General features: G+C 68.8%; 49 protein-coding genes and 2 pseudogenes (2 of these 51 cut by a window edge). 29 read left to right on the top strand and 22 right to left on the bottom strand.

Annotated features, from left to right (window positions below):
• A protein-coding gene (locus ACH41F_RS36905; protein WP_398839467.1) for a FadR/GntR family transcriptional regulator crosses the window boundary here: on the top strand, positions 1-441 show its 3' portion. 282 nt of this gene lie to the left of the window's left edge; 441 of the gene's 723 nt are visible here — the last part of the coding sequence; the start codon falls outside the window, past its left edge; its stop codon occupies positions 439-441.
• A 185-nt stretch (positions 442-626) separates the two neighbouring features.
• Positions 627-1,214, top strand: coding sequence for an SAVMC3_10250 family protein (locus ACH41F_RS36910; RefSeq protein WP_398839524.1), 588 nt, complete (start codon positions 627-629; stop codon positions 1,212-1,214).
• Positions 1,215-1,791: 577 nt separating this feature from the next.
• On the opposite strand, the gene ACH41F_RS36915 is transcribed toward ACH41F_RS36910, so the two are convergent.
• Positions 1,792-2,328, bottom strand: coding sequence for a GNAT family N-acetyltransferase (locus ACH41F_RS36915; RefSeq protein ID WP_391231387.1), 537 nt, complete (start codon positions 2,326-2,328; stop codon positions 1,792-1,794).
• Positions 2,329-2,622: 294 nt separating this feature from the next.
• Here ACH41F_RS36915 and fxsT point away from each other — a divergent pair, with 294 nt between their 5' ends.
• Positions 2,623-4,935, top strand: coding sequence for an FxSxx-COOH system tetratricopeptide repeat protein (gene fxsT / locus ACH41F_RS36920; protein WP_398839525.1), 2,313 nt, complete (start codon positions 2,623-2,625; stop codon positions 4,933-4,935).
• A 146-nt stretch (positions 4,936-5,081) separates the two neighbouring features.
• Entirely contained in the window at positions 5,082-6,089 is a 1,008-nt protein-coding gene (locus ACH41F_RS36925; RefSeq protein ID WP_398839468.1) for a sigma-70 family RNA polymerase sigma factor, read from the top strand.
• Positions 6,090-6,287: 198 nt separating this feature from the next.
• Here ACH41F_RS36925 and ACH41F_RS36930 read toward each other — a convergent pair whose 3' ends face one another.
• Positions 6,288-7,733 (bottom strand): MIR domain-containing protein, encoded by a 1,446-nt coding sequence (locus ACH41F_RS36930; RefSeq protein ID WP_398839526.1) that lies wholly within the window; start codon positions 7,731-7,733, stop codon positions 6,288-6,290.
• A gap of 21 nt (positions 7,734-7,754) precedes the next feature.
• Positions 7,755-8,603: pseudogene (locus tag ACH41F_RS36935) on the bottom strand (C1 family peptidase); the annotation flags it as partial.
• A gap of 146 nt (positions 8,604-8,749) precedes the next feature.
• Between ACH41F_RS36935 and ACH41F_RS36940 the strand changes: the two are divergent.
• The 3 genes from ACH41F_RS36940 to htpG all read left to right on the top strand — a co-directional run bounded on the left by ACH41F_RS36940 (position 8,750) and on the right by htpG (position 12,440).
• On the top strand, positions 8,750-9,073 hold the full coding sequence (locus tag ACH41F_RS36940) for a protease inhibitor I42 family protein (protein WP_398839469.1): 324 nt from the start codon (positions 8,750-8,752) through the stop codon (positions 9,071-9,073).
• A gap of 610 nt (positions 9,074-9,683) precedes the next feature.
• Positions 9,684-10,436 carry a DUF4097 family beta strand repeat-containing protein gene (locus ACH41F_RS36945; RefSeq protein ID WP_398839470.1) on the top strand — a complete coding sequence of 251 codons (753 nt, stop codon included), beginning with the start codon at positions 9,684-9,686 and terminating at the stop codon, positions 10,434-10,436.
• 105 nt (positions 10,437-10,541) lie between these two features.
• On the top strand, positions 10,542-12,440 hold the full coding sequence (htpG, locus tag ACH41F_RS36950; protein WP_398839471.1) for a molecular chaperone HtpG: 1,899 nt from the start codon (positions 10,542-10,544) through the stop codon (positions 12,438-12,440).
• 519 nt (positions 12,441-12,959) lie between these two features.
• Here htpG and ACH41F_RS36955 read toward each other — a convergent pair.
• Positions 12,960-13,541 (bottom strand): NAD(P)H-dependent oxidoreductase, encoded by a 582-nt coding sequence (locus ACH41F_RS36955; protein WP_391231395.1) that lies wholly within the window; start codon positions 13,539-13,541, stop codon positions 12,960-12,962.
• 470 nt (positions 13,542-14,011) lie between these two features.
• Between ACH41F_RS36955 and ACH41F_RS36960 the strand changes: the two genes are divergently transcribed.
• Positions 14,012-14,767, top strand: coding sequence for a methyltransferase domain-containing protein (locus tag ACH41F_RS36960; RefSeq protein ID WP_391231561.1), 756 nt, complete (start codon positions 14,012-14,014; stop codon positions 14,765-14,767).
• Between the two features lie 133 nt (positions 14,768-14,900).
• Here ACH41F_RS36960 and ACH41F_RS36965 read toward each other — a convergent pair whose 3' ends face one another.
• Both ACH41F_RS36965 and ACH41F_RS36970 read right to left on the bottom strand, forming a co-directional pair.
• Complete coding sequence (locus ACH41F_RS36965) at positions 14,901-15,368, bottom strand: hypothetical protein (RefSeq protein ID WP_398839472.1); 468 nt, start codon at positions 15,366-15,368, stop codon at positions 14,901-14,903.
• A 584-nt stretch (positions 15,369-15,952) separates the two neighbouring features.
• Complete coding sequence (locus tag ACH41F_RS36970) at positions 15,953-16,966, bottom strand: LacI family DNA-binding transcriptional regulator (protein ID WP_398839473.1); 1,014 nt, start codon at positions 16,964-16,966, stop codon at positions 15,953-15,955.
• A gap of 210 nt (positions 16,967-17,176) precedes the next feature.
• On the opposite strand from ACH41F_RS36970, the gene ACH41F_RS36975 reads away from it, so the two are divergent.
• The 4 genes from ACH41F_RS36975 to ACH41F_RS36990 all read left to right on the top strand — a co-directional run bounded on the left by ACH41F_RS36975 (position 17,177) and on the right by ACH41F_RS36990 (position 21,813).
• Positions 17,177-18,142 (top strand): glycoside hydrolase family 6 protein, encoded by a 966-nt coding sequence (locus tag ACH41F_RS36975; protein ID WP_391231399.1) that lies wholly within the window; start codon positions 17,177-17,179, stop codon positions 18,140-18,142.
• Between the two features lie 610 nt (positions 18,143-18,752).
• Complete coding sequence (locus tag ACH41F_RS36980) at positions 18,753-20,099, top strand: FG-GAP and VCBS repeat-containing protein (RefSeq protein WP_398839474.1); 1,347 nt, start codon at positions 18,753-18,755, stop codon at positions 20,097-20,099.
• 452 nt (positions 20,100-20,551) lie between these two features.
• The gene (locus ACH41F_RS36985) at positions 20,552-21,100 is read left to right on the top strand and encodes a SigE family RNA polymerase sigma factor (protein WP_391231402.1); all 549 of its coding nucleotides are present in this window, start codon (positions 20,552-20,554) and stop codon (positions 21,098-21,100) included.
• Positions 21,097-21,813 carry a SecDF P1 head subdomain-containing protein gene (locus ACH41F_RS36990; RefSeq protein ID WP_398839475.1) on the top strand — a complete coding sequence of 239 codons (717 nt, stop codon included), beginning with the start codon at positions 21,097-21,099 and terminating at the stop codon, positions 21,811-21,813. The genes ACH41F_RS36985 and ACH41F_RS36990 overlap by 4 nt, the downstream gene beginning before the upstream one ends.
• A gap of 393 nt (positions 21,814-22,206) precedes the next feature.
• Here ACH41F_RS36990 and ACH41F_RS36995 read toward each other — a convergent pair whose 3' ends face one another.
• The 5 genes from ACH41F_RS36995 to ACH41F_RS37015 all read right to left on the bottom strand — a co-directional run bounded on the left by ACH41F_RS36995 (position 22,207) and on the right by ACH41F_RS37015 (position 28,883).
• Positions 22,207-23,409, bottom strand: a complete 1,203-nt coding sequence (locus ACH41F_RS36995; protein ID WP_398839476.1) for a cytochrome P450 — start codon at positions 23,407-23,409, stop codon at positions 22,207-22,209.
• Between the two features lie 259 nt (positions 23,410-23,668).
• Complete coding sequence (locus ACH41F_RS37000) at positions 23,669-24,331, bottom strand: HAD family hydrolase (protein ID WP_398839477.1); 663 nt, start codon at positions 24,329-24,331, stop codon at positions 23,669-23,671.
• 162 nt (positions 24,332-24,493) lie between these two features.
• Complete coding sequence (locus tag ACH41F_RS37005) at positions 24,494-25,519, bottom strand: ScbA/BarX family gamma-butyrolactone biosynthesis protein (RefSeq protein WP_391231407.1); 1,026 nt, start codon at positions 25,517-25,519, stop codon at positions 24,494-24,496.
• A gap of 141 nt (positions 25,520-25,660) precedes the next feature.
• Positions 25,661-27,229: an FAD-dependent monooxygenase gene (locus ACH41F_RS37010; RefSeq protein WP_398839478.1), complete on the bottom strand. Its 1,569-nt coding sequence runs from the start codon at positions 27,227-27,229 to the stop codon at positions 25,661-25,663.
• A gap of 25 nt (positions 27,230-27,254) precedes the next feature.
• Positions 27,255-28,883, bottom strand: coding sequence for an MFS transporter (locus ACH41F_RS37015; RefSeq protein WP_398839479.1), 1,629 nt, complete (start codon positions 28,881-28,883; stop codon positions 27,255-27,257).
• A 180-nt stretch (positions 28,884-29,063) separates the two neighbouring features.
• Here ACH41F_RS37015 and ACH41F_RS37020 point away from each other — a divergent pair, with 180 nt between their 5' ends.
• Positions 29,064-29,393 carry an ArsR/SmtB family transcription factor gene (locus ACH41F_RS37020; RefSeq protein WP_391231413.1) on the top strand — a complete coding sequence of 110 codons (330 nt, stop codon included), beginning with the start codon at positions 29,064-29,066 and terminating at the stop codon, positions 29,391-29,393.
• 428 nt (positions 29,394-29,821) lie between these two features.
• Here the strand turns inward: ACH41F_RS37020 and ACH41F_RS37025 are convergent, their stop codons facing one another.
• Positions 29,822-30,403 carry a YdeI family protein gene (locus ACH41F_RS37025; protein ID WP_398839480.1) on the bottom strand — a complete coding sequence of 194 codons (582 nt, stop codon included), beginning with the start codon at positions 30,401-30,403 and terminating at the stop codon, positions 29,822-29,824.
• Between the two features lie 181 nt (positions 30,404-30,584).
• Here ACH41F_RS37025 and ACH41F_RS37030 point away from each other — a divergent pair, with 181 nt between their 5' ends.
• Entirely contained in the window at positions 30,585-31,073 is a 489-nt protein-coding gene (locus ACH41F_RS37030; protein WP_398839481.1) for a hypothetical protein, read from the top strand.
• A 159-nt stretch (positions 31,074-31,232) separates the two neighbouring features.
• On the opposite strand, the gene ACH41F_RS37035 is transcribed toward ACH41F_RS37030, so the two are convergent.
• Positions 31,233-31,925, bottom strand: coding sequence for a DUF899 family protein (locus ACH41F_RS37035; RefSeq protein WP_391231417.1), 693 nt, complete (start codon positions 31,923-31,925; stop codon positions 31,233-31,235).
• Between the two features lie 318 nt (positions 31,926-32,243).
• Between ACH41F_RS37035 and ACH41F_RS37040 the strand changes: the two genes are divergently transcribed.
• Complete coding sequence (locus ACH41F_RS37040; protein ID WP_398839482.1) at positions 32,244-32,939, top strand: TetR/AcrR family transcriptional regulator; 696 nt, start codon at positions 32,244-32,246, stop codon at positions 32,937-32,939.
• Between the two features lie 377 nt (positions 32,940-33,316).
• On the opposite strand, the gene ACH41F_RS37045 is transcribed toward ACH41F_RS37040, so the two are convergent.
• Entirely contained in the window at positions 33,317-34,435 is a 1,119-nt protein-coding gene (locus ACH41F_RS37045; RefSeq protein ID WP_398839483.1) for a hypothetical protein, read from the bottom strand.
• A gap of 138 nt (positions 34,436-34,573) precedes the next feature.
• Here ACH41F_RS37045 and ACH41F_RS37050 point away from each other — a divergent pair, with 138 nt between their 5' ends.
• The gene (locus tag ACH41F_RS37050) at positions 34,574-35,512 is read left to right on the top strand and encodes a MerR family transcriptional regulator (protein ID WP_398839484.1); all 939 of its coding nucleotides are present in this window, start codon (positions 34,574-34,576) and stop codon (positions 35,510-35,512) included.
• A 74-nt stretch (positions 35,513-35,586) separates the two neighbouring features.
• Complete coding sequence (locus ACH41F_RS37055; RefSeq protein WP_391231424.1) at positions 35,587-36,153, top strand: GNAT family N-acetyltransferase; 567 nt, start codon at positions 35,587-35,589, stop codon at positions 36,151-36,153.
• Between the two features lie 35 nt (positions 36,154-36,188).
• Here the strand turns inward: ACH41F_RS37055 and ACH41F_RS37060 are convergent.
• Positions 36,189-36,502 (bottom strand): annotated as a pseudogene (locus ACH41F_RS37060) (transposase); the annotation flags it as partial.
• A gap of 626 nt (positions 36,503-37,128) precedes the next feature.
• Here ACH41F_RS37060 and ACH41F_RS37065 point away from each other — a divergent pair.
• Together ACH41F_RS37065 and ACH41F_RS37070 are read left to right on the top strand one after the other, a co-directional pair.
• The gene (locus ACH41F_RS37065) at positions 37,129-37,791 is read left to right on the top strand and encodes a hypothetical protein (RefSeq protein WP_398839485.1); all 663 of its coding nucleotides are present in this window, start codon (positions 37,129-37,131) and stop codon (positions 37,789-37,791) included.
• 95 nt (positions 37,792-37,886) lie between these two features.
• Positions 37,887-38,471, top strand: a complete 585-nt coding sequence (locus ACH41F_RS37070; protein ID WP_398839486.1) for a YrhB domain-containing protein — start codon at positions 37,887-37,889, stop codon at positions 38,469-38,471.
• Here ACH41F_RS37070 and ACH41F_RS37075 read toward each other — a convergent pair.
• Positions 38,453-38,605 (bottom strand): hypothetical protein, encoded by a 153-nt coding sequence (locus ACH41F_RS37075; RefSeq protein ID WP_391231429.1) that lies wholly within the window; start codon positions 38,603-38,605, stop codon positions 38,453-38,455. The genes ACH41F_RS37070 and ACH41F_RS37075 overlap by 19 nt on opposite strands.
• 457 nt (positions 38,606-39,062) lie before the next feature.
• On the opposite strand from ACH41F_RS37075, the gene ACH41F_RS37080 reads away from it, so the two are divergent.
• Together ACH41F_RS37080 and ACH41F_RS37085 are read left to right on the top strand one after the other, a co-directional pair.
• The gene (locus ACH41F_RS37080) at positions 39,063-41,129 is read left to right on the top strand and encodes a cellulase family glycosylhydrolase (protein ID WP_398839487.1); all 2,067 of its coding nucleotides are present in this window, start codon (positions 39,063-39,065) and stop codon (positions 41,127-41,129) included.
• A gap of 90 nt (positions 41,130-41,219) precedes the next feature.
• A complete protein-coding gene (locus ACH41F_RS37085; protein ID WP_398839488.1) occupies positions 41,220-42,608 on the top strand; it encodes a cellulase family glycosylhydrolase in 1,389 nt (462 codons plus the stop codon).
• 397 nt (positions 42,609-43,005) lie between these two features.
• On the opposite strand, the gene ACH41F_RS37090 is transcribed toward ACH41F_RS37085, so the two are convergent.
• Positions 43,006-44,031: a substrate-binding domain-containing protein gene (locus ACH41F_RS37090; RefSeq protein WP_391231434.1), complete on the bottom strand. Its 1,026-nt coding sequence runs from the start codon at positions 44,029-44,031 to the stop codon at positions 43,006-43,008.
• A 364-nt stretch (positions 44,032-44,395) separates the two neighbouring features.
• Here ACH41F_RS37090 and ACH41F_RS37095 point away from each other — a divergent pair, with 364 nt between their 5' ends.
• The 8 genes from ACH41F_RS37095 to ACH41F_RS37130 all read left to right on the top strand — a co-directional run bounded on the left by ACH41F_RS37095 (position 44,396) and on the right by ACH41F_RS37130 (position 52,614).
• On the top strand, positions 44,396-45,067 hold the full coding sequence (locus ACH41F_RS37095; protein ID WP_398839489.1) for a lytic polysaccharide monooxygenase: 672 nt from the start codon (positions 44,396-44,398) through the stop codon (positions 45,065-45,067).
• Between the two features lie 236 nt (positions 45,068-45,303).
• Entirely contained in the window at positions 45,304-46,848 is a 1,545-nt protein-coding gene (locus ACH41F_RS37100; protein ID WP_398839490.1) for a PQQ-dependent sugar dehydrogenase, read from the top strand.
• A 161-nt stretch (positions 46,849-47,009) separates the two neighbouring features.
• Positions 47,010-47,999 (top strand): fibronectin type III domain-containing protein, encoded by a 990-nt coding sequence (locus ACH41F_RS37105; protein ID WP_391231439.1) that lies wholly within the window; start codon positions 47,010-47,012, stop codon positions 47,997-47,999.
• Positions 48,000-48,027: 28 nt separating this feature from the next.
• On the top strand, positions 48,028-48,207 hold the full coding sequence (locus ACH41F_RS37110; RefSeq protein ID WP_398839491.1) for a hypothetical protein: 180 nt from the start codon (positions 48,028-48,030) through the stop codon (positions 48,205-48,207).
• Positions 48,208-48,369: 162 nt separating this feature from the next.
• On the top strand, positions 48,370-49,170 hold the full coding sequence (locus ACH41F_RS37115) for a hypothetical protein (protein WP_391231442.1): 801 nt from the start codon (positions 48,370-48,372) through the stop codon (positions 49,168-49,170).
• Between the two features lie 228 nt (positions 49,171-49,398).
• Positions 49,399-49,923: a DUF1877 domain-containing protein gene (locus ACH41F_RS37120; protein ID WP_391231443.1), complete on the top strand. Its 525-nt coding sequence runs from the start codon at positions 49,399-49,401 to the stop codon at positions 49,921-49,923.
• 662 nt (positions 49,924-50,585) lie between these two features.
• On the top strand, positions 50,586-50,999 hold the full coding sequence (locus ACH41F_RS37125; protein WP_398839492.1) for a hypothetical protein: 414 nt from the start codon (positions 50,586-50,588) through the stop codon (positions 50,997-50,999).
• A gap of 46 nt (positions 51,000-51,045) precedes the next feature.
• Positions 51,046-52,614, top strand: coding sequence for a carboxylesterase/lipase family protein (locus tag ACH41F_RS37130; protein ID WP_398839493.1), 1,569 nt, complete (start codon positions 51,046-51,048; stop codon positions 52,612-52,614).
• 223 nt (positions 52,615-52,837) lie between these two features.
• On the opposite strand, the gene ACH41F_RS37135 is transcribed toward ACH41F_RS37130, so the two are convergent.
• From ACH41F_RS37135 to ACH41F_RS37155, 5 genes are all read right to left on the bottom strand, one after another.
• Positions 52,838-53,287: a flavin reductase gene (locus tag ACH41F_RS37135; protein WP_391231447.1), complete on the bottom strand. Its 450-nt coding sequence runs from the start codon at positions 53,285-53,287 to the stop codon at positions 52,838-52,840.
• A gap of 448 nt (positions 53,288-53,735) precedes the next feature.
• Positions 53,736-55,340 carry an AMP-binding protein gene (locus tag ACH41F_RS37140; protein ID WP_398839494.1) on the bottom strand — a complete coding sequence of 535 codons (1,605 nt, stop codon included), beginning with the start codon at positions 55,338-55,340 and terminating at the stop codon, positions 53,736-53,738.
• Positions 55,337-56,236, bottom strand: a complete 900-nt coding sequence (locus ACH41F_RS37145) for a hypothetical protein (RefSeq protein WP_398839495.1) — start codon at positions 56,234-56,236, stop codon at positions 55,337-55,339. The genes ACH41F_RS37140 and ACH41F_RS37145 overlap by 4 nt, the downstream gene beginning before the upstream one ends.
• A complete protein-coding gene (locus tag ACH41F_RS37150) occupies positions 56,226-56,912 on the bottom strand; it encodes a 4'-phosphopantetheinyl transferase superfamily protein (RefSeq protein WP_391231451.1) in 687 nt (228 codons plus the stop codon). Before ACH41F_RS37150 ends, ACH41F_RS37145 begins: the two co-directional genes overlap by 11 nt.
• Positions 56,909-57,671: the 3' portion of an acyl-CoA dehydrogenase family protein gene (locus tag ACH41F_RS37155; protein WP_398839496.1), read on the bottom strand. It continues 350 nt past the right edge of the window; 763 of the gene's 1,113 nt are visible here — the last part of the coding sequence; its start codon lies beyond the right edge, outside the window; the stop codon is at positions 56,909-56,911. The genes ACH41F_RS37150 and ACH41F_RS37155 overlap by 4 nt, the downstream gene beginning before the upstream one ends.

Below are 57,671 nucleotides of genomic sequence, written 5' to 3' on the forward strand. Positions count from 1 at the left end.
CTCATCGAGGTACGACGGCTCCTGGAACCGGTCGCCACCGCACTGGCCGCCACCCGGATCTCCGACGAGCAACTGGCCGAGGTCGAGCAACACCTGAACGCCATGCGCGAAGCCCAGAACGACGTGGAACGGCTCAACGCTCACGACGCCGCGTTCCACCGCGCCGTCATCTCCGCCACCGGCAACGAAACGCTCCTCACGCTCCTGGAAAGCATCTCCGGGCGCACCCTGCGCGCCCGCATCTGGCGCGGCCTGGTCGACACCCAGGCCTCCAGCCGGACCCTCGCCGAACACGAGGCGATCTTCCAGGCCCTGTCCGTCCGCGACACCTCCCTCAGCCAGGCCGCCGCACTGCTGCACGTCAGCAACACCGAACTGTGGCTCAAGAACCACCTGCGCTCGGGAGTGGCCCTTCCGTGGGGCGTCACTACAGGGCGCTGACCGGCGGCCCTTCCCGGACGCGCTTCCGTCCGGCAGGAGCCGCCTTGCACAGCCACCGACGGCATCAGGAACCTCTGCGCCAGCTGCCGGGGGCATGCCGGATCAGGTCTGTGCCGAGAGCGCGGGGCTGAACGGATGATGGGCGTCTCTGGATTCAGTCTGGCGAGCCCGCGGCCTGCGCACACCTGGGACTCGACGCCTGGCTCGAGTTCCGGGGCCCGTTCCGCTACGGCGCCGCGGTCCGGGACGTCGGATATGACAACCGTGGTGTGTTTGTCTACGCCTCACTGGAAGAGGGCCGCTGCCCGCACCATGACAACGAGTTCTGTCCCAACATCGAGCTTCTGCTCTGCGGTTCGAAGCAGCACGTGAGGGATCATCGCGGGCATCCCCCCACCAGGATGGGCTCCGGATCGGACTGGCTGCATGACATGGCGGCCGACCTGGTCCAACGAGAGACAGCCGGGGACACGACACCCCCGGAGACATGGGCCTCCACCAGGTTGAGCGACCAAGAATTCGCGGCCAGGTCTGCCTTCGCCATGATTTCGCACTTCTACCCGACGCCTGGGTACCTGCGCGGGCACGCCCGCGTGCTGTGCAACTTCCCGCCGGAGCGGCTGCGGCACCGAATGATCGTGGCCACCCCCTTGTACGTGGAGTCTGGCGTCCAACCGGTTCCGCCCCTACCTCACGCCGGGGACGCTGAACCCCGCCGGCGCTGGTGGCGCCTGCCACGCCGACGCTCCGCCCGCGGACAGGGTTCTGCCTGAGACGCGCACCTGCTGACCGTGTGCACTGTGGCAGGTCCTCATGAGCACATCCGCCGCCGGTGTGTGAATCGGGTCCCCCAAGGTGCCAGGCCTGGCAAGATGGTGTCATGTTGATTCGAAAGGGCGATGCCGCGTAGGCGTCCCAAGGCCGTCCGGGCAGAGCGGTGGCGGCCGCAATGGCAATGTCCGGTCCTGAGGGTCCGCGGTGTTTCCGCACGAACTCGTGTAGCGATCCGCCGGGTCGAGGACCAGAAGATGTGGCCCAACGCGGTCGCGAACGCACTCTCTCGCTTCGAGTGGGCCTTCAAGCAACCAGGCCGATACCTGAACGCCTCCGCGGCCTGTTCGCCTGGGATCGAGGTGGAAGACGCTCGTGACGACCTGGAGCGGGCGATGCTGCACCTTCCTCCCGGAGCCAAACGGGACTTGGGGCGACTGATCACGCGTATCGATGAGGAATTCGAGCGCCGCACCTTGCCCGAGCCCCACTCCATCGAGTGGGCAGCGGACGGCTGGTGGTGGACCAGGACGCGTGAACGCTGACGGACGCTGGACGGGCCTGGTGAAAGGGGGTCCGTCACATGGGGAGGGAGAACAGACGCACTGGCTCGGGAGGCCAGCGTGCGTCGTCGTGCAGGGGCGTCACCATGGTCTGCAGCGGCATGGTCACCAGGCGGTTCTCGGGTTGCTCGACAAGCACCTCCTGGTCGAGGGGGTGCCATCCGAGGCGCTGGTACAGCGGCACGAGGGGAGGTCGGCAGAACAGGAGCGCGTGCTGAGGACCCATCGTGCGAGCGTGGTCAAGTGCCGCCGTAACCACGCGCCGGGCCAACCCCTGGCCCTGCATGTCGGGTGCGACGGCCACTCCACCGACGCCTACGACCTCTGTCTCGACATCACCGATCGCGACAGGTAGCCGTAGGAGGCCGGCGTGTGCCACAAGCCGGTCGCCGTGTCTGATGCCGAAGTGTTCCTTCTTGGGCAACCAGGTCAGACCGGCTGCGGCAACACCGAAGGGATCATCACTGTGACCGAGGATCTCGTTCTGGTCCGCCTTCGTGTAATGAGGAAGCCGCACTACAGCCGCTGCTACAGATGATCGCTTGTCAGACATCCCCACAGGATGATCTCTCTTTCGCCGACAGGCCAAGTGACTAATCAGCCGAGCACCGGGAGAGGGACTGGTGAGCGCCCTGTCCGCTGTCACGCGGCCCTGCGCGGCCGATACGCGCGCGTCCAGCCACCGTCCCACTCCGGACACCCACCCCGGGTCGATGTCCTCCAGCGCGCCAGGCGGGCCTCTGACTCCGAGCTCCGCGGGGAGGGAGCGTCGTGAAGACCGGTTCTCGTCGGGGACCCGGCCTCTACGCTGGGTTATTCGGCGTTGTGCGGGGGTTGCGGGGGCGTGATGGGTGTGGGTGCGGGGGTGCCTGACGGCTCGTCGGATCGGCGGTGGTTCATCAGTCATGCGGGGGCGGATCGGGCGTGGGCGGAGTGGGTGGGCTGGCAGCTGCTCGACGCTGGGTATGAGATCGAGCTGGACTACTGGGACTGGGGTGCGGGCGACAACTTCGTGCTGAAGATGAACGCGGCTCTGGAGCGGGGTCGGTTCTTGGCGTTGTTCTCTCCGGCGTATTTCCAGCCGGAGCGGTTCACCACTCCGGAGTGGACTGCCATGGTCGCCCGCAAGGAGAAGATCACCCCGGTCCGTATCGCGGAAGCCATCCCGCCGGCGATCCTGAGTTTCCTCCTGGCCCCGGACCTGTTCGGGCTGGACGAGCACACCGCGAGTGAGGCGTTGTTGCGGGCGGTGGAGGGCCCGTCCCGGCCTCAGCAGGCGCCGCCGCGGCCGCCGGGGATGCTGGCCCTGGTAAGCGGCAGCGGACCACGCTTGCCGGGGAGCCTGCCACGCGTGTGGAACCTGCCGGCCCCGAACGCGGCGTTCACCGGCCGCGACAGTCTCCTGGTTCACCTGCGGGAGAAGCTGGCATCCGGTCAGCGGGTGGCCGTCCATGCCCTCCATGGCCGTGGAGGAGTAGGCAAGACGCAGCTGGCGATCGAGTACGCGCACCGCTTCGCCGGCGAGTACGAGCTGGCGTGGTGGATCGCGGCGGAAGACCCCGCCCTCATCCCCGACCAGCTTGCCGCGCTCGCCCTCCACACAGGCGCCGTGCCAGCGGGAACGTCGTCCACCGACGCGGTGTCCGCGCTCCTCGCCGAACTGCGGACGCGCTCACGCTGGCTGCTGGTGTTCGACAACGCCGAAGACCCGGGTGCGCTCGCCCAGTTCCTGCCCGGCAGTACCACCGGGCATGTGCTGATCACCTCCCGCAACCCGCACTGGAACAGTTACGCCGTTCCTCTCGACGTGGACACGCTCTCCCGCACGGAGTCGGTGGCGTTGCTGCGCGCCCAGGGCGCGATCCTCACCGACGTGGACGCCGACCACATCGCCACGACTCTGGATGACCTTCCCCTCGCGCTGGCGCAGGCGGCCGCGCTGCTGACCCGGGGATTGTCGGCGGCGGATCTGAGGGAGGAGCTGGCGGCGAACCTGGTTCAGGTGATGGGACAGGCCCATCCGCCCGGTTATCCGACCGCGCTGGCTGCGCAGGTCCGTCTCACCCGGGCCCGCTTGGACCCGGACCATCCCGGGGCGGCTGTGGTGGTGGATGCGCTGGCATTGCTGGCCCCGGAGCCCTTCCCTCTCACCAACTGCGCCGGCCATCTGCCCGACCGGGCCTCCACCCTTCTGAAGGAGACGGTGGGTTCGCGGCTGGCAGCAGTAGGCGCGGTGGAGGTGGTCGCCCGGCATGGCCTGGCCCGTGTCCAGGACGGCACTGTCCAGTTGCACCGCCTCACCCAGGACATGCTCAGGGGGCAGATGACCTGCCAGGAGCATGACCGGGCGATGGCGGATGCCGAAGTACTACTGACCGCGGCCTACCCGGGAGACTCCAGTGAACCGCGGTGGTGGCCGGCCTGGCAGGTGCTGCTTCCGCACGCCCTGGCCATCGACCCCGCCCGGCTCACCACCAGCGGGGGTCGGTTCGTATTAAGGGAGGCGTGCTGGTATCTGATGGACCGCGGGCAGGCCCGCCCAGCCCGAGACCGGCTGCAACCGCTCTATGACATGTGCGTGCAGCAACTGGGTCCCGACCACGACGACACCCTGTGGGCCGCCCACTACCTGGCTCGCGCGGAATCCGACACCCAGGGCCATGAACGCGCCCGCGCTCTGGGCGAAGACGCCCTCGCCCGTCGCCGACGCCTTTACGGCGACGATCACCCTGACACTCTGGCCAGCGCCAACAACTTTGCCGCCTGGTTGTGGGTGCTGGGACGGGACGAGGAAGCCCTCGCCCTGAGTGAGAAGACGCTGAAGACACGGCGCCGAGTGTGGGGGTTGGAGCATCCAGAAACGCTGCACACGGCGACCGGACTGGCCATCAGGTTGGCGGCCGTGGGGCGGGTGGAGGATGCGGTGGCGTTGGGGGAGGAGACGTTGGGGGTGCAGCGTCGGGTGCTGGGGTCGGAGCATCCGGACACGCTGCTCACAGCGTCCAACCTGGCCGTCGACCTAGCGGATGTGGGTCGGGTGCGCGAGGCGCGTGTGCTGGGTGAGGAGACGCTGGAGGCGCGGCGGCGGGTTTTGGGTGAGGATCATCCTGAGACCCGCCGTACTGCGGTGTGGCTGGAGCAGCTGGTCAAAGGTGAGTGAGGGCCGAGGTCGGCTGCCCGGCGATCCACACGGTCAGGTTTGCGACAGAAGTTATTCTGCCCAGGCAGAAAGCGCCGACCTGCGGTCACGGCCGTGCCGGCGCCCAGGACGCATACTGCGCATGCTGTGCGCACCAGGGGGCGGGGATGAATGGTCTGGAAGCCGGCGTGGTCGAACTCGGCGACGAATCGGCGGCTCTACGGCTGGAGGCGCACCGGACCGAGTTGCTCGGCTACTGCTACCGGATGCTGGGTTCGGTCTTCGACGCGGAAGACGCCGTGCAGGAGACCATGGTCCGGGCATGGCGCGGCCTCGACCGGTTCGAGGAACGGTCGTCACTACGGTCGTGGATCTACCGCATCGCCACCAACGTCTGCCTGGACACACTCGCCGCCGGCAAGCGCCGAGCTCGCCCGATGGACCTCTCCGCCCCCACCAGCGGCGCTGTCTCACCGGGCCCTCCACCGGACACCAGCCTGTGGATCGAACCGTGCCCGGCCGCACTGACCCATACGTCGGACGACCCCGCAGAGGCAGCCGAAGCAGGGGAATCCGTACGCCTGGCATTCATCGGAGCACTTCAGCACCTGCCGTCCAGGCAGCGCGCGACTCTCCTCCTACGCGAGGTACTGGGCTTCTCGGCACGCGAAGTCGCAGACCTGCACGGCTGCACCGTCGCCGCGGCCAACAGCGCCCTCCAGCGCGCCCGCGCCACGCTGGCTGCCCGGCGCGAGATGGCTGGCGACGCGGCGGTACCGTCGCCCGACGCCGTTCAGCGGGCACTGGCGAAGCGGTATGCCGCGGCCTTCTCCAGCTTCGACATGGAGGAGCTGAACATGCTGCTGCACGTGGACGCCACCATGTCCCTGCCGCCCTACGCCCTGTGGATGCGAGGCGTCACCGACATCCAGGCATGGCTGACCGGACCCGCCGTCGGCTGCCGGGGATCCCGGTTGGTCCCCACTGTGGCAAATGGCTCGCCGGCCTTCGGCCAGTACCGGCCCAGCGTCACCGGAGCGGGATTCGAGCCCTGGGCCCTTCAGGTCGTCGACATCTCCGGGGACCGGATCCGCGACATCCATGTCTTCCGGGACACCGAGCGCCTGTTCCCGCTCTTCAACCTGCCTCAACACATCGGCGAGCAGGAGGTATGACGCGGCGCCCCCTCACCGACCGATGACTCCGTCCGCGCCCCTCGGCCATACCGGCAACGAAACCGAGGCAACGGGCAGACAAGATGCCTGGTGAAGACGCAGCTGAAGCGGATGCAGTACCAGCCCGGCCTCACCGAGGGCTTCACGGCTGAGACCCGACTCGACCTCCAACCGCCGTAACCCCAGCCGTCAAGATCTCTAGTCGCTATGGGCCATCCGCAGCGTCACCGTGCTGCCGCGCCGCAACCTGGTTCCGGCCCCGGGCTCCTGGCTCCACACTTCTACCCGCGCTCCCTGAGCGCCAGTGAAGCGGGGCACGAGGTCAGCGTCGCGGATCGCGTTGCCAGCCGCGTTGCGGGCAAGCCCCGTGACATCGGGGACGGTTGTCTCTTCCAGCGTCGTGTAGATGCGTATGGGCGTGCGCGCCGACAGCCCGCCGAACCACTCGACGCCCTCGCGCAGCATGCGCCACTGGAAGTGAGTGACGCCCGTGCCGGCGGGCGCGGTCACCCGGAACGGGAAGGTGATGTGCTCGCCGGGAGCGACAGAGCGGGGCAGCTCGACGCGGGTCAGACCCCAGGTCTGGTTGTCCTGCGGACTCTGCGAGCCCAGCCGGTGGGAGCTGGCCGTCGTCCAGGTCTCTGTGCCGACATTGCACATCGTCACGGACACGTTGTAGCCCTCGCCGCGCACCATGGTGGTAGGCACCTTCTGCGAGATGAACAGCGCGTCACATGCCCGGAAGTCGGAAGCGAACCAGAGGTCGTTGGTGTCGCGGTCGGCGAAGCCGGTGACCTCCTGCTGCCCCATGGTCCAGTCCGGATGCGAGTGGCCCTGGTGAGAGTGGAGGGCGTGCTCGGTCGGCACGTGGATCAGACGGATCTGTCGGCCCGCCTGCCAGGTCCCGCCGCCCTCGATCTCCACCCGCCAGGTGTCGTTGCCGTCACCCTGCCCGCCCTCACCGAAGCATGTGACCTCTTGCTGCCCGGTGACAGGGGAAGGGATACCACCGTGGCTATGCAGGTTCCTTCGGGTGGCCACGTGCTCCAGGCGTACCAGATCACCGTGGGAGACCTGCTGGCCGATGCGGTAGTCCGGCGGTGTTCCGTCAGGGCCCTTGATGATCCAAAGGTCGTTGTCGTCGGCCCCGCCGTAGCAGGTGACCTGTTGCCGCCCCGACGACCCTGGATGACCGTACGCGTAGGGGTGAGAGTGGAGGTTGGACCAGGTCACGGCGTGCCGTACGCGCAGCGTGGAGCCGTAGCGCACGCTCACGCCCGCAGCCTCCACCAGCACATCCGGAGTGAACTCGCCGAACCACTCGACACCGTCTTGCACCATCCGCCACTGGTGGTGGGTGGGCAATTGCGGCGCGGTCACACGCAAGGCGAAGGTCGCCTCGCCCCAGGTCGGCACCCGGTGCGGTACGTCGACCCGGCCGAGGCCCCAGACTGTGTTGTCCTGGGGGTTCTGGGATCCCAGACGGTAGTTCTGACCTTGCGTCCAGCTCTGGATCCCGGTGTTGCGCATGGTGACCGCGATGTCGTATCCCTGGCCGGGGACCATCGCGGTGGGCAAGGACTGGGACACGAAGGCGGCGTCCCGCACCGCGAACGGGCTCCGGATGCCCTCTACGGTCCACATCTCGGCGTCGATACCCACGGCGCCGTAGCGGATGCGGAAGAAGCCGTCCTCGCCCCAGTCCTCGCCCCAGCTGTTCTTGCAGATCCAGTAGCCGCCTTCGTCGTCGTAGCCCACGACACAGACACAGTGCCCGCCGACCTCTTCCCCCCACACGTGTCAGTACACACCCTCCGCATAGGCGAAGAAGTCCTCGTAGACCGTGAAGCAGGCGATCAGCGGTCCCGTGCTGCTCAGCCAGATCTTCATGGAGGCCGCGGTGACATAGCGGCGCCAGTTCTCAATGTAGGTGAGCCGGGACTGGGAACTGTCGCACTGCCCGGCACAGTTCTGGTCGCCGGCCGTGTACGGATAGCAGTGCTCGTCCACGACGCCGGAGTTCTTCACGGCCTCGAGCGCACGGTCCACCCACCAGCCATTGCCACATGTGCGGCCCTCGCGTCGTGCGTGGCAGTAAAAGAGGTGCGCCTCGGAATAGTCGATCTCCAGATCCGGGTTCTTCAGGGCCACTCGGTACGTGCCCTCGGCGGCGGCAAGGGTCCCGAAGGCCACGCACGAACCGCAGTTGTCTTGATCGCGAACGGGCGTGACGTAGTTCTGGCCGTCCACGTTCCGTAGGTCATATGTGCCAGGCATACCCAGGGCGGCCGAGGACTCTATGGCAGGGCCCTGCTGATTGCGGAGGGCCGCCGCTTCACGTTCGGCGAGCGACGGGTCATTGGGGCCGGGTACGAAGCCGAGGCGGAGGCGCTGTTCCTCGGCCGACAGTCGCGTCAGCCGGTTGGTGCTGGCCCGCCAGTCGGCGTTGACGCGGGTGATGGCCTGCTGGATTTCTTCCAGTTGCTGCGGTTCTGATTCCATTCTGTCCCCCATGAAACCGGATGAGCCACCATCGAGAAGGGCTACTTTTCTCCGCACTATCCATATCGACCAGGCTTTGCGCGAGAATGACCGGAAAGTGGGCCCATGTTCCGCACTGGTCCGTGCCGGTGGGCCTATCTGGAGCGAGGGAGGGTGCTGTGCCGCAGGTGACTTGCACCGAGGCGGACAACGGCCGTGAAATCCACGTAGGTGTGGGGGATTTGGTGGCAGTGAAGCTGCGGGAGAATCCCACGACCGGCCATCTGTGGCTCATCACCTCGGAAGCCTCGGACGTCTTGGTCGCTCAAGGGGCGCAATCCTCGCCGGGTGAAGGTGCCGCGCCCGGCGCAGCCGGTGCGCGGACGTTCACTTTCCAGGCGCAGGTCCCCGGCGTCGGGCTCCTGGAGCTTCACCTGCGCCGGCCGTGGCAGGCCGACGCTCCGCCCCTCGCGTCCTTCTCGCTTGTCGTGCAGGCCTGTTGAGTATGCCCAGCCGACCGACGGGGTTACGGCCGCAGGGGGCGCTGCAGCCTGGACCGTGGTCCCGCCAAGGGCCGACACAAGGGCTTCGCCGGGATCGACTACGCCCGGCTGCTGGACGCCGCACACCAAGAGCTTGGCGGGTCGATCATGCTCGTGTGGACGCTCTCGCTGGTGATGGCGAGGGTAGGCCGCGCAGCGGCGTGCGAGAACCTTGAGGGGGACGGTGCGGCAGTCCTGCGCGCCCGACTGCGCGCAGGTTGAAGAACCAGCTGAGACCGTGTGTCTGTCTGGCCTGTCTCAACAGCCGCTGACGTGGTTCTGTCAGGTGCTGGGGGAGGCTGCGACCTCCCGGCAGTCGGTGCTGGGCACTGGGCGCATCGTGCCCAGCTCGGCGACCCCACTGACGCCCCGCCACATCCCGTCTGTGTCACTCATCCTCCGCCGGCGCACTCACGGCCCCCGTGACCACGACGCCGTTCGGCGATTCTCGAAGTGCCGGGGGCTCCCGCCCTCTGTCGGGACATTCCGTACGGCCCGGCAGAGGCCTGTCCGTCCAGCCGGCACCGGGCACCCCGCCATGGCCGCGTCGATGCGGGGAAACCGTAGGGGCATGAAAATGATGCCCCCGCGGCACCTCGTGCCTCCGACGTTGTTGCTGCTGCTGGCGCTGCCGTTCGCGGGCTCCTGCGGCGGTGGTGGCAGTGACGCGTCCCGAGCCGACAACGCCCTGCGTGCGGCGGCGTCCGGGGGAGAAGTGTTGATCAGTACCGACAACGGACTGCGGCTGCGCCCGGCCGACGGTGACCAGATCGGCGTGGACGATCGGATCGACGGGCGCTGGTCCCACCACGGCGACCGCTGGACTCTGGATCTGGACTGCGCCGACCACGACGACGACGGCTGTCCACGGATGCCGTACGTCGAGATCCCAGACGGTGCGAAGGTCACTGTCGCCGCCCGCAATGCCGGCGTCGACGTGGTGGACGTCGCCGCCGCGCTGGACATCACGACCGTCAACGGCGATGTGACGGTGAACCACTCCGGTCAGGACCACGATCCGTTGCGGCTGTCCACCCGCAACGGGTCGGTGCGCGCGGCCTCGATCGAGGCCGGCCGGCTGCACGCGAGCACCGTCAACGGTGACGTCGTGATGCAGTGCGCTGCCGCACCCGCGAGTGTGACGGCGAGGACGGTCAACGGCTCGGTCGACATCACCGTCCCCCACGATGCCCCGGCCTATCGCGTCATCATGAGTACCGACAACGGGCGCACCACGACCGATGCCCACGCTCAGGATGCCGACCGAAAACGCCTGATGACCTTGACCACGGTCAACGGTGACGTCACGGCCCGCCGGGACTGAGGCGTGACGAGCTGTCAGTTTCACGTGAAACGCCCTGACGTGGTGTTTTAAACTGACTGTCGCCCGTTTTCCGCGACTCAGGGACCTGTGAGGGACACGCGAACCATGTCCACCGAAACGTTTGAGTTTCAGGTAGAGGCCCGTCAGCTCCTCCAGCTGATGATCCATTCGGTCTACTCGAACAAGGACGTCTTCTTGCGGGAGCTCGTCTCCAACGCCTCGGACGCGCTCGACAAGCTGCGCTTGGCCGCCCTGCGCGACGACGCTCTCGACGTGGACCTGTCCGACCTGCACATCCAGATCGATGTGGACCCCAAGGCCCGTACGCTCACCGTGCGGGACAACGGCATCGGGATGTCGTACGACGAGGTCGGCACGCTGATCGGCACCATTGCCAACTCCGGTACGGCCGCCCTTCTCAAGGAACTGGAGGAGGCCCAGGACGACGGCGCCGAGGGGCTGATCGGCAGGTTCGGCATCGGGTTCTACGCCGGATTCATGGTGGCTGACGAGATGACGTTGGTGACCCGGCGCCTCGGCGAGAACAGCGGCACGCGCTGGTCCTCCCGCGGCGAGGGCACCTACTCGCTGGAGAAGGTGGAGGAAGCGCCCCAGGGCACGTCCGTGACGCTCCACCTCAAGCCCGCCGACCCCGAGAACCAGCTGCACGACTACACCTCCACCTGGAAGATCAGGGAGATCGTCAAGCGGTACTCGGACTTCATCACCTGGCCGATCCGCCTCGTCCCCCCGGCCGGCGACGGCGAGGAGACGGCCGAGCCGGAGACGCTGAACTCTCGCAAGGCCCTGTGGGCACGCTCGCGTGAGGAGGTCTCGGCGGACGAGTACCACGAGCTGTACAAGCACGTGAGCCACGACTGGCGTGACCCTCTGGAGACGATCCGGCTCCAGGCCGAGGGCACGTTCGAGTACCAGTCGCTGCTGTTCCTCCCGGCCCACGCCCCGCACGACCTGTTCACCCGGGACTTCCGGCGCGGTCTCCAGCTCTACGTCCGACGCGTGCTGATCATGGACGACTGCGAGGCGCTGCTGCCGCCGTACCTGCGCTTCGTCAAGGGCGTCGTCGACGCGCAGGACCTGTCGCTCAACGTCTCGCGGGAGATCCTCCAGCAGGACCGCCATATCAGGATGATCCAGCGACGGCTGACCAAGAAGGTCCTGTCGTCGGTCAAGGAGATGAAGGCCCGCGACCCTGAGAAGTACGCCACGTTCTGGCGTGAGTTCGGCGCCGTGCTGAAGGAGGGACTGCTCGGCGACCCGGACAACCGCGATGCCATCCTCGCGGTCGCGTCCTTCGTCAGCACCCATGAGTCGGACGAGCCGACGACGCTCCAGCAGTACGTGGAGCGGATGAAGGACGGCCAGGAGCACATCTACTACCTGACAGGCGAGTCCCGGCAGAGCATCGAGAACTCCCCGCACATGGAGGTGTTCAAGGCCCGAGGCGTCGAGGTCCTGCTGCTGACCGACCCCGTCGACGAGGTGTGGGTCGACGCCGTGGGCGAGTTCGAGGGCAAGCAACTGCGATCCGTCGCCAAGGGCGAGATCGACCTCGACATCCAGGGCGGCGACCAGGAGGACAGTGGGCGGGACGAGCAGGACGAGAGCTACGCCGGCCTGCTGGAGTGGATGAAGGAGCAACTGGGGGAGGATGTCAAGGACGTCCGGCTGTCGACCCGCCTGACCGTGTCACCGGCGTGTGTCGTCTCCGACGCCCATGACCTCACCCCGGCGCTGGAGAACATGTACCGGGCGATGGGCCAGGAGGTGCCGGTCACCAAGCGGATTCTCGAACTCAACCCCGCTCACGCGCTCGTCCGCGGCCTGCGGCAGGCCTACGCGGAGCAGGAGGACCGGGCGGAACTCGCCGAGACCGCCCAACTCCTGCACGGACTTGCCGTCCTCGCCGAAGGCGGACAGCCCAAGGAGCCCGCGCAGTTCGTGAAGCTGGTGGCGGAACGACTGGAACGCACGCTCCGCTGACCCGGGAAGCCGTCGACGCGGCACGGCGGTTGTATTCCCGGCCGCCGGTTGAGGAGCCACCGTTGTGGAGGAGCCATGGGGCTCCTCCACATGCCCGGCGTTGCCGCACCGGGTGTCATTCGGTGCGGTGGACTGAGAGGTCGGCGTCGGGAATGCCGACCGGGGCGGTGAATCGAAGGCGAGAGTAGTCATCTGGCGTGTCCGGTTCAGGTGGCTCGGGTGGTGGCGGAAGGAGCTCCTCATGCGCGCCGCACCACACGGCCCGTCGTCCGGCTGAAAGTCGACGGCCGGCCGGTACCACATGGTCTCGGGACGCTGTGGAGGCGATGGACGCGATGGACGCGGACGCGACCGGGCCGTGATTCCCGGCGAACCGATCGCGGGGCAACGTCGCCGCGAACCGGATCGCCGTCGCGCTAGGCACCCCGAACCCGACCGGGCGGCCCGGCGCCTGGACCACGTGACCAGCAAGATCCCGCCGTACAGCTCCGGCTACCGACGATCCTGACGTTACGAGGATCAGGCCGCGCGGCCCTGCAGGAACACTTGCGCCGTCTCCGTCACCCGGCGGCCCAGGTGCTCGGCGGTCTTGACGTCGGCCTTGTGAACGCCGTCCGGGCCCTCGTCGACGTTGGTCTGAGCGGCGGCGCCGGCGAAGACGCCGAGACGGTTGAGGTCGTGCTCGGAGCCCTCGCTGTTGTTCCAGCCGGGGTGCAGACCGAGGTTGACCCAGTGCATGCCGTGCTGCGCGGCGAGGATCTGGAAGAACTGCAAGGTGTGCAGCTTGTCGCCGCTCTTGGAACCGGAGTTGGTGAAGCCAGCTGCCAGCTTGTCCTTCCAGTCCTGCCCGAACCAGCGCTTTGAGGACGCCTCGGCGAAGACGTGGAAAGCGCCGGAAGCGGTGCCCATGTAGGTCGGCGAGCCGAAGACGACGGCGTCCGAGCGGTCCAGCAGCGCCCACTGCTCGTCGGTGATCTCGTCGACCTTGATCAGATGCACCTCGGCGCCCGCCTCGGCGGCACCGTCCCGGACGGCTTCAGCGAGGACGGCGGTGTGTCCGTAGCCGGAGTGGTAGGCGATGGAAACAACGGGGGTGGTCACAGTGCGTACTCCTGGGACGAAGGGAAGAGCGAGCCCCTGAGACGGGCAGCTCGCAGCACTTACGAAAGGAAAGCACTAACGTGTAGTTAGTGCAACCCTTTGGTTGACGCCGCCTTCGAGTGCGTCCGAGGTGTGGAGATCTTGCAGAAGCGAGAAGTGCAGAATCCTCCCGTACGACGTGACCCTTCCGTACGAGGTGTTCGGCCGGTGGCTGGGGCCGTGCCGGAGCGCGTCGCGGCTGGGTTGGGTGCGAACGGGATGGGTTGGCGCCGGACCGTGTCGCGGGGATGGGGCTTTCGTCCCTGACCACGGAGTCAAGCGGCGAACACGGCGAATGACCGGGCGGACCAGTTCGCGCTCTCTGCGGCGTGGATGGACGGGGGTCCTCGCGAAAACCATTGCTACCCGGCTTGCTCCTCTGATGGGCTGACGTCCCGCCGTGAGTCTGCTGGGTGACGGAGGTAGTGGTTGTGACGGAATATGACGTGCTTGCCGAGGTGTATGAATGGCTCATCTCGGATGCAAAGTTGCCTCCCGCCGAGTTCGCTGCGTCCTTCGATGACGTCCTCAGTCTCCTGCCGTCGAACGCTCACGTCCTCGACTGTTCGTGCGGAACCGGACAGTTGGCGGTTGGCCTCGCCGGTCGTGGCATGCAGGTTGTCGCAACTGACGCCAGCGAGGCGATGGTTCGCCGGACTGCGGAGCTGTCTGAGGAGTTCGGGGCCTCCGTCCGGGCCGTACGGGCGAACTGGGAAGAGTTGTCCGATCATTTCGAGGACGACACGTTCGACATGGTGTTCTGCGTTGGCAATTCGCTGCACCATGCTGCGGGCGCGAAAGGCAGGGGTGCTGCTCTGGAGTCGATGTCACGGCTTCTGCGCCCTGGCGGGCGCTTGGTGCTCACATCCCGCACTTGGGAACTCGTGAGGGCCAGAGGTTCCCGGTTGGACATCAGGGACCGGCTCGTCCGACGAAAAGGCCGCGATGCCCTCGTGATCTACCGCTGGGAGATCGCGCCGCATTGGGAGGATGAGCACCACATCGAGATTGCGATTGCCCAAGTTGATGCGGCTGGGCTGGTTCTTGTCCGCTCGGAAGTGCTCTCTTGCTGGCCCTACCGGTACGAGGAACTCGAAGCCGAGCTGCACCGGGTCGGGCTCCGGACGGAAGTGAGCACGTTCGATCTCGAGGCCGAGAACTACATGGTGGTCGCGAGCAAGGTATAGACCCCGGACTCGCAGCCTTGGAGTAGACGGAAGCTCGCGGTGTCACAAGACGAGTCAGGCAGCGGAGGGCGAGACTTCAGGACCTAACGGCCCGTCACTCTATTCCTGGATCCTACCGACCCAGGCTAGTGGATCAATGAATCTGGGAAGTGGCGCCGGCAATGAAGGCGTTGAGGGCGTCCTGCAGCTCTTGCTCGCGTTCAGCCAGTTCCGTTCTAGTTGACGCCCTACGGATTGGGCCGATGGCGTCGAAGGCCGACGCCGCAAGTGCGACGAGCATGTCGTCTTCGGCGAGGAGCCGGACTCGGAACTGAGCATTCTCTGCGGCGGCGCCAAGTCGGTCGCACTCGGTGAAGGCGCGTCGCGTCTCGGGGCTGTCGGCATCTACCTGAAGGCGGATCCAAAGGGCAACGGTCTCTTGCTTGAGTGCCGTTACGGCTCCTGCGAAGGCGCTGTAAGTCGTCAGACGTTCCTGGCGCAGTTGCAGGGAGCGGGCGAAGAGCTCCGCTTGCGCACTGGAACGGCGCTGGAAGGTAAAGGTGATGATTGATCCCAACAGGGTTCCAGCGACAGCGATCAAGCTGGCCAGCACAACCTCCATATACACATGTCACCACGCAGACGCGCCCCGCACACCCAGCCAGGTCGACAATCCGACGTCCTGCTGACAGAAGGCACTTCGAGCCGCCACCAAGACCGCTCGCTCGTCGCCGACTCTCAGCGTGACTTGCGCCCCAGTTCGAGACCGGAGCGCGCGGGCCTACCACTCCCGAGGTCGACATCAGCAGGTCTCAGGGCGATCCACGGCGGTCACAGGTCGGCCGACGGTTGGTGATCGCCTCCGGTCAGCGCTACCCATACCGTTCCCGAAGGGCCGTACTCCACGGTGGCTTTGAGGATCCCGGCGCCGAGTTGGAAACTCCGGGCGAGGGCTGTGACGAGCGGATGCGGCGCGACCATCGGCGGCTTCCGACCGGCTGAACTTCGTACGGGAACATTCTGGCGTACTCGATCAACTACACGGCCAGGCGCTCGCTGCTCACGATGGTGCGATCGACTTCCACGAACGCGCGCAGCGTCCGTCCGGTCGGACTGACTGCGCGCGGTCGACCCTCCGCACCCCCACCGCCACCACCACCGCACCGCCACGCCCACACCACCGCGCCGCCACCGCCACCGCGGCCGTCACGCGCTGGAGCGGACGACCAGCCGGGTCGGCAGGACCAGGGGCGTGGGGTCCAGGCCATTGACCACCGAGACGAGCATGCGCGCCATCTCCCACCCCAGGGCCTCTATGGGCTGATGGACGGTCGTGAGCGGCGGGTCGGCGAACTGCGCGACGGCCAGGTCGTCGAAGCCGGCCACACAGACATCGGCGGGGACAAGCCGGCCGGCGTCGCGCAGCGTACGCAGGGCGCCCGCCGCCATGTTGTCGTTGGCGGCGAACACCCCGTCCACGTCAGGATGGTTCGCCAGCAACGCGGCCATGGAGGCGGCTCCGCTGGGCTCGGTGAAGTCGCCCTCCTGCGGCGGGAGTGGTTCGAGGCCCGCGGCCAAAAGGGCATCCCGATAGCCGCGGTACCGGGCGCGCCCGGCCTCGGTGTCCAGCCGTCCGCAGAGCGCGGCGACACGACGCCGGCCCCGGGTGATCAGGTGCTCGGTCGCCTCGCGCGCCCCGCCGACGTTGTCGACGTCGACGTACCACCGGGGAGTCGCGCCGACCGGGCGCCCGCCGAAGACCACGGGCATCTGTGCTTCCGCGGTCAGGGGCAACAGCGGGTCGTCCTCGCGCAGCGCCATCAGCATGACGCCGTCGGCTCCTCGGGACCGAAGCAGTTCCGCGACCCGTTTGCGACCCCGGTCGGAAGCGGCCAGGCACAGCATCAGATGCAGGTCGGCCTCCTCGAGGGCGGCCGACGCCCCGACGATGACCTGGGCGAAGAAGGGATCGGCGAAGATCGACGGATCTTCTCCCGAGATCACCAGGGCGGCCGCTCCCGTCTGCCGAGTGGCCAGAGCGCGGGCGCTCGGGTTGGGGACGTATCCGAGTTGCCGGACGGCCCGCTCGACGGCCTCACGTTTGGCGCGGCTGACGTGCGGGGCGTTGTTGAGCGCGCGGGAGGCCACGGAGCGGGAGACGCCGGCGCGCTCGGCCACCTCGTCGAGCGTCGGCTGCCGGCGCGGCGCATCTTCTGCCATGGATCGAGAGTCTTCCACAGGTGAGAAGGGCTGGGCGCGAATATTGGGAGCGCTTCCAGTATTGATGGCACCGCGTCTTGTCCGGCTCAAGGGCTGCGCCAGCTATTGACACCTAAACAAGCCCGCCTCACGATTGGGACCGCTTCCAGTGGGAGCGCTCCCAACTCCCATGACCCCCGCGATCCCCTGCCAGGAAACCGAGGTCTTGTGATGAGCCGCAGACTCCGCACCCTGGCGGCAGCCCTCTTGGCGCTGCCGCTGGCGCTCGCCGCCGCACCGTCCGCACATGCCGCCGACCCCACCTCCATGACGAGCGGGTTCTACGTGGACCCCAATTCCTCGGCGAAGCAGTGGGCGGCCTCCCACCCCGGCGACGGCCGGGCCTCCGCGATCAACTCCGCCATCGCCAACACCCCGATGGCCCGCTGGTTCGGCTCCTGGAGCGGCACCATCGGTACCGCCACGGGGGCGTACGTCGGCGCGGCGGACCGGGCCGACAAGCTGCCCCTCCTCGTCGCCTACAACGTCTACAACCGCGACTACTGTGGCGGCCACTCCGCCGGGGGAGCCTCCTCGCCGTCCGCCTACGCGAGCTGGATCGCCCAGTTCGCCGGCGGGATCGCGGCCCGCCCGGCTGTCGTCATCCTGGAACCGGACTCCCTCGGGGACTACGGCTGCATGACCCAGGCCCAGATCGACGAACGTGAAGCCATGCTCAGCGGTGCCCTCGCCGAGTTCAGCCGCCAGGCGCCCAACACCTGGGTCTACATGGACGCGGGCAACCCGGGCTGGACGGACGCGGCGACCATGGCCCGCCGCCTCCACGAAGCCGGTCTCCGCCAGGCCCACGGTTTCTCGCTCAACGTCTCCAACTACTTCACGACCGCCGAGAACACGGCCTTCGGCAACGCCGTGAACCGTGAACTCGGCGCGCGCTACGGCTACACCAAGCCCTTCGTCGTGGACACCAGCCGTAACGGCAACGGCTCCAACGGCCAGTGGTGCAACCCCTCGGGCCGCCGCATCGGCACACCCACCCAAAAGGGCGGAGGGGCCGAGATGCTTCTGTGGATCAAGACCCCGGGGGAGTCCGACGGCAACTGCGGCGTCGGGTCCGGCTCCAGCGCCGGCCAGTTCCTTCCCGAGGTGGCCTACAAGATGATCTACGGCTACTGACGGATCGGGGTGGGCCGGTACGGTCGCCGCACGACCGCACCCTCGGCCGGCGCGGGTGGCCACGCGGCCGTAGGCACGGTGCGAGAGCACCGCTCCGACGGCGACCGCGCCGGCACCTCCCGGCCCACCCCTCGGGGATCGAGCAGACACCGCGGCGCGCGGCGGCCTCGGCCCTTTCCGTGAACGCCCAGGCGGCCGGCGCCCTCCCGCTCGGCCAGAGCCAGCAGCAGGATCACTTCGTCGCGATTCCGTGAGGCACACGAGCAGCGACTGGAGCCACCCCCGTCCTTGGCGCCGGGGGAGGAGTCGTAACACCAGGGGTAGGACAACCCCGCACTGACCGTGCGTTCCCAGACCTCCCCGCTCACCTGTTGGGCAGGCAGCCACTCGTCAACGACCAGCGGGGTGAACGCCTGGTAGACCGTCCGTGGGACGTCTGTACGGGACCGGGCGGCCCACTGCCGTCGACGGCCACCGAATCAAGGCTGCGCCGCCTGCAACCTTTTCCCCCGTCCGACTGTCTTCTGATCATTAACCGCTCCTGGCTCTGTGGTCCCTTGGGCATCAACCGGCACAGGAGTGGTCGCAGAGAATCATCAGGAGACATTTCATGCGCATTCGCCCCGCAGCCTGCGCGGCATTTCTCGTGGCGTCCCTCGCCCCCGTCCTCACGGCTTCTCCCGCCAGCGCGGCGGCGGCCAAGTACGCGGACGACTTCAACGGCGACGGCTACCGCGACTACGCCAGCTACACCTACGAGCAGCACAGCAAGGGCGGCGGCGTCCAGATCACCTTCGGTACCGCCTCCGGACCCGGCACCCAGACCCAGGTGATCACCCAGGACAGCCCCGGCGTCCCCGGCTCCGACGAGACGGAGGACCAGTTCGGCGACGTCCGAGTGCCCGCCGACTTCAATGCCGACGGATACGGGGACCTCGCCGTGTCGGTGTCGCGCGAGGACGTCGACGGACGCACGGACGAGGGCGGCGTCGTCATCCTGTGGGGAAGCGCGACCGGCCTCTCAGGCGGCACCACGATCCCCAACGCCGGCGCCAAGGTGGCGAACGCCCGCTTCGGCCGCGACCTCGCCGCCGGCGACTTCAACGGCGACGGCAAGAAGGACCTGGCCGCGATCAGCGGGAGCAAGGTCTACGTCTACCGCAGCATCACGCGCACCGGTGTGGCAGGTTCGGTCACCAGCCACGACAAGACGACGCGATTCGCGCCCACCTCCCTGGTCTCGGGCAACATGAACGGGGACTCCAAGACCGATCTGGTCATCATCGGAATCAACGACGAGCCCAACAGCTTCGGCACGGACGCGTGGTTCATCAAGGGCGGCTCCACGCTCAGCGCGGGCAAGACCCTGCGCCTCGTCACGGACTACGGCGACCCCAGCGAGGCGGTGATCGCCGACTTCAACAAGGACGGCTACGGGGACCTCGCGGCGGGCAGCCAGATGTACAACAACTACCAGGGCCGGGTGTCCCTCTGGTACGGCTCCTCCACCGGCCCCGCCACCACTGCCCGTATCACGCAGGCCACCACCAACGTCGCCGGCACCCCGGAGTCCGGCGACTCGTTCGGCTCCTCCGTCTCGGCCGCCGACATCAACGGTGACGGCTACAAGGACCTCGCCATCGGCGTCTACGGAGAGAAGATCAGCCAGGAGACGACCGAGGGCGGCGTTCACGTCCTGCGCGGCAGCGCGAGCGGGGTCACCGGCACCAACTCCAAGTGGCTCGCCCGCAACACCGCCGGCGTCCCCGGCGACGTCGCATGGAACGACTGCTTCGGCGACGTGGTCCGCCTCCGCGACACCAACCGCGACGGCAAGGCCGACCTCTACGTCGGCGCCATCAACGGTTCGCTGCGCTTCCCGGGCACGTCGTCCGGCGTCACCACGACCGGTGTGACCGACGCCGACACCGACCTCATCTGGGGCATGCTCCAGTAGGCCCGGCCTCCCGCCCAGCTGCCCGGGCGTTGGCTCTGTTCGTAGGAGTGCGGCCGCGTCGTGGCCGCTCGCGCAGTTCCCCGCGCCCCTGAAACGGGGCTTCGCCCCTGCACCGGGCCCACTTCGGTGCAGGGGCGAAGCCCCAACAGCAACGCCGAGGGCCGTAACCATGCCGGGGGCTCGGGGCAGTGCCCTCAGTGACGGAATCCTCGGTCCGCACCTGTTGCTGCGGGGCGGTGAACTCTGGGCCGTCGTCCGGGCAGACGATCCCGGGCTCGGGCGCCGTGCAGGTATCGGCGTGAGGGGTCGGGGCGGCTCCATGGTCTGACCGTTTGGGGCCGTCATGTTGCCTCTGCGAGGAGTCCGGAGGGCTTGGAGCGAGAAAGTCTGGCCGGCGGGGCAGTCGAACCCGCCTTCGCGCCCGTCTTTACAGGGGAACGAGGGAGGGCGCATTGAACGCCGACGAGGAACGCCAGTTCCGCGAGTTCGTGGCGGCACGGTCGAGATCGCTGCTGCACACGGCCTACCTGCTCACCGGGGACTGGGAGCAGGGCCGGGACCTGCTGCAGACCGCGCTTGCCGCCACCGCTCGACGCTGGTCGAAGCTGCGCGACCGGGAGCAGCCGGAGATCTATGTGCGCCGGGCGCTGTACAACGCCCAAGTGGATCGCTTCCGGCTGCGCAGCTGGGGACGGGAGACGGTCACCGACACCTTGCCGGACCAGCCGTCCGCGCAGGGTGCCGACTGGGCCGACACCGTGGCCCAGCGGCAGGACATCATGGCGGCGCTGCGGCGGCTGCCCAAGCGTCAGCGTGCGGTGGTCGTGCTGCGCTACTTCGAGGACCGACCGGACGCGGAGATCGCCGCGATTCTGGGTGTCGCCCAGGGGACGGTCCGCAGCCAGACCCACAAGGCCCTGGCATCTCTCCGTAGCGCCCTGGCCGAGCCGGGTCAGTCGGCCGCCTCCTCCACCGCCTCCGGAAGGGGCGTCGTCGCATGAACGACTCGACCGAACACCCGCTGCACGAAACGGCCTTGCACGACGCTCTGCGCGCCCAGGTCCGGGGGAGCGGCGGGGACGTCGCCGGTGCCTATCTGGTCGGCCTAGCCGACGGCGCGTTGCGGATTGCCCGGCGGCGGCAGCGGCTGTCCCGTGCCGGTATCGGCGTCGTCGCCGCCGTCGCGGTCGCCACCGCCGGGATGGCCGTGGCGGACGCCGTGACCCCGCGCGCCCACGTAGGTCAGCCTGCCGCAGGGGTCGACACCACGAACTCCGGGAAGGCGGCCCTGATCTCCTTCCTGCCGGTCACCGCGTCCAACGAGCACGCCTGTGCCCAGGGCAGCGACGGCTACCCCGTGCCCGCGAGCGCGTCCCACCCGGAGTTCTGCGTCCAGGCCGACCGCGCCAGAGGCATGACCGACGTCCAGGTCGCTTCCGCGAAGGCCGACAAGAGCGGTGCCGACGGCACCTGGCGGGTCGAGGTGACCCTCGACTCCGCCGACCGGACGCGTTTCGCCGCCCTCACCGGGTCCGTCGCGTCGGCCCCGGTCCCACGCAACGAAATCGCCATCGTCGTCGACGGCAAGCTCTGGGGCACCCCCTCCGTGACCTCGTCGATCACCGGCGGCCGTATCGAGATCGTCGGAACCTACGCCGGAGACCTCACCGGCGCCGCCGCCCACGACCTCGCCCACCGGCTGGACCCGAACTGACAGCCGGTGCGGGTCGTGGTCGTGCCCTTGCGCTGGACTCGGCTGATGCCCGCGAGGGCATCGACACCGAGAAGTGACGCGGCGCGCGGCCAGATTGTGCGTCACCCGTGGGCCACGCGGCGGTGCTGCTGCCGTCTCGCAGTCAGCGAGTGCCCATGCCGCGGCGTCGCTTGGCGGTCTCGCGATCCAAGGAGGGGGCGAGGCCAGCGGGTCCTGAGCGGCAGACCGCTGAGAAACCGTCCTTGAACTCCGTTGGGCGTCCCCGCCGTTGATGAGTCGGGATGCTTGGCCTCCGGCCGGGTGGGGGAGACAGCTCGGTGCCCCGGGTCTGGCCTGGGGCACCGAGTTCGTTGTCTTCCGTCCCCGAGGTGAGCGGGGGTCCTGCGGGGGCGGCTACCAGCGCACCGGGAGTGAGGTGGGGCGGCGCAGCAGGGTGCCGTGGTCCCAGGGCAGGGACTGGGGGTCGGCGTCGAGGGTGAGTGTGGGAAACTCGCGGGCCAGGCGGGTGAGCAGCGTGGTGATCTCCAGGCGGGTCAGCGCGGCACCCATGCAGTGGTGCATGCCGTAGCCCAGCTGGAGGTGGCGCTTGCCCTGGCGGTCCGGGTCGATGACCTCCGGCTCGGGGAAGGCCTCCGGGTCGCGGTTGGCCGCGAAGGCGTCCGCGTAGACGACGTCGCCCTCGCGGACGAGGCCGCCGCTCGTCTCCAGGTCGCGGGTGGCGACCCGGGGGAAGGTGGAGATGGTGCCGAGCGGTATGAGCCGGAGCAGTTCCTCCACCAGCCGGGGTGCGATGTCGGGTTCGTCGACCAGCCGCTGCCACAGTCGCGGGGAGCAGAGCAGGACGTAGACGGCCTTGGTGAGGAACGACAGCACGTTCTGGTCCGCGCCGAGGACGGAGCCGAGCAGCAGGCCCACCAGTTCCTTGTCGGTGAGCGGGGGTTCTGCGCGGTCGCGTCCGGCGACGAACCGGGCGACCAGGCCGTCGGGGCTGACCGGACGGGCGCCGGTGACCAGGTCGGTGACGTAGTGGTAGATCTTCCAGAAGTGGTCGAGCAGGTGGGGGATGTCGTCGTTGGACGCCATCTGGACGGTGCGGGAGTACTGCCGGAAGTAGGCGATGTCGTCCAGCGGCAGGCCCAGGAAGTGGCAGTTGACCGTCACGGGGAAGGGGTCGAGGACGGTACGGAACAGGTCGGGGCTGTCCTGTGAGCGCAGGGCGGCGAACCGGTCGTCGATGACCGCTTCGACGGTGGGACGCAGTCGCTCCACGCCGGCGGCGCTGTAGTCGGCGGTGACGAAGCCGCGCATCCGTGCGTGGTCCGGTGTGTCGAGGTTGAGCAGCAGTTCCGGAGGCATCGTCGTGGGGAGGAAGCTGGGGCCGTCCTCGACGTTGGTGCGGGCTCGGGCGAACGTCGGGTCGGTGAGCACCTTGTGGACGTCCCGGTAGCGGGTCAGGTGCACGGCGGCGTGCCCGCTGGGCAGGGTGACCTGCGGCAGGCCACCCGCGGAGCGGTCCGGCCGCAGGGTGTAGACGGGCGATGCGTCCAGGTGGGGTATGTCCGCGACCGTGATGGCCGGGGCGGTGCTGGTGGTCATGACGAATCTCGTTTCGTCGGCGGGAAAGTCGGCGGGGAAGGAACCGTCCGGCGGTTCGGCGCGGGGCTCCGGCTGCCGTGTGCGAGGGGCCGGTGAAGTCGGCTCTCGGCCGGACACGTGTGCCGTGCGGGGCAGGCGGGGTGTCGGACGAGTTGGGCAGGCCGGTGATCTGGCGCAGTTCGTCGCAGGCTCCGGGCGTGGCGGGGCCGGTGGAGAGTCGGCCTTCGGGCCGGCCGCGTCTGCCGCGAGGCGGGCGGGGTCAGATGATGCTGGGCAGGCCGGTGACGCGGCGCAGTTCGTCGAGGGCCTGGGCGTTGTCGCGGAAGTGCACGGTCTGCCATCCCCGGGAGCGGGCGGCCTCGCAGTTCTCGGCGAGGTCGTCGATGAGGACGCAGTCGCCGGGTTCGGCTTCGGCCGTCTTCGCGGCGAGGTCGAAGATCCTGGGGTCGGGCTTGCGGACGCCGACCTTGCAGGAGTCGATGAGGCAGTCCAGCTCCCCGGCGGGTTCGATGATGGGCCGCCAGTAGGGCTCCCACTCCACTACGTTGTTCGACAGGATCCCGACGCGGAAGCCGTTGTCCCGGGCGTAGCGCAGGGCGCACACCATGAGGGGGTTGGCGACGACGCCGTCGAACCACTGCTCGCCGAAGGTCTCCAGCCGTGCGCGGGACAGGTCGATGCCGGGGTGTCTGCGGGTCAGGGCCTGGGCCAGGCGGCGGCCCCACTCCGCCTCGGTGATGACGGCGAGTTCGACGGGGGCCAGCGTCGGCATGTTCATCTCCGCCGCGACATCTCGCATGGCGGTTTTGAGCTGGTCGGGTGTGATCCCCGTCTTTCGGTGGTAGTCGTCGTACAGGTCGTCGAGGGGCGGTGAGAGAACCCCGCCGAAGTCGAACCAGATCATGGGCATGGGTGTGGGCATGCTGATGTGCTTCCTGGGGAGAGGGTGTGCTGCGCGAAGCCGCCCGGCGGCCCGGGGCCGACACGGGCGTCGACGGCGGGCGCTGCTGCTGGCGGGTTCGAGGAGATCCGCGGTCCGGGACAGCACTGGTCACGGCGGGGCCGCGGGGTGGGGGTGGAGTGCTCAGCCGACCTGGACGGCCAACGGCGCGGTCTCGGGGACGAGTCGGTGGCCGATGGGGGTGGCGCACTGAAGGCCGATCTCGGCGGTGGAGATCACTACGTCGTCCTGCGCGATCTCCATACGGAAGGTCACGCCCGGATGGTCGGGATCCTCGACCAGTTCCGCCCGGCAGATGGCCGGTATCTCGAACTCGCCGAAGCGGGTGAAGGCGGCGAGGCAGCGCATCATGGTGAGCCGGTGCGGGGACAGGCCCAGCAGTTCGTGTGCCGCGTGCAGGGCCGTTTGCCGGTACGCCTCGAAGAGCAGGGCGCCGGGGATGTGGTCCAGCGGGTGGTCGAACAGGGCGGGGTGTGACTGGTCCACCAGTACCTTGGCCACCAGTTCGCGGCCGATGACGGCCGACTCCGACAGGACGACGTTATGTGGCGAGTACCGTCCGACCGAGGCGGGAAGCAGCCGCCGGGCGGCTTGAGGCGCACGCGCCGGCTCGCTGCCGAGGCCGAGGGCGGCTCTGCCGCGTTCGCGCAGGTCAGCCCAGACCATCGGGGGCATCCACTGGATGGTCATGGTCATGGAAGCGGCGTCGCGTCCGTCCAGGGCCAGCCCCATCCGGAGCGTCACGCCGACCAGGTCGCCGCGGCGGCGCTTCTCTGCCTCGACCTCTACGACGAGCAGGGCGTGACCGGGCGTGTCCCCGATGCGGAGCGCCTCGGGGTCGAGCACCGCGAGGTCGCCGTCGTTGAAGGAGAACTTGTTGTCGGTCGGTGCGCCCAGGTGCTCGTGGGCCACCAGGATCGACGTCTGGCGGAACACCTCGAGCAGCAGCAGAGGGTCGTAGGCCGCGGGCGTGGCGAGGTGGTCGCTGTAGTAGCTGTGCACTCGGGGAAGCTGCGCCGCGACGAGGAATCTCTCGTTGGATTCACGTTTCGTGTCGGTCAGAAATACCTCACAGACGGCGGCCCGGTGGACGAGCTTTCGGGAAACCGTAGCCGAATAGGAAAGGCCGGTGAGGGTTGGCCTGGACAAGTAAATCTCCCCCTTCAGTCCTAGGTTCGATATAAATCGTACCAGCGTTGAGGCTCTTTTCCAGCCTGAATCACGGATCCCTGTGTGATCTATGCCTCGCCGCATTTGCATCGACGGGCATTGCGTGGGCCGCGGCCGTCGTCATCCGGCGGAGACCCCCGGCGCCGCAACCGTCACGGCTCCGGCCGCAGGCCCGGACGACACTGCGTTTCCGGCCGGCCGGGGGGCGCCGAACCACTTCCGCAGCGCCGACCGCACGCCGTCCTCCTCGTCCGCCGACCGGGAGCCGGCCCAGGCCACGTAGCCGTCCGGCCGCACCAGCAGGGCGCCCCACGGAAGGGGTTCCGGCGAGTGGACCCGTACGGCGTCCACGGCGTGCGCCCATCCGGCGGCCGCCCGGACGCACCCCGGGTCCACCCCGTCGAACAGCAGCAGCACGGGGCGGCCCGGGTGCAGCAGCTCGGCCACGCAGGTCTCCCGGCCGTCGGCGGTCAACGGCAGATTGGGCAGGAAGCGGCCCTCCCACGGCGAGCCGGGCGCGGAGCCGTAGACGGTCTCCTGGGCGCTGATCATGTCGCCGAGATGGGCGTTCACCTGGTCGAGGCTCAGCAGTTCGCGGAAGAGCGCGCGCAGGGGATCGGTCTGGGCGCCCGGCCGCATGAGGGCGAGCTGGGCCCGTGTGTTGTCCACGACTCGCTGCCCGGCCGGATGCCGTTCCTCGTGGTAGGAGTCGAGCAGGCCCGGCCCCGCGTGTCCGCGGAGGGTCGCGGCCAGCTTCCAGCCGAGGTTCATGGCGTCCTGGAGGCCGAGGTTGAGTCCCTGTCCGCCCACCGGGAAGTGCACGTGGGCGGCGTCCCCGGCGAGGAAGACCCGCCGGTCCCGGTACTGCCGGGTCAGCCGCGTGTAATCGCTGAACCGGCTGGTGAAGACGGCGTCGGCCATCGGGATGTCCTGCCCCGCGATGCGGCTCGCGGTGGCACGCAGTTCGTCCAGGCCCACGGGCGTGTGCCGGTCGGTGTGCGGCCCGGAGAAATCGAAGGTGATCACACGGCTGTACCCGAAGGGATTGACGTTGATCACCGTCCATCCGCGGGGCGTCAGGTGCCATCCCGGCGGGGTGCCGGTCGGGTCCAGCAGGCGGACCTGCCCGAGCAGGGCCGCCACGGTCGGCGGGTGGTCGTCGCTGGGGATGCCGGCCAGCCGCCGTACCGCGCTGCGGGCCCCGTCCGCGCCCACGGCGTAGTCGGCGGTGACGACGACCCGCCCGCCATTGGCCTGCTCGGCGGTGATCTCCACCAGGTCGGCGGTCTGGGACAGAGCGACGACCCGGTGGCCCCGCCGGATCGAGACCCCGAGCTCCCGCGCACGCCGCTCGAACGCCCGCTCGAGGTCGGCCTGGGTTCGTCCGGCGATGGGGGTGCCCTCGACGGCGGGAGCCGTGATCGTCAGGCCGGGCATGCCGGCGAAGTGGAAGGCGTCGGCGGTGAGCTGGTCCAGACGCCCGCCGCGCCGCGCGGGCAGGTGGCCGCGCCGGGCGAGGGACTGGACGGTGCGCGCGTGCAGGGTTCCCGCCTTGGGCTGGTCCACCGTCGCGGCGTTGCTCTCCAGGACCACCGTGCTGATCCCGTGCAGGCCCAGTTCGGTCGCGAGCAGCATCCCTACGGGGCCGCCTCCCACGACGGCGACACCGTAGTGCTGTGTCGAGGACATGATTGACTCCTTCGAAGGCCGCCGGTCAGCCCGCTGCCTGTGATCCGGTCGCGGCCAACGGCTCGCGTCCGTCCCGGCTGGCGCGCACCAGCGCGCCGATGACCAGGAACAGGACGAGGCAGATGCCGGTCAGGACCCACAGGATGGTGTGGAACGCCGAGTCGTAGGACCGCACCAGGAAGTCGGTGAAGTCGCCGCGCGACGAGGCGTCCACCGCGGAGGCGGGACCGGTCAGGTTGCCGCCGGCGACCTCGTTGGCCACGGTCGCCGGGCCCCCGGCGCCGGGGAAGTCGCCGATGCCGTCACGCATCCGCGATGCCAGCACCGTGGCCAGCAGTGATCCGTAGATCGCGACGGCGATCGCCTCGCTGCCCAGGCGGAGCGTGTTGAGGAAGCCGGCCGCCATGCCGGCCTTCTCCGGCGCGACGATCTCCAGCGCCTGGCCGTCCACCAGCCCCGCGGACAGCCCCATTCCGGCACCGGTGACGAGCATCGGCACGGCGACGACCATGAGGGCCACGTTCTGCCCGAAGAGGGTGAGCGTGGCGTCTCCCACCACGAGGCAGCCCAGGCTGACGTAGATCAGTGTGAGGGCCGAGACACCGCGGGCGACCAGCTTGGCGGCGAGCATCGGGCAGGCGAAGACCGGCAGGGTGAGCAGCACCATGATCAGTCCGGCGGTGCCGCTGCTGTAGCCGCCCACCGCGGTCAGGTAGCTCGGCAGGTAGGTCAGCATCGTCACGAAGCCGAAGGACGCGGCGACCGGTACGAGGCACAGTGCGAGGTAGCGGCCGTTGGCCAGCACGCTCAGGTCGAGCATGGGGTGGTCGCGGCGCTTCTCGACGGCGGTGAAGACGGCGAGAGCCACCAGGGTCCCGGCGAACAGCGAGAGCACGCCGGCACTGGCCCAGCCCCACTGCGACCCCTGCACGATCGCCGTGGTGAGCAGCAGCATCGCGAGGATGAACAGGACGCTGCCGAGCACGTCGATGCGGGCGCCCGCGCGGCGCGGCTCGGTGGTCCGACGGGCGATGACCGGCAGGGCGAGGAGCACCAGCCCGAGGGCGAGGGTGTGCAGCGCGAAGACCCAGCGCCAGCCCACACCCTGCACCAGCGCACCGGAGAGCGACGGCCCGATGCCGACACCGATGCCGGCGACGGTGCCGAAGAGGGCGAACGCCTTCCCGCGCGCCGGGCCGTCGAAGACGGTGGACAGGATGGCGCTGCCGCAGGAGAAGATCGCCGCGCCCCCGATCCCGGCCATGGCCCGGGCGACGTCCAGCATGATCACGTTGCTTGCGAGGGCGCTGACCAGTGAGCCCACGGCGTAGATCCCCGCGCCCAGGCCGAAGGCCCGCACGCGGCCGATGATGTCGGCGACCGAGCCCCACGCGAGGGTGAAGCAGGCGAAGGCCACGTTGAACGCGTTGACGACCCACTGCAGCGGTACGAGGGTCGCGTGCGTGTCCGCGCCGATGTCGGGCAGGGCGACCGCGGTGCCCGAGATGGACGTCGGTACGACGAAGACGGCGAGCAGGACGATCAGCAGCGTCAGCGTCTGCCGGGGCGTGGCCCCCGCCCCCGCGGACTGGCCGGGCTCGGCGGCGCCTGCGGCGCCGCCTCCGGCGGGCGAGGGTTCAGTCTGTGTGGACAATGATCGCTCCGTATGAGTCTGGCGGACGAACCGAGGTTCGCTTTTGACCGAACCTTACGCTGCCACGACCGCCAGGTACGATGCAACTAGAACCTAATCGCGCTCGACCACCGACGGTCGACCCGCCCGTACGATTCCCTGACCTGCGGTGCGCCCGCATCGACCGAAGGAGTTCACGCGATGCCCGACTCAGAGGGGCACCCCTCATGTGAGGAGATGGACCTGCGGACCGTCCTGCACGCCCTGTCCGATCGCCTGCGCTACGAGGTCATCTCGACGCTCGCCTGGGAACCTGAGGGCACCGAGCGGCACTGCACGTCGTTCGGCCTGCCGGTGACCAAGTCCACCCGGAGTCACCACTTCCGCATCCTGCGCGAGGCGGGCCTGATCCGTCAGGTCGACCGGGGCAACAGCCGGATGGCACAACTGCGCAAAGCCGATCTTGAAGCCCGTTTCCCTGGACTTCTCGACCTCATCAAGAAGAATCCGGCACCTCCGCGCGAACACTGACGAGCGCGCGTCGCAGGGGCGGGATGACGCCTGCCCTGCGATCCCTTTCCGCGCTTCTGCATATTCGCGGCATGCGGCCACGGTTACGCACGCATAACCCGTGCGACAAATGACTGTAGCATGCACTTTGATGCGTGGCTGGTTTTGGGTGCCGCTTGGCGAATATTTTTCCGTCGATACCGGGCATCATCTTTTCGGTGATCTCGGGGATATTCGACTGGGGTGCGTCATTGGGATCCATGTGTCCCTGAGGGGTCGTTTTCTCCCTTTGTTTCATCCAGCAGCGCGGGATGCCAGGCCGGAGATCGCTGAGCAGGCCGGGTCTGGTGTCGCCCTGCTGCCCGCACCCGAGCGCCCTCGGACAGTGGCGCGGCCAATGTCCCGGACGCGCCCGCTGACGGCGTACTGCCGTTTGCCGGGCGTTTTGATCATGATGGCCGCTCGGATCTTGCCATCGTCGCCACCATCCGCTCCAGTCGGGCCAGCCGGGTCTTCTCGGTGCGGGCGGTGACCAGGCGGAAGTACAGGGCGAACTGGTCGGACTTGCTGAGCGTCGCGTAGAACGCCCGTGCCGTCGGGTTCGCGTCCAGCGCCTCGACGAGATCCGGCGGGGCGGTGGCATTCTTCTGCGAGGCGTATGCCCTCTCCCAGCGGCCGTCGGCTCGCGCCGCCTCGATCTCGGCGAGGCCGCGGGGGCGCATCCGGCCTGCAGCGATGAGGGCCTCGGCCTTGTCGACGTTCACCTGCGACCAGGCGGATTGGGGACGGCGGGGTGTCGTGCGCTGCAGGAAGTACGTGTCGTCAAAGCCGCGCCGCAGACCATCGATCCAGCCGAAGCAGAGCACCGTGTCGACCATCTCTTCCCAGGTGAGCGACGGGATGCCGGTGTGCTTCTTGGCGATCTTCACCCAGAGCGCGGTGCGTTCACCGTGATGCGCTTCGAGCCAGGCCTCAAGTTCGGCCGGGCTCGCGGGGACAAGGATCTCGACGCCGTCCTCGTACTTCTGCATAAACCGCAGACTAGAGGCCCTGTAGGACAGTTACTGACCTACTTGAGCGCACCGTTAAGGTGACCCGCTCAAGCGGCCGCCGCAGGCGACTGGACCGACCACTACCTGACGAGCTTCGCCCTGCTGCAGCCGGTGTTACGGCATGTCAGCTCTCGTTGACCGACTGAGAGTTGGCCGAAACGTGGACGCTGATCGTCTGCTCTGCGATGGTGTGGCGATGTCCGAGGGGGAGCGGGAAACACTGGCCGTCGCGCTGGACCACGCATGGCGCTGGTACGAGAACCGGCGTGGCCGTGCGGTGTTGTTCCTTCAGATTCTCGTGTTGTGGCTGGCCATCCTCGGCACCGCCTACGGTGTCGCCGTGCAGGCCAGGCAATACGGACTTGCCGGCGCTATGGGCGTGATCGCGGCGGTCGCCGTGGCGGTAACCGATCTGGAGACCTCCAGGCTGCGCACTTCCGCGCAGCTTGCCGCCGAAGCGGTTACTGAGCTCCAGGGTCGTCTCGCCGATGCACTGAACCTGGAGGCGATGCGGCTCAACCAGCGTGAACAGGCTGGACGCCCTCCGACGCCGACCTTACTGGGCTTGGATTCGGGCCGATGGGTGGCGTTCGTCAGCATTGCCGTGGCGCTCGCGGGCGCCCTGTACACGTGGCTGGCCCTGCCGTAGCGACCGGGCCGCCACCACATTCCACAGGCCGAGGAGGCCCGGGCGAGCTGCGCGCAAGCAACTCGTCCGGCAGTTGCGGGGACGCCGAGCGTTGGTCAACCCGTCGCATACCGACAGCATCACCGAGTTGACCCGCTCGCCGATCGTGATGCAGGTCAGTCAGTCGCTGGAGCCCGGGCCATAGAGCGCAGCGATGTCCTTGGACGTCGCCCAGCGGCTGTAGGTGGGCGACTGGGGCCAGCCGTCGGGGGAGTCCTGCCACTCCTCCTGCCGTCCGTACGGCAGCACGTCGATCAGCGGAAAGGTGTGACTGAGCTGTTCGGTGCCTCTGCCGTTGGTGTGCCAGGTGCGATAGACGGTGTCGCCGTCGCGCAGGAACACGTTGACCGCGAATCCCGCGTCGGGCGGTGCGCCGACGTCGGCCCCGAAGGAGCTGTTGGCAGTCGAGTACCACGTCATCTGGTTGCCGACTCGCTGCCGGTAGGCGAGTGCCTCTTTGATCGGGCCCTGGGTGACGATGACGAATCGCGCATCGTAGTTGTCCAGGAACTCCAGGCGGGTGTACTGCGAGGTGAACCCCGTGCAGCCCGGGCACTGCCATTCCTTGCCGGCGAACCACATGTGGTTGTAGACGATCAGTTGCCTCTTGCCTTCGAAGACGTCCGCCAGCCGAACGGGGCCGTTCTCGCCCTCCAGGGTGTAGTCGGGCATCTCGACCATCGGCAGACGACGACGTTCGGCGGCGATGGCGTCCAGCTCCCGCGTCGCGGCCTTCTCCCGGGCACGCAGCGCCTCGAGTTGGCGCTCCCAGGTCGCGGCGTCGACGACGGGTGGTAGTGCGTGGGTGGTCATGGTCCCTCACAGAATCGTGTGCAGATCTCGCTCGTGCAGAGGTAGACCCCGCCGGGGCCCGGAACTCATCGGCCCGAGCCGCCCCTTGCAGCCACAGAACTACGTCCCCGCACGCCGGGAGGCGGAGGGTGAAGTGCGCACCGCGCGGGCTGGGAACGATCGGAGCCCGTACCGAGATCCTTCGGCGGCTTGTTCCGGCGGCTGGGCAAAGACTGGAATCCCTATCCGTTTCTTGAGGCGGATAGCGCTTCCGATTCCCTCTGCGGCCAGCGTAGTAGTAAAAATGGATAGACCAATCCGATTGCTAGACTGGCCGGTATGAACCCAGGCGCCCAGCACGCCGACGATCCCATCGCTCAGCCTCTGCGCAGTGACGCCGAGCGCAACCGCGAGCGGATCATCGCCGCGGCGCGCACGGTGTTCGCACGGGACGGCCTGAATGCCTCCATGGCCTCGGTTGCCCGGGAGGCAGGGGTGGGGATCGCCACCATGTTCCGCCGCTTCCCGACGAAGGAGGAACTGGTCGACGCCGTCTTCTCCGACCGCATGGCCGCCTACGCCGACGCGGTCACCACGGCCCTGGAGGACCCCGATCCCTGGCACGGTTTCGTCGGCTACATCGAGTCCGCCTGCGCGATGCAGGCCGCCGACAACGGCTTCGCCGACGTCCTGACCATGACCTTTCCCACGGCCAAGGTTCTGGAGCAACGCCGCAACGAGGCGTACGAGGCCATGCTGCGCCTCATCGACCGGGCCAAGGCCACTGGCCGCCTGCGCGACGACTTCGACCCCTCGGACCTGGTGCTGATCCACATGGCCAACGCCGGCGTCGTCAACGCCTGCGGCGACGCCGCGCCCGACGCCTGGCGACGCGTGGTCGCCCTGTTCATCCAGTCCCTGGAGGCTGCGGCGCGCGGCGCCCTGCCCGCCTCACCCGGGCACGAACTCCTCTACGAGGCTATGCTCCGTGCCGGCCAGGGCACCGCACCGCCGCAGCCGGGCAAGAGCGGCTGATCGTCGTACCCGATCCGCCCAGGTGGCTTGCTGACGGGCGCCGTGGTGAGGTGCGCCGGCCGCTGCGAGAACGACAGGAAGGCGGTGACGGGGTCTACCCCAGGAGGCTGCCGCCGCTGGCGATTCGCCGAGGCGTTGGAATGCCGTCTGGGACATCTGCTCCCGTACCTCGGGGATCTTCGAGAACTCCGGCCCATTGTCCGTGACGCCGGGGGCCACGGACATTGACCAAGGAGGCTTCCTTCCTCCGCGTCCGTACCTGACAGGGGAGTCCGGAGAGCGCGGCTCGCCACGGATTCCGGATCGCACCATGGCACCAATACCGCCGGGGGGGCCGGTCGTTGGGCGACGCTTCCGCGGTGCGGATGGTCGGACGGTCAGTCGCGGACCGGAGTGAGGATCTGGCGGGCTGTGCGGTGGGCGATCTTCCAGCTGCCGCTGCCGAGTTGGTAGTGGTTGGAGAGTTCGAAGATGTGGCCGCCGGTTGCCACCGTGCAGGGAGCCGGCCCTGGTCTGGTGGGGGTGAGTCCGCCGTATCCGAGCAGGGGGATGGTTCCCTGGGCGGTGGCGGCACCGACGGTGCGGAAGTGTGTGACGCCCGGGATGTGACGGCTGGTCTGCTGTTCCGGGCCGGGGCGGGCATAGAGCGCGTGCGGGATCTCGGCGTGGCCGCGGAGCGTGCGTCCGTGAACCTCGTACAGGGCGTCAAGAGTTCCAGCACTGCGTCGTGTTCGCGGCGGTCGTCGTGGTGGTAGAAGGCGGTGTTGAGCCGGGACAGCGACCAGGCGGTCGCGTCCTCGGGGCTCATGCCGTCGTCCCCTTCGGGCTGATGGCGTCGGGGCTGGGGTGTGGGCCTTGAGGACGGAGTCGAACTCCAGCGTGCGGTACGGGTTCTGGAAGCCGGCACCGGCGACGTCCTGGGGGTTTTCGTGCAGGACGGAGTCGGCCTGCAGGGAGAGCGGCGCCTTCTTCGCACCGACGAAGTCGACGGGGATGACCGGGTCTCCCTTGAAGTAGATCTCGCCCGCCCAGGGGGCGATCAGGTCGGGGTGGTGGACCTCGAAGTGGATGCGGGCCGGGGGGTAGAGGCGGCGTCCGAGGGGCGCGCAGACCTCGGCGATTCCCTCGACGGCGGCGAGGAGGGGTTCGGCATAGGCCGACGGGGTGATGGTGGTGAAGGCGTAGCGGCCGTCGGCGCCGGTGAACTGGTGCGCGCGCAGGTTGTGCTTGGGCACCCCGTCGTCGTAGAGCCCGGAGCACTTGCCGTTGTCGGCGGCGTGGAACATCTCCATCCTGGCGCCCTCGATCGGCTGGCCGTGACCGTCCAGGACGCGACCGGAGACGGACAGCGCAGAGCACTTGTTCCGTGGCTGCCGTATTCCTGTGATGACGCTCCTTGAAAGTACCTCTGGCCGAAGTTCCGTGAAGAACTCGGTGCGTGGCAGCTCAGGGGACACCCAAAATTGACGGGCCGAGGACTCTGTCCATCGAAACACTGGGCCACGTAGTCCGTCGCCGAAGGCGATGTGTCCGTGGAGGAGGGGAATTGCTAGGACTTGTGGATGAGGAGTGGTTGCCTGCTGGCAGGCGAAGGGACTTGAGTCTCCAGTAGGGGGAGACGCAAAGGTGGGGGCATGGACGGCGACACGCTCTACTCGATCGGCGAACTCGCTCGACGGACCGGTCTCACAGTCAAGACCATTCGGTTCTACTCCGATCGCGGAATCGTGGCGCCGACGGACCGCAGCCCGGCCGGCTACCGCCTCTACAACATCGACGCCGTCGCACGCCTGGACCTCGTGCGGACCCTGCGTGAGCTGGGACTGGACCTGCCCACGATCCGCAAGGTCGTGGACCGCGAGCTGTCGCTTCCCGAGGTCGCCGCGGCGCACGCCGAAGCACTGGAAGTGCAGATCCGCGTCCTGCGCCTGCGGCGCGCGGTGCTGACAGCGGTGGCCGAGCGCGGGTCCACACCTGAGGAGACGGAACTCATGCACCGGCTGGCCCAGCTTTCAGAGGACGAACGCCGACGTCTGATCGGCGATTTCCTAGACGCCGTCTTCGGCGGTCTTGACGCCGCCCCCGAATTCGCGGGGGTCATGCGCTCGATGACCCCAGAGTTGCCCGACAACCCCGAGGCGAAGCAGGTCCGGGCGTGGGTGGAGTTGGCCGAAATATCCCTGGACCTGGATTTCCGCGCCAGGCTGCGGCTGATGGCCGAGGACCAGGCAGCCGAGCAGACCCGAAGCGACATGATGGGCCCGCGCCGCGACATTGCCGCAGCCGTCCGTGACCAGGCCGGCCCGGCCCTGACCGCCGGCATCGACCCGGCCTCGCCCGAGGCCGATCCGATCGTCGCGGCGTTCACGGCGCACTACGCGAACCTCCTCGGCCGCCCCGACGACGTCGAGCTTCGCCGTCGGCTGGCGACTCGGCTGGAGAGCGTGAACGACCCCCGCAGGGAGCGGTACCTCCAGCTGCTCGCAGTGGTCAACGGCTGGCCGGCCCCAGAGAGCCTGGCTCCAGTGTTCGACTGGTCCGTCCAGGCTCTGCGCGTCCGGACGCAGCGATGACGGGGCGGTCGCAAGGCGGCATGGGGCGGACGCGGCTGGCGTCGGGAGGAAACGCCCCCACATATGGTCCGTTGATGAGTGCCCCGGTCGTACTTCAGGTGGCCGCGTCGCCGGTCTCTCCCGCTCTCGTCCTTCGCCCCTGGCGCATGGAGGACGTTGCCGCATTGGTCGAGGTGAGCCGGGATCCCGCACTGCGCCAGTGGGCGAACTCTGTCGTGGACAACGATGCCGACGGGGCACGCTGGGTGCAGGTTCAGCAGCAGGGCTGGGCAGCGGGGGACCGGTTCGGTTTCGCCGTCCTTGAGACACAACCCGGTTCAGTTCGCGAACAGTTGGTGGGCAACGTGGTCCTCAAGGAAGTCACCTCCGGCAAACCGGCGGCCGAAGTGGGCTACTGGACCGCGGCGCACGCTCGCGGGCGGGGAGTGGCCTCCCGCGCTCTGGAGGCACTCACCAGCTGGGCCTTCGACACCTTCGAAGCCGACGGGCTGGAGCGTCTCGAACTCCTGCACCAGGTGGACAACCTGGCATCGTGCCGGGTCGCACAGAAGAGCCGCTACGACTTCGACACCATCCTGCCCGCGGCACCGCCCTCCTTCCCTCGCGATGGCCACCTGCACATACGGCGCCCGAGTGCCTGAGATCCTCCCGGCTTCTGTGGATCGGCTGAGGCTGCTCACGCCGAGAGGGTCTCGGGGTGTTCGACGAGGTGGCCGCGTTCGAAGCGGGTCCCGGCACGGACCGGAGCGGCGAGGTGGGGTGCGTTCACAGCCCGCCAGCGGGCCTGGGCTGACTCGACCAGCTTGAAAACCATTGCCAGCCCGGCGGCCCGGTTGCCGGCACCCTTCGTCACCTTGGTCCGCAGCCGCACCGTGGCGAACGTCGACTCGATGGGATTCGTGGTCCGCAGATGGATCCAGTGCTCGCGGGGAAGTCGTAGAACGCCAGCAGCTCGTCCGCATCGTCCGCGATCTTCTTGATCTTGCTCGGTGACCTATCGATCAATCGCCCGGGAAGGTACGTCCTCCCGGGGCCGATGCACAGGATCTGAGCATTGCTCGTGGAGGAGCCGGGGTTCGCCGTGCTTGTGACCGAGCCCGGGAAGGGCGGACAGGAGGCCCTGCAGGCAGTCGGAGCGGTGACCGGACTGAGCCTGTGGCGTTGCAAGCTTCTACTCGACCGCGCCCCTGAGACGGTTGTGGAGGAAGCACCGCTCGACCGGGCGAGCGTGGCAGCCCGGCGGCTGCAGGACACCGGCATCCCTGCAGCAATCCGCTGTACCTGGTGCGACAGGACGGTGCCCCGCGACGGGAGGGGGCTCGACCCAGGCCCCTGTGCATCCCGCTGCTGGCCGACCGCCCATTGCCAGGCGAACTGTCTCGCCAGCTGTGATTGCGAGTTCTGCTGCGTCTACGGGCCGACCGTCCTGACCCTGTGATTGCAGGCTCATCCCGGGACTGAATGGATCCTCCGCGCGGCTCTTGGGGGTGGGACAGAGCGGCTCGCTGAGATTCCCCACCCACCCACCCTTCGCCGTCACGCACACCGCCTCATGCGGCCCTGACCGGTGCGGCACAATCACGGTCAACTGGGCAGGCAACGGTGGGGGTGGGAACGTGGGGCGTTTTGGCTCGCGAAGTCGACGTAGGGGCATACCGAACGAACCAGCACTACTGGCGGCGGGTGCTGAGAATCCCGGTGGCAGCGTCGCCGAAATCGACCCGACGTATATCGACGATCCGAACGGATACGTACCGCCCGAGGCAATCCGCGGCGCGTGGTTGGTGGACAACAGCGGGAAACTGACAGGTGAGTACCAGGAGAATCCTCGTCACGGGGTGCCGCAGGACGACTTCAGCAAGCTTACTGACCCTGATCACTGGCTTGGCTGGCTCGGCGATGATCCCGCGATCGCCGTCCGGAGAGGCATCGAAGAGTCCTTGCGAGCCCAGGTGGCAGATGCAGTGGTCGAGTGGGTCAAGATCCTTGAGACGCCTCGTTTTCTCACGGGTGGGCGTCGACATTCTGAGGACGAACAGGTCATGTTGGTGACCCGCGCGGCACTCGCCGCACCGTTCGCGTTGTCCGTGCGCACCACGCAGCACGGGCGTTCCCTTCTTCTGGGCGTGTTCTCGTGGGCGGCGGTGAACCTCTCACCGCCCGGAGTCCGCAAGGATCGGCACTGGTTTGATTTGGGCGTGGAGCTCGACTGGGCCGGTGAAAGGCTTCAAGGGCGGATCTACGAAATTGACGGTGCGGACGGCGCCGCCGAGTGGTAGAGCGGGAAGTCACTCAGCAGCGGCGGTCACGTACGTGGTGCTGAGTCATGCGAATTCGTTGGTCGGCAGAGGGGCTGGTACGGGATGCTGCACGCGTGATCGAGCGAGAAGCCGCCGTTCGGGCAGTCGAGGACCAACTGGAGCGCGACTACCAGCAGTGGCGGGCTGTGAGCACGGACGCGGTGAGGATGGCTGTGGTCCGTATCGAGGAGCACGAGCTGGTGTGGATCGTCTCCTGGCAGTCCGAGGAGTTCGTACGCACCCGGAACTCGAAGTACGCGCTGATTGGTGATGGGCCGTACCTGGTCGACCGCGCAGACGGGGGGCTGCATCAGATCGGCGTCGTCTCCGCGGTCACCGGGGAGTGGGAGGCGGACTACCGGGCTCGGATACGCGGTCTGCCGGTGCGCACTGCAGTGGACGATCTACACGCTGCGCTCCGCGGAGTCGCCGCTACGCGCGGACGCATGCGTGCTGTGAGGACACTGCGCCAAAGGCTGCCTGTGCTCTCGCCCGCGGAGGCCATCGACTACGTGAGCGCCTTGCTGGAGGGCGATACGCCCGCGCGCCTCGTGGCCGTCGCCACCAGGGAACTGGTGGAGCCTCTCAACCCGGTGCTTGCGGTGAGGACCATTCTGAGCGGGGCGGCGATGCGAGCCGGTCAGAGCCCCGAGGGGTGACTGGAAAGCCAGTCGGCGTGCCGATCGCGCATCTGATCCCGTTCCTCACGCGTGGGGAGGAAGACGTCGGCACCACCGTCGTAGGGGTGGTGGATGCGCTGCATGCGGGTGTCGGTGATGAAAATTCCCGCCACCGTCGCACTCGTCCTCTCGCGCATGAACTACCGACGACCACGATGCCGGTGCTCACGAACGAGAGACAGCGACGTGCTGAGCGTCAGCTCTGCCCGGCGGTGACCGCGTGACGCGGTTGGACAGCCGACGAGCACGAGACGGCAGGACTGACGCGTTCCCTGGTCAACGCCCCGCTACAGCCATGTTCCTCCCAGCCGTCACCGTCCACCCCTGACGTTTCTCTCACCGCGTCAGCCACACCCCACCCTCCCGCATGAGTTGGCCGCTTTGGTTCAAAAGGTTGACAGCACTCAAGGCGCCTGGCTTCATGAACAGCGCGCAATTTTGGGAGCGCTCCCATCGCTGTTCCGTGCTTCTTGTTCTGGCCATGCGACAGAAAGGGACATCGTGGGACTGTCATCAAGACGCGGCCGCAGGCGACCATTGCGGCGCATCCCGGCAGTACTCGCTGGGGTGTTGACCGCAGGACTACTGTTCGCGAGCGGCCCGGCGCTGGGGGCCGAGGAGCGCCCGGCCCCCGCGCGCAGCGAGGCGGCCGTCGCCGCACCCGGGGACGACTGGCTGCACACCAAGGGCAACAAGATCGTTGACGCGAACGGCGACGAGGTCTGGCTCACCGGCGCCAACTGGTTCGGCTTCAACGCCGGCGAACGGGTCTTCCACGGGTTGTGGTCCGGCAACATCACCGACATCACCAAGTCGATGGCCGACCGCGGCATCAACCTCGTCCGCGTGCCCATCTCCACCCAGCTCCTTCTGGAGTGGAAGAACGGCCAGGCCGCCGTCCCGAGCGGGGTCAACGCCTACGCCAACCCCGAGATCGCGGGCAAGACCTCCCTGGAGGTCTTCGACCACTGGCTCGCTCTGTGCAAGCAGTACGGCATCAAGGTCATGCTGGACGTGCACAGCGCCGAGGCCGACAACTCCGGCCACGTCTACCCGGTGTGGTGGAAGGGGACCATCACCTCCGAGGACTTCTACACGGCCTGGGAGTGGGTGACCACCCGCTACAAGAACGACGACACTGTCCTCGCCATGGACGTCAAGAACGAGCCGCACGGCACGGCGAGCACGTCTCCGCGGGCCAAGTGGGACGGTTCGACGGACCAGGACAACTTCAAGCACGTCTGCGAGACCGCCGGCAAGCGGATGCTCGCCATCAACCCCAACCTGCTGGTGCTCTGCGAGGGCATCGAGATCTATCCCAAGACCGGTGTGAGCTGGACCTCCACCACCGCCACCGACTACCACTCGACCTGGTGGGGCGGCAACCTGCGCGGTGTTCGCGACCATCCTGTGGACCTCGGCGCGCACAACGACCAACTCGTGTACTCCCCGCACGACTACGGGCCGCTGGTGTTCCAGCAGCCCTGGTTCACCGGTGACTGGAACCGCACCACGCTCGAGCGCGACGTCTGGGACCCCAACTGGCTCTACCTGCACAAGGAGAACAAGGCCCCGCTGGTGATCGGCGAGTGGGGAGGCTTCCTCGACGGCGGCCCGAACCAGAAGTGGATGACGGCACTGCGCGACCTCATCGTCGAGCACCGCATCCACCAGACGTTCTGGTGCCTCAACCCCAACTCCGGTGACACCGGCGGCCTGCTGCTCGGCGACTGGAAGTCCTGGGACGAGGAGAAGTACGCCCTGCTCAAGCCGGCGCTCTGGCAGCACGGCGGCAAGTTCGTCAGCCTCGACCACGAGGTTCCGCTGGGCGGCGCCGGCAGCACCACCGGCATCAGCCTGAGGGACGTGTACGACGGGCCGACGGACCCCGAGGACACCCAGGCGCCCACCGCCCCCACCAGCCTGGCCAGCACCGCCAGGACCTCCACCAGCGTGTCGCTGTCCTGGACGGCGTCGACCGACAACACCCGGGTGACCGGGTACGACGTCTACCGGGGAACGACCAAGGTGAACGCGGCACCGGTGACCGGCACGACCTACACCGACACCGGGCTGTCGCCCTCCACGGCGTACAGCTACACCGTGCGGGCCCGGGACGCGGCAGGCAACGTCTCCGCTTCCTCGGCGACGCTGAACGTGACCACGCAGTCCTCCGACACCCCGTCAGGGGCCGTGAAGGTGCGCTACAAGAACAACGACAGCTCCGCGACGGACAACGCCATCCGGCCCTCGCTCCAGGTCGTGAACACCGGCAGCTCCGCCGTGAATCTCGACGCCGTCACGGTCCGCTACTACTTCACCCGCGACGGTTCGGCCTCCGTGAGCGCCTGGTGCGACTACGCGGCCGTGGGCTGCGCGCAGGTCAAGCTCCGGGTCGTGCCGCTGGCGACCGCCGTCTCGGGCGCGGACGCCTATCTGGAGGTGAGCTTCACGGGCGGCACGCTCGCCGCCGGCGCCAACACCGGTGACATCCAGCTGCGGATGAGCAAGGCGGACTGGTCGAACTTCAACGAGGCGAACGACTACAGCCGTACGACCTCCACGACGTACACCGACGCACCGGCCGTTCCCGCATACACCGGCACGGCCCTTGCCTGGGGCACGCCCCCGGCCTGACCCGCCACACAGCGAACAGGGCGGCATTAATCCCCGCCCTGTTTTGGGAGCGCTCCCACTTCAAGCTCTATCGGCATACGAGGAGAGAGTGTGAAACGTCTACTGGCCCTACTGGCGACCTGCGCGACGGTCCTGGGCCTCACGGTGCTGGTCAGCCCACCGGCGGCGGCCGCCACGGGCTGCAAGGTCGACTACACGATCACGAACCAGTGGTCGGGTGGTTTCCAAGCCGCAGTGAAGGTCACCAACCTGGGTGACTCCATCAGCGGCTGGTCCCTGAAGTGGATCTGGTCCGACGGCGGGCAGAAGGTGACCCAGGGCTGGAACGGCACCTGGTCGCAGTCCGGCTCCGCGGTCAGCGTCACCAACGTCGACTGGAACCGCACCCTGGCCACCGGCGGCTCCACCGACCTGGGCTTCACCGGAACGTTCACGGGCGCCAACCCGAAACCCGCCGCCTTCACGCTCAACGGCGTGGGCTGCACCGGCTCCGTCGGCGGCGAGGAGCCCCCGCCGGACCCGGATCCCAACCCGCCCACCGGTACCCCAGTCGGCATCAACGGGCAGCTCAAGGTGTGCGGCGTGTACCTGTGCAACCAGTACAACCGCCCCATCCAGCTGCGCGGCATGAGCACGCACGGCCTCCAGTGGTTCAGCAAGTGCTACAACAACGCCTCCCTGGACGCGCTGGCCAAGGACTGGAAGTCGGACCTGTTGCGCATCGCCATGTACGTGCAGGAGGACGGCTACGAGACCGACCCGGCGGGCTTCACCAGCCGGGTGAACAGCCTGGTCGACATGGCCGAGGCGCGCGGCATGTACGCCATGATCGACTTCCACACCCTGACGCCGGGCGACCCGAACTTCAACCTCGAGCGGGCCAAGACGTTCTTCGCGTCCGTCGCCGCCCGCAACGCCAGCAAGAAGAACGTGATCTACGAGATCGCCAACGAGCCCAACGGCGTGAGCTGGGCGGCCATCAAGAGCTACGCCGAGCAGGTCATCCCGGTCATCCGGGCCGCCGACCCGGACGCCGTCGTCATCGTCGGCACCCGTGGCTGGTCCTCGCTGGGCGTCTCGGACGGCTCCAACGAGACCGAGATCATCAACAACCCGGTCAACGCCAGCAACATCATGTACACGTTCCACTTCTACGCCGCCAGCCACACGGACACCTACCGTGCGGCGGTCAGTCGGGCGGCCGCCAAACTGCCGCTGTTCGTCACCGAGTTCGGCACGGTGACCTACACCGGCGGGGGAGCGGTGGACCGCGCCAGCTCCACGGCCTGGCTGGACCTCCTGGACCGGTTGAAGATCGGGTACGCCAACTGGACCTACTCCGACGCCAATGAAGGCAGCGCCGCGTTCAAGCCCGGTACCTGCAACGGCACCGACTACAGCAGCAGCGGTGTGCTGACGGAATCGGGGGCGCTGCTCAAGAGCCGCATCAGCACCCCCGACGCCTTCCCCGCCAGCTGACTCCCCCGGGGGCTCCAGCCTTGTGCTGGAGCCCCCACTCATGCAGGGAGAGAACGCCACCGTGCCCTGCGAGCCAAGTCCTACTGTGCGGAGACCGAGGTGTGGACGCACTCGTCCGCTTCGCCGCGCCGACGCGTGACCGCGGTTGACCTGCCGGTCTGGATCAAGTGCACGTACACGCCCACCGAGCAGGCCGCGTCCGTCACGCGGAACTGCGGACGGCGCGATACGGGGCCATCGCAGAGACCACGCTCCGCCCTCGGGCCCGGTCGCGGACGCTCCCGGACGAGTCAACCGGCGGATCACGCCCGCATCACACGACCGAGGTGACGAGGTACGGCACGTTCGGCTGGGCGGGGCCGGCCGACACCACGCGTGGTGAAGTGGGGCGCGCGGGTCAGGCGGAGTCGCGGAGCACCAATTCCGTGCGGAGGCTGACATGCCGCCAGGCCACTCCCGAATCCTCCATCTCCTCCAGAAGCAGGCGCACCATGGTCCGGCCGATCTCCTGGAGCGGTTGGCGCACTGTCGTCAATGTGGGTTCCGTGCGCTGCGCCAGGAGGAAGTCGTCGAATCCGACCACGGCGACGTCCTGCGGCACTCGGCGACCCGCCGCACGCAGGGCGTTCAGCGCTCCGGCGGCCATGCTGTCGGATGCGGCGAACACGGCGTCGATCCCCGGCTCCCGCGCGATGAGTTCCGCCATCGCCGCGCGGCCGCTCTCCTCGGTGAAGTCTCCTTCTGTGACCCAGGACGGTTTTGCGTCGAGGCCCGCGCGTCCCAGCGCCTCGCGGTAACCGCGCAACCGGCACTGTGCGACGTACATGTCGAGCGGCCCGGTGATGGTCGCGACCGCGCGCCGGCCGCTGTTCAGCAGGTGGGTGACCGCGCTTCGGGCGCCCCCGGCGTTGTCGGCGTCCACGTGGGTGATGCTCTCGTCTCCCGAGCGGCGGCCCAGCATCACGATGGGCACGCCCGCGTCCGCGAGCATGTCGGGCAGTGGGTCGTCGGCGTGCACGGACATCAGCAGCACGCCGTCCACCCGGCCGCCACGCGCGTACTCGACGAAACGCTTCCGCTCCTGGTTCGTGCAGACCTGGGTGAGCAGCAGTTGCATCGCGGTGTCGGTCAGCGCGTCTCCGACGGAGCGAATGGTCTCCGAGAAGAACGGCTCCGCGAATTTCCGCCAGTCGGGCTCCGTCATCACCAGAGCGATCGCGTCCGTACGGCGCCCGGCCAGCGACCGGGCCGCAAGGTTGGGTACGTACCCCAGCTCGGCGATGGCGTGCTGCACGTTGCGGCGGGTCGACTCCTTGACTCCTGCCACGTTGTTGATGACGCGGGAGACAGTGCCCCGCCCCACACCGGCGAGCGCGGCCACCTCCTCCAAGGTCGGCCCCGCGCCGGGGCGCTGCTTGCCCATGAACTTCTCCCCCCACCCGCAGGAACCCCATGGTAGGGCCATGGCCGTTCGTGATCGACCGGCGCCGACCTGCTGATACGTGCCTTGTCGGGGACGCCGGGCACCTCGTCAGGGCGGGAGGCCGGGCGGCGCGGTGGAACACGAGGGTGCGTGCAGCGGACCAGGACCACCGCTCCTGCCGCAGGGCGTCGCGACGGGCGTCGACTCCCGCTCTGCTGAGGAAGGTTCGCGCCATCTGACGCGGAAGTGGCGCGAATGAACGTTGCCGCATCGGCTCAGGACACTCAGTCTGGAGCAATGGGAGCGCTCCCAATCTTTACCCCCATGCCGAAATTCGGCATCCCCCACGGGAAAGAAGGAGACCGTGACTTGTCATGATCACACCAGAGTGGTGCGGCGCCGTTCGACGCTCGTTCTGAGCCTCCTCGCGGCGATGCTCCTCAGCCTGCTCCCCTGGAGCGGCACCGCCGTGGCCCACGGCTCGGTCGTCGACCCCGCGAGCCGCAACTACGGCTGCTGGCTACGATGGGGCAGCAACCACATGGATCCGTCCATGGCCCAGCAAGACCCCATGTGCTGGCAGGCGTGGCAGGCCAACCCCAACGCCATGTGGAACTGGAACGGTCTGTACCGCAACGGCTCCGCCGGCAACTTCCAGGCAGTGGTCCCCGACGGCCAACTGTGCAGCGGCGGCCGCACCGAGGGCGGCCGCTACAACTCCCTGGACGCCGTGGGCGCTTGGAAGACCACGGACATCGCCGGCAACTTCACCGTGAAGCTGTACGACCAGGCCAGCCACGGCGCTGACTATTTCCTGGTCTACGTCAGCCGGCAGGGCTTCGACCCGACCACCCAGCCGCTGCGCTGGAGCGACCTCCAGCTGGTCGCCCGCACCGGCAGGTACGGGCCCAGTCAGAACTACTCGATCCCGGTCAGCACGTCCGGGTACAGCGGTCGCCACATCGTCTACACGATCTGGCAGGCGTCGCACATGGACCAGACGTACTTCCTGTGCAGCGACGTGAACTTCCGCTGAGCCGGCGCCCATGAGCTGTCCCGCCGGACGAGCCCCCGTCCGGCGGGACACCGCGCGCTCTGCCCCACCACGATGCTCGGACACTCCACGCGCCGCCCGAGCATCAGGGCCGTCGGACCGGCCCCGAGGGGTGGCGTTCGCCGCCCTGTGCGCGTCCTGCGGGACCCGCCACCGGGCCGCGTCCCCCCGTATGCGAACACCACCACCTGACGAGCGTTTTGATACCTGGAGCCGACATGCCAGAACGCCGCTGGACCGGACCGCTCCTGCTGGCCCTGCTGTTCACCACCCTCACTCCGCTGTCCGCCGCCGCGTCGGCCCCGCCCGCTTCGGCGGACACCGTGCGAGCCGCCACGGCGGCGGCCCCCTCGACGGTCCCCCTGCCGTCGCTGAAGGCGACCACCACCCAGGTCGCCTCCGGCCTGCGGCGACCCGTCGCCCTCGTCGCCCCCGACGACGGCACGGACCGGTTGTTCATCGTCGAGAAATCGGGCACTGTCCGCACCTACCACCCGAGCACCGGCCTGGCCCGGGACCCGCTCATCGACATCACGTCCGCCGTGGACGAATCGGGCAACGAACGCGGCCTGCTCGGCATAGCCGTCCCGCCCGACTTCGCCGACAGCCACCACCTGTACCTGGTGTACACGGCGCTGCCCGACGGCGCCGTCACGCTCGCCCGATACCACCTCGACGACTCCCGCCTGGAACCCCTGCTCTCCCAACCCCACGCCGAGTACAGCAACCACAACGGCGGCCAGATCGCGTTCGGCCCCGACGGCAACCTGTACTGGAGCATCGGCGACGGAGGCGGCTCCGCCGACCCGTTGCACGCCGGGCAGCGCCTGGACACCCTCCTCGGCAAGATCATGCGCATTGACGTCAGCCGCACCTGCGGACAGCTCGCCTACTGCGTGCCCAGTGACAACCCCTTCGTGGACACCCCCGGCGCCCGTGACGAGATCTGGCTGTACGGGCTGCGCAACCCGTGGAAGTTCTCCTTCGACGACGCCGACGGCTCGATGTGGATCGGCGACGTCGGGCAGGGCCGATGGGAAGAGGTCGACCACCTCCCGGCCGGTCAGGGAGGGCTGAACCTCGGCTGGTCCTGCTACGAGGGTCTGGAGAAGTTCCAAGGAGGCCACTGCGTACCCGGCGAGCAGTACACCGAACCGGTCTTCACCTACTCCCCGTACACCGGCGGCTGCTCGATCATCGGCGGTCACGTCTACCGGGGCCAGAAGTACGCCGACCTCGTCGGCGGCACGTACATCGCCACCGACTACTGCTCGTCCACCGTCTGGGCGCTGCGCCCCAACGGTGAAGGCGGCTACGAGCAGGCAGAGATCGGGGAGATGCCCACCCAGGTGACGGCGATCGGCGCGACCGTCGACGGAGAGTTCTACGTCGTCAACGATCTGCCCGGCGGCCTGCACCGCGTGTCCTTCGCGCGGGAGGAACCCACCTGCCGCGTGGATCGCACCGTGCGGACCTGGGGGACCGGCACCACCGTCGACCTGACGATCACCAACACCGGCAACACCCCGGTGAACGGCTGGACGCTGAAGTTCCCCTTGGCTCTTGGCCAGACCGTCACGTCCGACTGGAACACCGACCTGACGCAGGGAAGCAACACGATCACGGCCACCAACGCCTCGTACAACGCAACGATCGCACCCGGCGGGCGCGTCACCCTTGGCTACCTCGCCAGCCACACCGGTGACTCCTCGCCGCCGCCGCGGTTCACGCTCAACGGTGACGCCTGCGCAATCGGCCGCTGAACGGTCCGCACAGGGGCCCGCCGCGCCGTCAGCGGCGGGCCCATCCGCCCACTTCGGTCCCTCCTGGCCCCCTCTACTCTCCCTCTTCCGTCATCTCCGCAGATCGCATGGTCCCGAAGGTTGACATGATCTCGTCCTCACTCCGGCCTCGGAGGAACGTCATGCCCGAGTCCCGCACCCCCGGGCCCCGGCCTGCCCTTCTCTTGTCCTGCTCCGTCATCCTGCTGGCGCTCACGGCGTGCAGCGGCGAGGACGAGCGGCCGCCCGCACCCCCGACCGGGGTCACCGCGCAGTCCAGCAGCGCGACCACCGTCCACGTCATGTGGAAGGGGGTGCAGACCGCCAAGGACGGCGAGGGCGTGGCGGCGTACGAGGTCCTGCAGGCCGGGAAGAAGGTGAAGGAGGTCGGCGCGGAGCGCACCATGGTCGACATCACCGGCCTGAAACCGTCCGCCGACTACGAGTTCACCGTCCGCACCCGCGACACTGGCGGCAACTATTCCGCCCCCAGCCGCGAGGTCGCCGTCACCACCCTCGCCGCGCCCGCCGAGGACGGCCAACCGCCGACCCGCCCCGGCCGGCTGCGCGGGAGGGCCGACGGATCGCGAGCCGCCGACCTGCGCTGGACCGCCTCGACGGACGACCAGCGCGTCGTCTCGTACGACATCTATCAGGGCGGCGCGAAAATACACACGGTCGACGGTGCGGAGACGAGGGCCGTCCTCACCGGTCTGCGCCCCGGCACCGGCTACGTCTTCACGGTGCGAGCCCGGGACGCGGCGGGCAACCTCTCTCCTGCCAGTGCACCACTGCGACTGACCACCGCTGGGGGCGGAGGCGGCGGAGGGGCGGAGCCAGAAAACTTCCAGGTCTCGGTGCGCAAGGACGCGAAGGACAGGGCGTACTACCTGGATCTGTCGTGGACACCGCCCAGGCCGGACGGACTCGTGGCCGAGTACCAGGTCTACCTCGACGAGGTGTTCGTGACGACCTTGGCCGGGGGTGACGAGCCGCGCGGGGGACGAGCGAGGCACACCGTGAACCTGGGCACGGAAGAAGGCAGGACGTATGACGTGAGGATCAGACCGCGCCTGCCGGACGGCACCTGGGGAGCGTTCTCGCTGGAGCGGACGGTCACGACGGGCAACTGACATCTCGACGGTATGGTCAGCGCCCATCATGCCGACGAAGACTCTGGAGTGCCCGGTGTCGCCGTCGTCCTTCGTGGTGTTCCTGGTCGGCGCCAAGAAGCAGTTCGCGGCCACGTCACTGCGGAGAGCCTCCGCTGCGTCGTACGCCTTTCGGGACCGGCGTGACGTACTGCGGCAGCTCGTGGACGGCCTCGGGGATGTTGGTTGAGCTGGGACACACCGTCACGCAACCAGAAGACGGTGGCGACCTGCTGGCTCTGGCGGACGAGTAGGGCAATCCCTGACGTGCTTCGTATGCCGCCACCCGGTTCGGGGTGGCTCATGTCGGCTCCTCGCGGAGGGACCGACTGGCACCTGGGACCATGAGCGGATGTCCGAGGAACCGAACCTGATGTCCACCTTGTGGCCGCTCGTGCCGTCCGGCGCCACTCACTGGCTGTTGGAGCTGTGCGGCGACGGCCTGACCGGATTCATGCCTCCGGCGATGCCTGACGCGGTGTGGGTCCTCAACGCCATGTACGAACTTGAGCAGGGGCCGCACGAAACGTCGTACGACGCATACCACCAGGCAAGTCTCGCCGGCGGGAGCCCTCAACCCCACCTGGTCGGAGGCATCGACCTCGATGCCGTGAGCATCGCCACGGGGGGAGGTCTGGGGCGTGCCCGGCATCCAGGCCCCGGCTGGCGGCGGCTGCGCTGGACCGAGCTGGCCCGACGGACCGGTGACCCGGTAGTGCCCGACGGACTGATGCCCTCCTACCGCTGCTTCCCTTCGGTCAAGAAAGAGGGCAGGTGGCCGCTGGGCATCGCTCCGCCGACCGAGGGAAGCCTGGACCGTGAGACCTGGAACCGGCTGATCACGATCCTCACCCGGTACAGCCCCGCAGGCCCGGACACCCGATGCCTGGCCTACTACAGCCCTCTGGTGCTTGGAGCCACTGACGTCGACAACCTCCACGTGCGTGCGGGTCGACTCGGCGATGCCGAGATCTTGTACGACCAGTCCGAAGCAGACTTCAGCCCTTCCAACCTCTGGGCCGATGACCGCTCCTGGGTCCTGTGCACCGACTACGACCTGTGGGCCACCAAGGTCGCCGGTTCACCGGCCCTCATCAACGCCTTGCTGAACGATTCCGAGATCGAGGCGGTTCGTCTGCCCTGGGCACACTGATGACAAGCCGCCTCGGTTCCTTTCCCGGCGCGCTCAACGCCCGTGCTCGGGCCGCGCCGCGAGCGTGCTCGGCCATCCCTGGACCGGCTCATCAACACCAGCCACCAGGTCACCATGAACGGCCCCGGCTACCGCCCCAACAAGCGCCCGAAGAGCCCCACCGACGAGAAGAGCGGCAGGACCCAACCACGTAGGAAAACCGGTGGACGCTGCCGAGATACTGCCGTCATGGCCGTAACCCAGCAACTCGCCCGCGTCCCGGCGGAGTACCTTAACGCCTGCCGACAGTCAGCCGGAACGTCGCCCGATGGAGATCCCCTTTGGGATCCGCCGCCGGCGGACGTCCTGGACCTGGACTGGGCGCCGGCCCTGCTGCAACGGGTCTGCGAACTGGCAGGCCTCGACGGCGTCCACCTGGATGCTCTTCGGCAGGCCACCGAGGGGGACTCGGTGATCGATCTCGGTTTCCTTAACACGCACCCGCATGCCATTGGCCCCTTCGGACCGCCTCCCACTGCCCTTTCCGCAGCTCAAGTGGCCCGCGTCTCGGAACTGCTCGGTCAAATCGACTTCCCGGCCGTCCTGGCCTGCCTGCCGACCGAGGACACCGAGGCCGCTTCCTTGATCGGTCACGGGGCAGACAAGATCGTCGGTGGCCCGAGGAAGTACCTGCTGAGGCACTTCAATGCCCTGCGCGAGTTCTACCTTGCTGCAACGAAACGGCACCTTCTCCTCGTGCTGTGGTGGGACTGACCCCGGACTTCATCGTCGGCTCACGACCCCAGCACCTGGGGAATCACGTGACGGTCCGGCCGGGGAATCGCGCGAATGTCCACAAGGTCGGCAAATGCAGCGATTCCCAGCGGACGCCCGAGTTTTGGGGCCAATGCCGACGGGGCATTCGGGGGCGAGGACTTGGTCAAATCGGGCTGGGCGGTTCCACGGACTACTGCAGGCTGTGCCATCGGCGGACCCACGGTGAGCCGTGTGATCGCAGACGTGATGCAGGACTCCATGTCCTGAGAGGACCTGAGAGGAGATGACATGGACGCAGGCCGGGACGAAGAGGGACTGCTGGGTCCCAGTGACGAATTGGGACCTGCCGTGGCCTCGATCGGACTGTGGATCACGCTGGCCGGTTCGGTCGCTCTCGTGCTCATTGGAGTCTTCGGCATGATCGCAGGTATCGAGCCGGCTCTCTGGGTGGCGGTCGTTGGCGCGATCTGCTCCGTGGGCTCAGGGGTGCTCATACGCACGCGGAAGAGATGACGCAGGGAACTTCAGCCTTGGACCGGTGGCCTCGCCGTCGCTGTCTTTCCCTTGGTCCGAAGTAAGAGGCGTATCCGACCAAAGTCGATCGTCTTGCCTACCTTTGGAGGCTGTTGGCGTACTGGGCATGGCGGCACCCTGGGTTCATGAGCGATTCGAAGGTTCCCCTTGCGGTGGGCTCGTACGTCGGTTCTCCGGCCGAGGAACTCGCCGGGCGCAAGCGAGGTCACCGGATCGCCGCGGGGGTGGACCAGCGGGTGCTGTTCTCGCGGACCGGCCGGCTGGAGCTTCATCCCGACCGCCTCGTGATCGGCGGCTGGCACGGTGGATCCGATCTCGTGCTGCGGCCGGAGGAGGTGAGATCGGTGGCCAACGAGTACACCGGCCTGTACGGCCGGTTCGTCGGCGGGCTGCTGAATTCCGGCAGGCCGCTCATCTTGGAGACGGTCACGGCCGGCCAGATCTACCTGATGGTGGATCACAAGACGTTTTTGGAGACCACCGCCAACCGCAAGTGGACGCGCCTGCTGAAGAGCTGGTTGGTGTCGGGAGATGGCTGAGCCGGGCATGAGGCGACGGCGGCGGACGGCCAAGCCGGTATGGGTCATGACGGCCCTGATGGCGATCTCCCTGAGCGTCCCGGCGGTCGGCGCTTCGGATACGGCGGGCGCGGCAGGCCCGGTGGTGCGCACCGATCTGGGTCCGGTGCGCGGAGTCGCGACGGGACGCACGGAGCTTTACCAGGGCATCCCCTACGCCCAGCCGCCGACCGGGATCAGGCGCTGGCGTCCGCCGGTCCGCCCTCGTCCCTGGACAGCGGTGCGGGATGCGAGCGAGCCCGGACCGGCATGCGCGCAACTGGACGAGACCGGCGGCGTCGCGGCGCATTCCTCCGAGGACTGCCTCTACCTCAACGTCACCCGCCCCCGTCGGAACCGTTCTGAGCGCCGGCCGGTCATGGTGTACCTGCACGGCGGGGCGTTCAGCTCGGGTTCGGGCAGCGACTTCGACGCCCGCCGCATGGCCGCCACGGGCGACGTCGTGGTGGTCACCGTCAACTCCCGGCTCGGCGTGTTCGGGTTCTTCGGCCACCCCAGGATGGCCGGGTCGGGGACCTACGCTCTGGACGACCAGCGGGCCGCGTTGCGCTGGGTACGGGCCAACGCGGTGGCGTTCGGAGGCGATCCGGGTAACGTCACGCTGATGGGGGAGTCCTCGGGCGGGGCAAGCGTCTGCGCCCAGCTGGTCTCGCCCCCAGCGGCCGGGCTCTTCCACCGCGCGATCATTCAGAGTGGATCGTGCCTGCAGAGCTGGCCCGAGAACGTGATGGCCCCCGGCCTCGACGCCATCTCCTATTGGGCGCCCCGAACGACCGTGGAGTCCCGGGGCGCTGCCGCGGCGGCGGGGCTGGGCTGCGCGGGACCACACGGGCCGGCATGTCTGCGCCGGACGGACACCGAAAAGCTCCTGGCGTTGAACGGCCAGTTCGTCACGCCGGCGTTCGGGACCCGGACACTGCCCACCGACCCGGTCAAGGCACTGCGGACCGGCGCCTTCCATCGGGTACCGGTGATGCAGGGCAACACCCGGGACGAACACCGGCTGTTCGGGAGCCTTTTCGAGGCGGAGAAGCCCATCGACGACGCCCGCTACCGGGCTCTGCTGGCGACGTCCTTCGGGGAGCGCATGGCCCGTCGCATCTACGCTCGGTATCCGCCCCGGGCGTACTCCGGCCAGTCGGGTTCCCCGGCCGCGCTGGCCTGGGCCGCGGTCGGCACCGACGTCGGATGGGTGTGCCCGACCCTCGCCGCCGACAGGCTTCTGGCTCGGCACGTGCCCGTCTTCAGTTTCGAGTTCGCCGAGCCGGACGTCCCGGATTTCCTTGGCATCTTCCCCAAGGGCTACCCGCCCGGCGCCTTTCACGGCTCGGAGCTTCCCCTGCTCTTCGACATCAAGGGCACGTCCGTGCCGCTCGACCCCGCCCAGCGGCAGCTCTCCGAATCGATGATCATGTATTGGACCGCGTTCGCTGCCCAGGGCGATCCGAACAGGGCGGGACTGCCCCGCTGGCCGAGGTTCCCGGCCACCCAGTCTCTGGACTCGGCGCGCGACGGGATTTCGCAGACCGATCTGGCCACCGGTCACCACTGCGGCTTCTGGGCCTCACGAACATGAGGACTCTGTGGCGTCCCGCATGACCGACGACGACCGGTCGCGCTGGGTGTCGTCGTCGGACGTCCCTCGTCTTCCGTCCCCGCCGTCGGCACCGGCCGTGAGGGTGGGGACCGTTGGCAGGTGACCCGGTCGCGAGAGGCACGTGCCGGTGGCCCGCGTGTGTCGTCCTCGACGCGGGGCACCGGAGGCGTGGGCGCCGCCTGCACCGGCCTCTCGGTTGGGGTCATGCGTACGGGTCGAGCTGGTGTGCGCGGTGGCGGTGGAGGACCAAGGGGTGGGCGTCCGCGTCGTGGGACACCCCGGTGGGGCTGCCCACGACGAGCGTGTGGTCGCCCACCTCGATGGACCGTTCGACGACGCAGGTGAACACGGCGGACGTGTCGGTCAGTATGGGCTGGCCGGCGCGAACCGCGTGCGCGACGCCGTCAAAGCGCCGGAGGGGGTCTCCCTGGGCGAACCGCCGGTACAGCTCTCGCTGCTGCCAGGAGACGACGTTGACGGCGAAGCCGCCGCTGCGCAGGGCGTGGATCAGGGTGCGGCTGGTGTTCGCGAGCGAGACCAGCAGTGAGGGCGGCTGGGTGGACAACGAGATGACCGAGTTGACGGTGCATCCCAACGGGCCGTCCGGACTGTGCGTCGTGATGATGCTGACGCCGGTGGGCAGGTGAGTCATGGCGGCGCAGAAACTGTCGCGGTCGGCACGCGGCCCGTGCTGGGAACTACCAGCGGAAGTCGGCGGCGGGGTCGTGGCGGTGGATGCGGGAAGAACCATGGGTCGTTACTCCTCAGAACGCGGGTAGCGGCAGGGCGCGGTGGGCACGGGATCGCGGGCGCGGTGGAGGATCGGTCTCAGCGCGTTCTCCACGGCCGGCCCCGCGCGCGGAGTTCGTCGCGGCTGCCAGCCCCGGCCCCGGCGACGGCCCCGGCCCCGGCGACGGCCCCGGCCCCAGCGACGGCCCCAGCCCTGGCCCGGGCCCCGGCGACGATGCCGAGGGCGGCGTCGAGGCAAGTGGCCTGCATACGATCCAAGGGACGGTGCCTTTTCGAACGGGGCACGGTGGTGAGACCCTCGGCGGGACGGGCTCCAAGGAGAACAACGGACGGCCCCGCAGGGTGCCGCGTCATCGGAGTTCCTTGACCGGTGTTACGGCGGCGGGGGTGTCGTGCAGCAGGGCTGTGAGGGCCGCTCGGTCCGTCTTGCCGTTCCCGTTCAGAGGCAGTTCGGGGCGGACGTGGAGGAAGGCCGGGACCATGTAGGCGGGCAGTCGGTCACCGAGCGCAGCCCGCAGGGTGCCGGGGTCGGGGTCGTCGCCGGTGCACACGGCGTGCAGTTCGGTCCCGCCGTGCGCGGTGGGCAGCGCGAGGACCACGGCGTCGTGGACGTCGGGCTGGTCGCGCAGCGCGGATTCGATCTCGCCGAGTTCGACGCGGTAGCCGTCGACCTTCACCTGGTGGTCGAGGCGGCCCAGGTGGAGGAGACCGTCCCGGCCGGCGGGGGAGACCCGGTCGCCGGTGCGGTACCACATGCGGGCCGGCACCACGCCCGTCGGCCGGGCGGTGGAACCGGGGAGCGGCGAAGCGGGGTCGGTGGGGCGGTCGCCGTCCAGGTCCCAGAAGCGTCCGGAGTTGTCGGCGGGGTCCAGATAGCCGGGGAAGCGCTGAGGTCCCCGCACGCACAGTTCCCCCTCCTGCGCGGGTCGGCCCGAGGCGTCGAGGACGCGGTGCTCCAGGTGGGGGTAGACGTGGCCGATGGGCACTGTTCCGTTGGCGGTCGTAGGCCAGTTGCCCAGGTCGGTGTCGAGGGCGAACTCCGAGCAGGTGATGGTCAGTTCGGTCGGACCGTAGAAGTTCTCCAGCCGCGATGACGGTGCCGCCGCGTGCCATGCCTGGGCCTGTTGGAGGGTGAGCGGTTCTCCCGCGAAGAGGCTGTGGCGCAGTCCGGGCATGGCGCCGTGGCGCAGCGCTCGCATCCGGCGGGCGAAGGAGATGACCGATGGGACGGAGCACCAGTGGGTCAGGCGACGGTCGTTGACGAACCGCACGGGTGTCAGGATGTCGTCCCGGTTCGGGACGACGAGGGTCGCACCGCCGCCCCACGCGGTGAACATATCGAACACCGAGACGTCGAAGGTGAGATCGAAGGTCTGGGAGAGTCGGGAGCCGGGTCCGACGTCGTAGCGGTCGATGACGTGGGCGAGGTAGGGGGCGACGTTGTCCTGGAGGATCGGTACGCCCTTGGGTGCTCCGGTGCTGCCGGAGGTGAACAGGATGTAGGCGGGCGCGCCCGGTTGCCCGGAGCGGGCGGCCGCGCCGTCAGCTGAGTTGCTGGCCGCGTCGGCCAGGTCGAGCAGCGGTACGGGCAGTTGGTGCGCCTCCCCGCTTCCGTCGGTCAGCACCAGGTCGAGTCCGGCCCGTTGGGCGACGGAGGCGTTGCGGGCGGCGGGCCATGCGGTGTTGAGGGGGACGACCGTGGCGCCAAGCTGTTGGACGGCCAGATAGCCGGCGTATGTGGCGGGCCGCCGGCCGGCCAGGAGACCGATGCGGCGCGGCGGTCCGGGGCAGGCACGCAGGATGCCGGAGGCGATGTGGGCGCTGTACTCGTCGAGTTCGCGATAGGTCAGGGCCTGCCCGTCCGCTTCCAGGGCGACGCGGTCGGGGTGGCGTCCGGCTGATGTGGCGAACCATGCGTGCAGGGTGGCGGGGTGGTCCCCGGGGCGGGTGGTCACCAGGCCGCTCCCGCGCTCACGGCGGCGGGGTGGGGAGTGGCCGCGTGGCCGGGGTCGATCGCGGTGAGGATGCGGTCGAAGGCGGTGCGTACCAGCGAGGCGCGGGGCCTGCCGCGTTCCGCTGACTGAGCGGCGTAGCGCAGTGAGCGGGACAGTTCGCCCCACGCGGCGGCGGTCGCGGGTTCGGCGCGGTGCAGGTACTGGTGGTGGCGTGCCGCGGCCCAGAGGTCCTCGGCGTAGCGGACCAGTGCCTGCGGGTCGGACGGCAGCAGGTCGCGGAGGAGGGCGAGCGAAGCGCCGGTGCCCCGGACCCAGTCGCCGGGGTGCGGATCGTAGCGTCCGGCGCCGTGCTCCAGCCAGCGGTGATGGCCAGGGTCGGGGACCCAGGCGGGGCCACCGCCGAGGGCGTAGGCGTCGCGTTGGTGCAGCACGGTGTCCAGGCCCGGCAAGGGGCTGAGCAGTACGCGCAGTTCGGTTTCGTCGACCCAGCCGCGGTGTGGTGACTGCTGCCCTTCGGGGAGCAGGGCGTCGAAGTCGTCGACGACCAGCCAGCGGTCGTTGTCGCGGGCGGCGAGGCGAAGCCAGTGCGGGACGTCTCGTGTGTGGTGGGAGGGGCTCCACGGCAGGTTGCGGCAGTTGGCCACGGCGAGAACGTCGCCCCGGCGGGCGAACTCGCCCCGGAGGGCAGACAGCGTGTCGTCCCAGCGGCGTGCGCCGCGGTAGCCGAAGTCCGGTGCCACCCGGTGGTGGTGGCTGAAGGCCAGGGTGTCGTCGAGGCCGTCGCGGCGAACGGACAGGTCGAAGCCGACTGCCAGCCGTCGTTCGGCATCGGGGTCGGTGAGGCGGAGGTGTTCCTTGAGGTTGGTGGTGTAGCAGCTCAGTGCTTCAGCGGGCACGGGAATCTCCAAAGGCGCAGCTCACGGGATGGACGCTGAGGTGACGCAGGGCGATCCAGGTGAGATCGCCCGCGGTTCCGGTTCTGGGCCGCACCGGGATGTCGAGGGACCACGGGCGGCCGGCGATACCGGTGCCGTCCGCCTTCACGCAGGCCTCCTGCACGGTCCACACCCAGGCGAACTCCAGGGCGCGCCGGGCGGCCGGCAGCGGGACCAGTTCGGCGGCGCGGTCGCGCAGACACCGGCGGAGCAGGCCGGGCGGCGCGTCCGGGCTGGGAGGCAACTGGACGTCCACGCCCACACGGCGGCCGGGGGCCACGGCGGCGGCCACCAGGTCGCCGTCCGGGGCGTCGTCCGCGCCGTCGTGGGAGAGGCTGACCCCGAGACCGGGCAACCCCTCCAGCAGGGGTCGGCCGCGGGCGTCGGCGGTCAGTGGGATGTCCTCGGTTCCGGGGCACGCGTCGGCGAGCAGGGCCCGCAGCAGTCCCCGGGCGGCGAGGGACTGGCGGCGGTGCCACTGCGGCCTTGCGCTCACGTCCGCCAGGTCGGCGGGGTGGGTGCTCGGAGCGGCCTTGCGCGCCCAGGCCACCCACACGCCGGGTGCCGCCTCGACGGTGACGGGCCGGGTTCGCCGGTCCGCCGGACCGAGGCACGCCGGGGGCATGGGCGCGGTCACGACTGCGCCCCGCGGTGCCGGGACAACAGTGCTTGCGCCTGGTCTGCGACAGAGGCGAGGACGGTCTCGGTGCTGCCGCCGGCGATGCCGAACAGGGCGGCCTCCGCGCGCCGGTGCTGCATGCCTGCGGCGGCGAAGCCGTCCGCACCGAACAGATGCGCGCACACGTCGAGGACGTGGTCGGCCGTCTCCCCGGCTGCCGCCTTCACCAGGGCCGCACCGGTGTGGTCGTGCTCGGCCGCGATGGCGGGTCCCAGGGCCTCCACCAGCGTCTCCAGTTGGCGGGTGCGGACCACAGCGGCGGCGAGCCGCTGACGGATCGCGGGCTGTTCCCACAGGCCGCGATCCGCCAGCCGGTCCCGGGTGTCGGCCAGCGCCCGGCGGCAGGCGGCCACCGCCCACAGGCCGCCGGCGAGGCGTTCCACCGTGATGTGCCGGGCGAACAGGGCCAGGCCGCGCCCCGCGCCGCCGACGGGCACGTCCGCGAGTACGGGCACGCCGTCGAGGTGGACGTGGCCGGCGCCGGACCCCGTGAAGTACGGGCCTGACGCGGCCTCGACTTCCACCCGCGGGTCGTCGGCGGGCACGAGGTACCAGGTGAAGTTGGTGAAGTGAGGGCCGGGACGGCGGCGGGCCAGGACGAGCAGCAGGTCGGCGTGGACCGCGTTGGTGATCCAGCGTTTGGTGCCTCGCAGGACCGTCCCGGCGTCGGTTGTGTCGGTGTGTGTCGTCAGGGCGGTGAGGTCGGAGCCGGGGCCG

The sequence above is a fragment of the Streptomyces sp. NPDC020489 genome (assembly GCF_044386545.1).
Taxonomy (GTDB): domain Bacteria; phylum Actinomycetota; class Actinomycetes; order Streptomycetales; family Streptomycetaceae; genus Streptomyces.

Bases quoted from the DNA above. Each gene is read 5' to 3' on its own strand.
- ACH41F_RS36915 (WP_391231387.1), bottom strand. From the start codon at position 2,328: ATGTCTGACAAGCGATCATCTGTAGCAGCGGCTGTAGTGCGGCTTCCT.
- fxsT (WP_398839525.1), top strand. From the start codon at position 2,623: ATGGGTGTGGGTGCGGGGGTGCCTGACGGCTCGTCGGATCGGCGGTGG.
- ACH41F_RS36925 (WP_398839468.1), top strand. From the start codon at position 5,082: ATGAATGGTCTGGAAGCCGGCGTGGTCGAACTCGGCGACGAATCGGCG.
- ACH41F_RS36930 (WP_398839526.1), bottom strand. From the start codon at position 7,733: ATGTGGACCGTAGAGGGCATCCGGAGCCCGTTCGCGGTGCGGGACGCC.
- ACH41F_RS36945 (WP_398839470.1), top strand. From the start codon at position 9,684: ATGAAAATGATGCCCCCGCGGCACCTCGTGCCTCCGACGTTGTTGCTG.
- htpG (WP_398839471.1), top strand. From the start codon at position 10,542: ATGTCCACCGAAACGTTTGAGTTTCAGGTAGAGGCCCGTCAGCTCCTC.
- ACH41F_RS36965 (WP_398839472.1), bottom strand. From the start codon at position 15,368: ATGGAGGTTGTGCTGGCCAGCTTGATCGCTGTCGCTGGAACCCTGTTG.
- ACH41F_RS36970 (WP_398839473.1), bottom strand. From the start codon at position 16,966: ATGGCAGAAGATGCGCCGCGCCGGCAGCCGACGCTCGACGAGGTGGCC.
- ACH41F_RS36975 (WP_391231399.1), top strand. From the start codon at position 17,177: ATGAGCCGCAGACTCCGCACCCTGGCGGCAGCCCTCTTGGCGCTGCCG.
- ACH41F_RS36980 (WP_398839474.1), top strand. From the start codon at position 18,753: ATGCGCATTCGCCCCGCAGCCTGCGCGGCATTTCTCGTGGCGTCCCTC.
- ACH41F_RS36990 (WP_398839475.1), top strand. From the start codon at position 21,097: ATGAACGACTCGACCGAACACCCGCTGCACGAAACGGCCTTGCACGAC.
- ACH41F_RS36995 (WP_398839476.1), bottom strand. From the start codon at position 23,409: ATGACCACCAGCACCGCCCCGGCCATCACGGTCGCGGACATACCCCAC.
- ACH41F_RS37000 (WP_398839477.1), bottom strand. From the start codon at position 24,331: ATGCCCACACCCATGCCCATGATCTGGTTCGACTTCGGCGGGGTTCTC.
- ACH41F_RS37010 (WP_398839478.1), bottom strand. From the start codon at position 27,229: ATGTCCTCGACACAGCACTACGGTGTCGCCGTCGTGGGAGGCGGCCCC.
- ACH41F_RS37020 (WP_391231413.1), top strand. From the start codon at position 29,064: ATGCCCGACTCAGAGGGGCACCCCTCATGTGAGGAGATGGACCTGCGG.
- ACH41F_RS37025 (WP_398839480.1), bottom strand. From the start codon at position 30,403: ATGCAGAAGTACGAGGACGGCGTCGAGATCCTTGTCCCCGCGAGCCCG.
- ACH41F_RS37035 (WP_391231417.1), bottom strand. From the start codon at position 31,925: ATGACCACCCACGCACTACCACCCGTCGTCGACGCCGCGACCTGGGAG.
- ACH41F_RS37040 (WP_398839482.1), top strand. From the start codon at position 32,244: ATGAACCCAGGCGCCCAGCACGCCGACGATCCCATCGCTCAGCCTCTG.
- ACH41F_RS37050 (WP_398839484.1), top strand. From the start codon at position 34,574: ATGGACGGCGACACGCTCTACTCGATCGGCGAACTCGCTCGACGGACC.
- ACH41F_RS37055 (WP_391231424.1), top strand. From the start codon at position 35,587: ATGAGTGCCCCGGTCGTACTTCAGGTGGCCGCGTCGCCGGTCTCTCCC.
- ACH41F_RS37090 (WP_391231434.1), bottom strand. From the start codon at position 44,031: ATGGGCAAGCAGCGCCCCGGCGCGGGGCCGACCTTGGAGGAGGTGGCC.
- ACH41F_RS37100 (WP_398839490.1), top strand. From the start codon at position 45,304: ATGCCAGAACGCCGCTGGACCGGACCGCTCCTGCTGGCCCTGCTGTTC.
- ACH41F_RS37105 (WP_391231439.1), top strand. From the start codon at position 47,010: ATGCCCGAGTCCCGCACCCCCGGGCCCCGGCCTGCCCTTCTCTTGTCC.
- ACH41F_RS37110 (WP_398839491.1), top strand. From the start codon at position 48,028: ATGCCGACGAAGACTCTGGAGTGCCCGGTGTCGCCGTCGTCCTTCGTG.
- ACH41F_RS37115 (WP_391231442.1), top strand. From the start codon at position 48,370: ATGTCCGAGGAACCGAACCTGATGTCCACCTTGTGGCCGCTCGTGCCG.
- ACH41F_RS37120 (WP_391231443.1), top strand. From the start codon at position 49,399: ATGGCCGTAACCCAGCAACTCGCCCGCGTCCCGGCGGAGTACCTTAAC.
- ACH41F_RS37125 (WP_398839492.1), top strand. From the start codon at position 50,586: ATGAGCGATTCGAAGGTTCCCCTTGCGGTGGGCTCGTACGTCGGTTCT.
- ACH41F_RS37130 (WP_398839493.1), top strand. From the start codon at position 51,046: ATGACGGCCCTGATGGCGATCTCCCTGAGCGTCCCGGCGGTCGGCGCT.
- ACH41F_RS37135 (WP_391231447.1), bottom strand. From the start codon at position 53,287: ATGACTCACCTGCCCACCGGCGTCAGCATCATCACGACGCACAGTCCG.